This is a genomic window from Kluyvera genomosp. 1 (genome assembly GCF_001266615.1).
Classification (GTDB): Bacteria; Pseudomonadota; Gammaproteobacteria; order Enterobacterales; family Enterobacteriaceae; genus Kluyvera; species Kluyvera cryocrescens_A.
The window spans coordinates 1-53,952 of the sequence record NZ_LGHZ01000053.1 but is presented as its reverse complement, the minus strand read 5'-3'; the positions used below and the strand labels follow the sequence as shown (position 1 = coordinate 53,952).

At 49.4% G+C, this 53,952-nt stretch carries 70 protein-coding genes, 1 tRNA gene and 2 pseudogenes; 27 read left to right on the top strand and 46 right to left on the bottom strand.

Features of this window, described 5'->3' with window-relative positions; genetic code table 11:
- The first annotated feature begins 102 nt into the window (after positions 1 to 102).
- Complete coding sequence (gene smrB / locus KP80_RS21675; protein WP_052285709.1) at positions 103 to 654, top strand: endonuclease SmrB; 552 nt, start codon at positions 103 to 105, stop codon at positions 652 to 654.
- A 169-nt stretch (positions 655 to 823) separates the two neighbouring features.
- On the opposite strand, the gene sixA is transcribed toward smrB, so the two are convergent.
- The 4 genes from sixA to KP80_RS21655 form a co-directional block, all read right to left on the bottom strand.
- Positions 824 to 1,309 (bottom strand): phosphohistidine phosphatase SixA, encoded by a 486-nt coding sequence (gene sixA / locus KP80_RS21670; RefSeq protein WP_052285708.1) that lies wholly within the window; start codon positions 1,307 to 1,309, stop codon positions 824 to 826.
- A 187-nt stretch (positions 1,310 to 1,496) separates the two neighbouring features.
- Positions 1,497 to 3,647: a fatty acid oxidation complex subunit alpha FadJ gene (gene fadJ, locus KP80_RS21665; protein WP_052285707.1), complete on the bottom strand. Its 2,151-nt coding sequence runs from the start codon at positions 3,645 to 3,647 to the stop codon at positions 1,497 to 1,499.
- A complete protein-coding gene (fadI, locus tag KP80_RS21660) occupies positions 3,647 to 4,957 on the bottom strand; it encodes an acetyl-CoA C-acyltransferase FadI (protein ID WP_052285706.1) in 1,311 nt (436 codons plus the stop codon). The genes fadJ and fadI overlap by 1 nt, the downstream gene beginning before the upstream one ends.
- A gap of 184 nt (positions 4,958 to 5,141) precedes the next feature.
- Positions 5,142 to 5,426 carry a YfcZ/YiiS family protein gene (locus tag KP80_RS21655; RefSeq protein ID WP_052285705.1) on the bottom strand — a complete coding sequence of 95 codons (285 nt, stop codon included), beginning with the start codon at positions 5,424 to 5,426 and terminating at the stop codon, positions 5,142 to 5,144.
- A 372-nt stretch (positions 5,427 to 5,798) separates the two neighbouring features.
- Between KP80_RS21655 and fadL the strand changes: the two genes are divergently transcribed.
- A complete protein-coding gene (fadL, locus tag KP80_RS21650; RefSeq protein WP_052285704.1) occupies positions 5,799 to 7,115 on the top strand; it encodes a long-chain fatty acid transporter FadL in 1,317 nt (438 codons plus the stop codon).
- 63 nt (positions 7,116 to 7,178) lie between these two features.
- On the opposite strand, the gene mlaA is transcribed toward fadL, so the two are convergent.
- Positions 7,179 to 7,934 carry a phospholipid-binding lipoprotein MlaA gene (mlaA, locus tag KP80_RS21645; protein WP_052285703.1) on the bottom strand — a complete coding sequence of 252 codons (756 nt, stop codon included), beginning with the start codon at positions 7,932 to 7,934 and terminating at the stop codon, positions 7,179 to 7,181.
- Between the two features lie 289 nt (positions 7,935 to 8,223).
- Here mlaA and KP80_RS21640 point away from each other — a divergent pair, with 289 nt between their 5' ends.
- From KP80_RS21640 to KP80_RS21630, 3 genes are all read left to right on the top strand, one after another.
- The gene (locus KP80_RS21640; RefSeq protein ID WP_052285702.1) at positions 8,224 to 9,144 is read left to right on the top strand and encodes a formate/nitrite transporter family protein; all 921 of its coding nucleotides are present in this window, start codon (positions 8,224 to 8,226) and stop codon (positions 9,142 to 9,144) included.
- 95 nt (positions 9,145 to 9,239) lie between these two features.
- Positions 9,240 to 9,314 (top strand) — tRNA-Arg (locus KP80_RS21635).
- 163 nt (positions 9,315 to 9,477) lie between these two features.
- Complete coding sequence (locus KP80_RS21630; RefSeq protein ID WP_052285701.1) at positions 9,478 to 10,644, top strand: tyrosine-type recombinase/integrase; 1,167 nt, start codon at positions 9,478 to 9,480, stop codon at positions 10,642 to 10,644.
- Between the two features lie 89 nt (positions 10,645 to 10,733).
- Here KP80_RS21630 and KP80_RS21625 read toward each other — a convergent pair whose 3' ends face one another.
- From KP80_RS21625 to KP80_RS21435, 39 genes and pseudogenes are all read right to left on the bottom strand, one after another.
- The gene (locus KP80_RS21625; protein WP_052285700.1) at positions 10,734 to 11,456 is read right to left on the bottom strand and encodes a class I SAM-dependent methyltransferase; all 723 of its coding nucleotides are present in this window, start codon (positions 11,454 to 11,456) and stop codon (positions 10,734 to 10,736) included.
- 70 nt (positions 11,457 to 11,526) lie between these two features.
- The gene (locus tag KP80_RS23390; protein ID WP_052285699.1) at positions 11,527 to 13,356 is read right to left on the bottom strand and encodes a phage head-binding domain-containing protein; all 1,830 of its coding nucleotides are present in this window, start codon (positions 13,354 to 13,356) and stop codon (positions 11,527 to 11,529) included.
- A 155-nt stretch (positions 13,357 to 13,511) separates the two neighbouring features.
- The gene (locus KP80_RS21615; RefSeq protein ID WP_156315717.1) at positions 13,512 to 15,326 is read right to left on the bottom strand and encodes a lytic transglycosylase domain-containing protein; all 1,815 of its coding nucleotides are present in this window, start codon (positions 15,324 to 15,326) and stop codon (positions 13,512 to 13,514) included.
- Positions 15,327 to 15,838: 512 nt separating this feature from the next.
- Positions 15,839 to 17,245 carry a phage DNA ejection protein gene (locus KP80_RS21610; RefSeq protein ID WP_052285698.1) on the bottom strand — a complete coding sequence of 469 codons (1,407 nt, stop codon included), beginning with the start codon at positions 17,243 to 17,245 and terminating at the stop codon, positions 15,839 to 15,841.
- A 13-nt stretch (positions 17,246 to 17,258) separates the two neighbouring features.
- Positions 17,259 to 17,936, bottom strand: coding sequence for a hypothetical protein (locus KP80_RS21605; protein ID WP_052285697.1), 678 nt, complete (start codon positions 17,934 to 17,936; stop codon positions 17,259 to 17,261).
- Entirely contained in the window at positions 17,920 to 18,390 is a 471-nt protein-coding gene (locus KP80_RS21600; RefSeq protein WP_052285696.1) for a DUF2824 family protein, read from the bottom strand. The genes KP80_RS21605 and KP80_RS21600 overlap by 17 nt, the downstream gene beginning before the upstream one ends.
- Entirely contained in the window at positions 18,390 to 19,046 is a 657-nt protein-coding gene (locus KP80_RS21595) for a hypothetical protein (protein ID WP_052285695.1), read from the bottom strand. Before KP80_RS21595 ends, KP80_RS21600 begins: the two co-directional genes overlap by 1 nt.
- A complete protein-coding gene (locus KP80_RS21590; RefSeq protein ID WP_052285694.1) occupies positions 19,046 to 20,464 on the bottom strand; it encodes a packaged DNA stabilization protein in 1,419 nt (472 codons plus the stop codon). The genes KP80_RS21595 and KP80_RS21590 overlap by 1 nt, the downstream gene beginning before the upstream one ends.
- Entirely contained in the window at positions 20,464 to 20,967 is a 504-nt protein-coding gene (locus tag KP80_RS21585) for a packaged DNA stabilization gp4 family protein (RefSeq protein WP_052285693.1), read from the bottom strand. Before KP80_RS21585 ends, KP80_RS21590 begins: the two co-directional genes overlap by 1 nt.
- Positions 20,951 to 21,210: pseudogene (locus tag KP80_RS23190) on the bottom strand (hypothetical protein); the annotation flags it as partial. The pseudogene KP80_RS23190 and the gene KP80_RS21585, both read right to left, overlap by 17 nt.
- A gap of 271 nt (positions 21,211 to 21,481) precedes the next feature.
- Positions 21,482 to 22,780 (bottom strand): P22 phage major capsid protein family protein, encoded by a 1,299-nt coding sequence (locus tag KP80_RS21570; RefSeq protein WP_052285690.1) that lies wholly within the window; start codon positions 22,778 to 22,780, stop codon positions 21,482 to 21,484.
- Complete coding sequence (locus KP80_RS21565) at positions 22,780 to 23,691, bottom strand: scaffolding protein (RefSeq protein WP_052285689.1); 912 nt, start codon at positions 23,689 to 23,691, stop codon at positions 22,780 to 22,782. Before KP80_RS21565 ends, KP80_RS21570 begins: the two co-directional genes overlap by 1 nt.
- Positions 23,692 to 23,704: 13 nt before the next feature.
- The gene (locus KP80_RS21560; RefSeq protein WP_052285688.1) at positions 23,705 to 25,876 is read right to left on the bottom strand and encodes a portal protein; all 2,172 of its coding nucleotides are present in this window, start codon (positions 25,874 to 25,876) and stop codon (positions 23,705 to 23,707) included.
- Positions 25,876 to 27,324, bottom strand: coding sequence for a terminase large subunit domain-containing protein (locus KP80_RS21555; protein WP_052285687.1), 1,449 nt, complete (start codon positions 27,322 to 27,324; stop codon positions 25,876 to 25,878). Before KP80_RS21555 ends, KP80_RS21560 begins: the two co-directional genes overlap by 1 nt.
- Positions 27,293 to 27,778 (bottom strand): hypothetical protein, encoded by a 486-nt coding sequence (locus KP80_RS21550; protein WP_052285686.1) that lies wholly within the window; start codon positions 27,776 to 27,778, stop codon positions 27,293 to 27,295. The genes KP80_RS21555 and KP80_RS21550 overlap by 32 nt, the downstream gene beginning before the upstream one ends.
- Positions 27,779 to 27,787: 9 nt before the next feature.
- The gene (locus KP80_RS22945) at positions 27,788 to 28,258 is read right to left on the bottom strand and encodes a hypothetical protein (protein WP_052285685.1); all 471 of its coding nucleotides are present in this window, start codon (positions 28,256 to 28,258) and stop codon (positions 27,788 to 27,790) included.
- 15 nt (positions 28,259 to 28,273) lie between these two features.
- A complete protein-coding gene (locus KP80_RS23185) occupies positions 28,274 to 28,519 on the bottom strand; it encodes a hypothetical protein (RefSeq protein WP_156315715.1) in 246 nt (81 codons plus the stop codon).
- Positions 28,520 to 29,531: 1,012 nt separating this feature from the next.
- Positions 29,532 to 29,750, bottom strand: coding sequence for a hypothetical protein (locus tag KP80_RS21535; protein ID WP_052285683.1), 219 nt, complete (start codon positions 29,748 to 29,750; stop codon positions 29,532 to 29,534).
- A gap of 219 nt (positions 29,751 to 29,969) precedes the next feature.
- Complete coding sequence (locus tag KP80_RS22940) at positions 29,970 to 30,431, bottom strand: lysis protein (RefSeq protein WP_052285681.1); 462 nt, start codon at positions 30,429 to 30,431, stop codon at positions 29,970 to 29,972.
- A complete protein-coding gene (locus KP80_RS21520; protein WP_052285680.1) occupies positions 30,428 to 30,904 on the bottom strand; it encodes a glycoside hydrolase family protein in 477 nt (158 codons plus the stop codon). Before KP80_RS21520 ends, KP80_RS22940 begins: the two co-directional genes overlap by 4 nt.
- Positions 30,888 to 31,211, bottom strand: coding sequence for a phage holin, lambda family (locus KP80_RS21515; protein ID WP_052285679.1), 324 nt, complete (start codon positions 31,209 to 31,211; stop codon positions 30,888 to 30,890). Before KP80_RS21515 ends, KP80_RS21520 begins: the two co-directional genes overlap by 17 nt.
- A gap of 834 nt (positions 31,212 to 32,045) precedes the next feature.
- A complete protein-coding gene (locus KP80_RS21510) occupies positions 32,046 to 32,810 on the bottom strand; it encodes an antitermination protein (protein ID WP_052285678.1) in 765 nt (254 codons plus the stop codon).
- Entirely contained in the window at positions 32,807 to 33,001 is a 195-nt protein-coding gene (locus KP80_RS21505) for a hypothetical protein (RefSeq protein ID WP_052285677.1), read from the bottom strand. Before KP80_RS21505 ends, KP80_RS21510 begins: the two co-directional genes overlap by 4 nt.
- Positions 32,998 to 33,585 carry a recombination protein NinG gene (locus tag KP80_RS21500; RefSeq protein ID WP_052285676.1) on the bottom strand — a complete coding sequence of 196 codons (588 nt, stop codon included), beginning with the start codon at positions 33,583 to 33,585 and terminating at the stop codon, positions 32,998 to 33,000. The genes KP80_RS21505 and KP80_RS21500 overlap by 4 nt, the downstream gene beginning before the upstream one ends.
- Positions 33,578 to 34,027 carry a recombination protein NinB gene (locus KP80_RS21495; protein ID WP_052285724.1) on the bottom strand — a complete coding sequence of 150 codons (450 nt, stop codon included), beginning with the start codon at positions 34,025 to 34,027 and terminating at the stop codon, positions 33,578 to 33,580. The genes KP80_RS21500 and KP80_RS21495 overlap by 8 nt, the downstream gene beginning before the upstream one ends.
- A 182-nt stretch (positions 34,028 to 34,209) precedes the next feature.
- Positions 34,210 to 34,539, bottom strand: a complete 330-nt coding sequence (locus KP80_RS21490; RefSeq protein ID WP_052285675.1) for a hypothetical protein — start codon at positions 34,537 to 34,539, stop codon at positions 34,210 to 34,212.
- A gap of 70 nt (positions 34,540 to 34,609) precedes the next feature.
- Positions 34,610 to 34,867, bottom strand: coding sequence for a DNA polymerase III subunit theta (locus tag KP80_RS21485; protein ID WP_052285674.1), 258 nt, complete (start codon positions 34,865 to 34,867; stop codon positions 34,610 to 34,612).
- Positions 34,868 to 34,900: 33 nt separating this feature from the next.
- Positions 34,901 to 35,113, bottom strand: coding sequence for a hypothetical protein (locus KP80_RS21480; RefSeq protein WP_052285673.1), 213 nt, complete (start codon positions 35,111 to 35,113; stop codon positions 34,901 to 34,903).
- Positions 35,114 to 35,151: 38 nt separating this feature from the next.
- Positions 35,152 to 35,649 (bottom strand): DUF551 domain-containing protein, encoded by a 498-nt coding sequence (locus KP80_RS21475; protein WP_052285672.1) that lies wholly within the window; start codon positions 35,647 to 35,649, stop codon positions 35,152 to 35,154.
- Complete coding sequence (locus tag KP80_RS21470; protein ID WP_052285671.1) at positions 35,646 to 35,918, bottom strand: hypothetical protein; 273 nt, start codon at positions 35,916 to 35,918, stop codon at positions 35,646 to 35,648. The genes KP80_RS21475 and KP80_RS21470 overlap by 4 nt, the downstream gene beginning before the upstream one ends.
- Entirely contained in the window at positions 35,915 to 36,580 is a 666-nt protein-coding gene (locus KP80_RS21465) for a hypothetical protein (RefSeq protein ID WP_052285670.1), read from the bottom strand. The genes KP80_RS21470 and KP80_RS21465 overlap by 4 nt, the downstream gene beginning before the upstream one ends.
- The gene (locus tag KP80_RS23180) at positions 36,577 to 36,738 is read right to left on the bottom strand and encodes a hypothetical protein (RefSeq protein ID WP_156315714.1); all 162 of its coding nucleotides are present in this window, start codon (positions 36,736 to 36,738) and stop codon (positions 36,577 to 36,579) included. Before KP80_RS23180 ends, KP80_RS21465 begins: the two co-directional genes overlap by 4 nt.
- Positions 36,731 to 37,234, bottom strand: coding sequence for a hypothetical protein (locus KP80_RS23175; protein ID WP_156315713.1), 504 nt, complete (start codon positions 37,232 to 37,234; stop codon positions 36,731 to 36,733). The genes KP80_RS23180 and KP80_RS23175 overlap by 8 nt, the downstream gene beginning before the upstream one ends.
- Positions 37,231 to 37,527, bottom strand: coding sequence for a type IV toxin-antitoxin system AbiEi family antitoxin domain-containing protein (locus KP80_RS21455; protein ID WP_052285669.1), 297 nt, complete (start codon positions 37,525 to 37,527; stop codon positions 37,231 to 37,233). Before KP80_RS21455 ends, KP80_RS23175 begins: the two co-directional genes overlap by 4 nt.
- Complete coding sequence (locus tag KP80_RS21450; RefSeq protein ID WP_052285668.1) at positions 37,524 to 38,888, bottom strand: replicative DNA helicase; 1,365 nt, start codon at positions 38,886 to 38,888, stop codon at positions 37,524 to 37,526. The genes KP80_RS21455 and KP80_RS21450 overlap by 4 nt, the downstream gene beginning before the upstream one ends.
- Positions 38,885 to 39,718, bottom strand: coding sequence for a replication protein (locus tag KP80_RS21445; protein ID WP_052285667.1), 834 nt, complete (start codon positions 39,716 to 39,718; stop codon positions 38,885 to 38,887). The genes KP80_RS21450 and KP80_RS21445 overlap by 4 nt, the downstream gene beginning before the upstream one ends.
- Positions 39,711 to 39,857 (bottom strand): DUF2740 family protein, encoded by a 147-nt coding sequence (locus KP80_RS23170; protein WP_156315712.1) that lies wholly within the window; start codon positions 39,855 to 39,857, stop codon positions 39,711 to 39,713. The genes KP80_RS21445 and KP80_RS23170 overlap by 8 nt, the downstream gene beginning before the upstream one ends.
- Positions 39,858 to 39,889: 32 nt before the next feature.
- Entirely contained in the window at positions 39,890 to 40,204 is a 315-nt protein-coding gene (locus KP80_RS21440; RefSeq protein ID WP_072129193.1) for a CII family transcriptional regulator, read from the bottom strand.
- A 130-nt stretch (positions 40,205 to 40,334) separates the two neighbouring features.
- The gene (locus tag KP80_RS21435; protein ID WP_052285666.1) at positions 40,335 to 40,532 is read right to left on the bottom strand and encodes a Cro/CI family transcriptional regulator; all 198 of its coding nucleotides are present in this window, start codon (positions 40,530 to 40,532) and stop codon (positions 40,335 to 40,337) included.
- A 107-nt stretch (positions 40,533 to 40,639) separates the two neighbouring features.
- On the opposite strand from KP80_RS21435, the gene KP80_RS21430 reads away from it, so the two are divergent.
- The 22 genes and pseudogenes from KP80_RS21430 to KP80_RS21335 all read left to right on the top strand — a co-directional run bounded on the left by KP80_RS21430 (position 40,640) and on the right by KP80_RS21335 (position 52,726).
- Entirely contained in the window at positions 40,640 to 41,455 is an 816-nt protein-coding gene (locus KP80_RS21430) for a LexA family protein (protein ID WP_052285665.1), read from the top strand.
- Positions 41,456 to 41,812: 357 nt separating this feature from the next.
- On the top strand, positions 41,813 to 42,175 hold the full coding sequence (locus KP80_RS22785; RefSeq protein WP_072129192.1) for an antitermination protein: 363 nt from the start codon (positions 41,813 to 41,815) through the stop codon (positions 42,173 to 42,175).
- Between the two features lie 67 nt (positions 42,176 to 42,242).
- Positions 42,243 to 42,445: pseudogene (locus tag KP80_RS21420) on the top strand (antirestriction Ral family protein).
- Positions 42,446 to 42,481: 36 nt separating this feature from the next.
- A complete protein-coding gene (locus KP80_RS21415) occupies positions 42,482 to 42,757 on the top strand; it encodes a hypothetical protein (RefSeq protein ID WP_052285663.1) in 276 nt (91 codons plus the stop codon).
- 158 nt (positions 42,758 to 42,915) lie between these two features.
- On the top strand, positions 42,916 to 43,152 hold the full coding sequence (locus KP80_RS21410) for a hypothetical protein (RefSeq protein ID WP_052285662.1): 237 nt from the start codon (positions 42,916 to 42,918) through the stop codon (positions 43,150 to 43,152).
- A complete protein-coding gene (locus KP80_RS21405) occupies positions 43,149 to 43,316 on the top strand; it encodes a host cell division inhibitory peptide Kil (protein ID WP_052285661.1) in 168 nt (55 codons plus the stop codon). Before KP80_RS21410 ends, KP80_RS21405 begins: the two co-directional genes overlap by 4 nt.
- On the top strand, positions 43,303 to 43,518 hold the full coding sequence (locus KP80_RS22780; RefSeq protein ID WP_197276176.1) for a DUF551 domain-containing protein: 216 nt from the start codon (positions 43,303 to 43,305) through the stop codon (positions 43,516 to 43,518). Before KP80_RS21405 ends, KP80_RS22780 begins: the two co-directional genes overlap by 14 nt.
- Positions 43,519 to 43,593: 75 nt before the next feature.
- Positions 43,594 to 44,589, top strand: a complete 996-nt coding sequence (locus KP80_RS21400; RefSeq protein ID WP_052285660.1) for a hypothetical protein — start codon at positions 43,594 to 43,596, stop codon at positions 44,587 to 44,589.
- Between the two features lie 7 nt (positions 44,590 to 44,596).
- Positions 44,597 to 44,767, top strand: a complete 171-nt coding sequence (locus tag KP80_RS23240; protein WP_197276175.1) for a hypothetical protein — start codon at positions 44,597 to 44,599, stop codon at positions 44,765 to 44,767.
- Positions 44,768 to 44,775: 8 nt separating this feature from the next.
- Positions 44,776 to 45,405: an ERF family protein gene (locus KP80_RS21395; protein ID WP_052285659.1), complete on the top strand. Its 630-nt coding sequence runs from the start codon at positions 44,776 to 44,778 to the stop codon at positions 45,403 to 45,405.
- Positions 45,402 to 45,872, top strand: coding sequence for a single-stranded DNA-binding protein (locus tag KP80_RS21390; protein ID WP_231625947.1), 471 nt, complete (start codon positions 45,402 to 45,404; stop codon positions 45,870 to 45,872). Before KP80_RS21395 ends, KP80_RS21390 begins: the two co-directional genes overlap by 4 nt.
- Before the next feature lie 8 nt (positions 45,873 to 45,880).
- Positions 45,881 to 46,429 (top strand): 3'-5' exonuclease, encoded by a 549-nt coding sequence (locus KP80_RS21385; protein ID WP_052285657.1) that lies wholly within the window; start codon positions 45,881 to 45,883, stop codon positions 46,427 to 46,429.
- An 18-nt stretch (positions 46,430 to 46,447) separates the two neighbouring features.
- A complete protein-coding gene (locus tag KP80_RS21380) occupies positions 46,448 to 46,741 on the top strand; it encodes a hypothetical protein (RefSeq protein ID WP_052285656.1) in 294 nt (97 codons plus the stop codon).
- A gap of 86 nt (positions 46,742 to 46,827) precedes the next feature.
- Positions 46,828 to 47,175 carry a hypothetical protein gene (locus KP80_RS21375; RefSeq protein WP_052285655.1) on the top strand — a complete coding sequence of 116 codons (348 nt, stop codon included), beginning with the start codon at positions 46,828 to 46,830 and terminating at the stop codon, positions 47,173 to 47,175.
- 2 nt (positions 47,176 to 47,177) lie between these two features.
- The gene (locus tag KP80_RS21370) at positions 47,178 to 47,387 is read left to right on the top strand and encodes a TraR/DksA family transcriptional regulator (protein WP_052285654.1); all 210 of its coding nucleotides are present in this window, start codon (positions 47,178 to 47,180) and stop codon (positions 47,385 to 47,387) included.
- A complete protein-coding gene (locus KP80_RS23165) occupies positions 47,387 to 47,527 on the top strand; it encodes a hypothetical protein (protein WP_156315711.1) in 141 nt (46 codons plus the stop codon). The genes KP80_RS21370 and KP80_RS23165 overlap by 1 nt, the downstream gene beginning before the upstream one ends.
- Positions 47,527 to 47,901 (top strand): phage protein NinX family protein, encoded by a 375-nt coding sequence (locus KP80_RS21365; RefSeq protein ID WP_052285653.1) that lies wholly within the window; start codon positions 47,527 to 47,529, stop codon positions 47,899 to 47,901. The genes KP80_RS23165 and KP80_RS21365 overlap by 1 nt, the downstream gene beginning before the upstream one ends.
- Positions 47,879 to 48,133, top strand: a complete 255-nt coding sequence (locus tag KP80_RS21360; RefSeq protein ID WP_052285652.1) for a DUF4222 domain-containing protein — start codon at positions 47,879 to 47,881, stop codon at positions 48,131 to 48,133. The genes KP80_RS21365 and KP80_RS21360 overlap by 23 nt, the downstream gene beginning before the upstream one ends.
- Positions 48,124 to 48,315: a hypothetical protein gene (locus tag KP80_RS21355; RefSeq protein WP_052285651.1), complete on the top strand. Its 192-nt coding sequence runs from the start codon at positions 48,124 to 48,126 to the stop codon at positions 48,313 to 48,315. The genes KP80_RS21360 and KP80_RS21355 overlap by 10 nt, the downstream gene beginning before the upstream one ends.
- Before the next feature lie 837 nt (positions 48,316 to 49,152).
- Positions 49,153 to 50,061 carry a diguanylate cyclase gene (locus tag KP80_RS21345; RefSeq protein WP_052285649.1) on the top strand — a complete coding sequence of 303 codons (909 nt, stop codon included), beginning with the start codon at positions 49,153 to 49,155 and terminating at the stop codon, positions 50,059 to 50,061.
- A 104-nt stretch (positions 50,062 to 50,165) separates the two neighbouring features.
- The gene (locus KP80_RS21340; RefSeq protein WP_052285648.1) at positions 50,166 to 51,947 is read left to right on the top strand and encodes an EAL domain-containing protein; all 1,782 of its coding nucleotides are present in this window, start codon (positions 50,166 to 50,168) and stop codon (positions 51,945 to 51,947) included.
- Between the two features lie 239 nt (positions 51,948 to 52,186).
- Positions 52,187 to 52,726 carry a DUF2058 domain-containing protein gene (locus tag KP80_RS21335; protein WP_052285647.1) on the top strand — a complete coding sequence of 180 codons (540 nt, stop codon included), beginning with the start codon at positions 52,187 to 52,189 and terminating at the stop codon, positions 52,724 to 52,726.
- A gap of 28 nt (positions 52,727 to 52,754) precedes the next feature.
- On the opposite strand, the gene KP80_RS21330 is transcribed toward KP80_RS21335, so the two are convergent.
- Together KP80_RS21330 and KP80_RS21325 are read right to left on the bottom strand one after the other, a co-directional pair.
- On the bottom strand, positions 52,755 to 53,387 hold the full coding sequence (locus KP80_RS21330) for a hypothetical protein (RefSeq protein WP_052285723.1): 633 nt from the start codon (positions 53,385 to 53,387) through the stop codon (positions 52,755 to 52,757).
- Between the two features lie 201 nt (positions 53,388 to 53,588).
- Positions 53,589 to 53,876 carry a hypothetical protein gene (locus tag KP80_RS21325; protein ID WP_156315710.1) on the bottom strand — a complete coding sequence of 96 codons (288 nt, stop codon included), beginning with the start codon at positions 53,874 to 53,876 and terminating at the stop codon, positions 53,589 to 53,591.
- Between the last annotated feature and the right edge of the window lie 76 nt (positions 53,877 to 53,952).

Here is a 53,952-nt window from a genome sequence, read left to right as displayed (position 1 = left end):
ATAAATCAGCATTCTTGCGTAGGCTGCGGGGAAAAAAGCGTTTTCGCTGCAGGGAGCGGCGTGAAAAGGTAAACTAGTGGAAAAAATGACTGAGAAGAATCAATGAAAAAGACACCCTCACTGAGCGAGGAGGATCAGGCGCTCTTTCAGCAGTTGATGACCGGGACGCGTAAAATTAAACAGGACACGATTGTCCATCGTCCACCGCGCAAGAAAATCAGTGAAGTCCCACCCAAACGTCTGCTGCAAGAGCAGGCGGATAACAGCCACTATTTTTCTGATGAATTCCAGCCGCTGCTCAACACCAACGGCCCGGTGAAATATGTGCGTGAAGACGTCAGCCATTTCGAGCTTAAAAAACTGCGCCGCGGGGATTATTCTCCGGAGCTGTTCCTCGACCTGCATGGCCTGACGCAGATGGAGGCGAAACAGGAACTCGGCGCGCTGATAGCCGCCTGTCGCCGGGAGCATGTTTTTTGCGCCTGCGTGATGCACGGCCATGGTAAACATATTCTGAAGCAGCAAACACCGCTATGGCTGGCGCAGCACCCACACGTCATGGCATTTCATCAGGCGTCGAAAGAGTACGGCGGAGATGCCGCGCTGCTGGTATTGATTGAAGTCGAAGAGTGGCTACCGCCGGAATTACCCTGATATGATTCCCGGAGTTGGCATTATTGCTTTATCCGGGTTATCGCTACAGCGCCTTCATACAGACCGGATAAAGTAAAGCGCCTATTCTGGCTCTCTGTTTCGGGCAGTCTGATGGCGTCTGGATTTATTGCGGCCACTGGCAATATCCAGCGGCCTGCGTCGGCATTCGTTAGATGGCTTTCGCCATTTTGAGATTGCACGGACTCATTTGCCAGTTAAGGCTACCCTGTCCGTCAGCGTCAAGCGTGACGCTCGCGATAGCGGATGTTGTGAACATCGGCGGGACTTCGCCTGGGCAAAGTTCAGCGACTAAATATCCCACCAGAGGCAAGTGAGAAATCACCAGCACCGATGGCGTGCCTTCGTTCGCTAACGCATGGAGGTAGGCGCTGACCAGCCCAATATCGCCGCACGGCGTTAGCTCCTGCAAAACATCGACCTCTTTTGGCAGGTTCATGCACTCCCCTACCACTTCCAGCGTCTGCTCTGCACGCAAATAGGGACTAACCAGAATACGTGAGATATCTACTTTTTGGCCTTTCAGCCAGGTTGCCATCTGACGAGATTCATCACAACCACAACCGGTGAGAGGACGAACCGAATCACTCGCTGCATCGAGAGCAGCGTCGCCGTGACGCATAATAAAAACTTGCATATTGCACCGCTTTTGTTAACCAGAAGCACCAGCGTCACCGTTAAGGTGACGCGGTAGCCGGGCATTGTGCCTTATCCATTCACTGAATGAAACGCTGATTTTTACCTTACTGGCGTAAGTATAGTCAACATCTGTTTACAAAATAGTCAAAAACCATGTATTCAATCAGGGTTCTCCTACTTTGACCTCAATTCAGCGGATCTGTTTCATGACCTGGCCAAAAGGTTTGTTCACGCTCTGCCCGCTGCAAAAGTGCCTCACAAGGGGTGAAACGAGAACCGTACTGGGTAGCCAACCGTTGCAATCGGGCAACCACTTCACCCGCCCCCAGCGTATCCATATAACGGAGCGGGCCACCGAGAAACGGTGGGAATCCAATGCCAAATACTGCGCCGATATCACCATCACGAGCGCTACGAACGATGTCCTCATCGACGCAGCGAGCGGCTTCATTGAGCATTAACATCACGCAACGCTCAGCGATTTGCTGCGCTGAGCACTGGCTGTGACGAGCCGCCATTCCCGGAAGAGAATAGACGGCGTTGTCGACCTGTTTCTTGCTTTTACGCCCTTTCACACCATAAAGATAGAAACCACGGCCATTTTTTCTACCTTTGCGATCGTCATTCAAAATTGCCTGAATCAGGCTTGCAGGTGCGCTGAAACGCTCGCCGTAAGCCGCTTCAAGAATAGGTAAAATTTTGGTGCCCGTGTCGATACCCACTTCATCCAGCAGCTGGATTGGCCCTACTGGAAAACCAAACTTAACCAACGCGTTATCAATATCGTCAACGTTCTCCCCCTCTACCAGCAACCGCATTGCTTCAGCGATATATGGGGCCAGGATACGGTTAACATAGAAACCGGCTTTGTCGGCCACCACAATCGGCGTTTTACCCTGTTTTTTCGCCAGTTTTACGGTGGTCGCTATAGTCTGCTCTGAGGTGCCCGTATGCGGGATCACTTCGACTAATGGCATTTTCTCTACCGGGCTGAAAAAATGCAGTCCAATAACCTGCTCAGGCCGCTGAGCAAGGGCTGCAATATCACCAATCGGTAAAGATGAGGTGTTTGATGCAAAAACAGTGTGAGGTGCACAATTTTGTTCAACTTCCGCCACCATTTTCTGCTTCAGCGCCAGATCTTCAAACACCGCTTCGATAATCACATCACGATGCGCAAAGCCGCGATAATCAGTACCGCCGGAAATCAGCGCCAACTGGCTATCCCGCTCAGCGGCCTTCATATGGCGACGACGGACTTTTTGCTCCAGCTGATCCCAGCTGTACTTCAGCGCATGGTTAATCCCATTGGCATTGATATCTTTGATACGTACCGGCAGTTTCCCCTTAACCGCCGTGACATAGGCAATACCCCCGCCCATCAGACCGCCACCCAGGATCCCTACCGATCGCAGCGGGCCCGCCTCAACGTTAGCGCCAGGATCTTTTTTCAGATCGGTACTGGCAAAGAAAATATTACGCAGCGCCAGTGATTGAGGTGTCATCGCCAGTTCACCAAATGCGCGAGCTTCCGCTTCGTAACCGCTACTGGTTCCGTGCGCCAGGCCTGTTTCAATCACCCGCAAAATCTTATCGGTTGCCGGATAGTTCCCCTGGGTCTTTTGCGCTGTTTTTTTACTCGCCATGCTGAACAACAGATTTCTACCCAGTGGTCCGGCGAGAATACGCTCGCGAATCGGTAAGCGACGCTGTTCATGACGCGGTTTACGCGCATATTCAGCGGCCGCCTCAAGCAATATGGAATGCGGGACTACTTCATCAACCAGCCCGGCTTTCAACGCCTGGCGCGCGCGCAGTTGTTTACCGGTAAGAATCATATCCAGCGCAGTGCTCACGCCAACCAGGCGCGGTAAGCGTTGGGTCCCACCCGAACCAGGCAACAGACCCAGTTGAACTTCCGGCAGCCCCAGCACCGTTCGACCATCATCGGTACAGATACGCGCATGACAGGCCAGCGCCAGCTCTAAACCGCCACCAAGACACGCGCCGTGAATTGCCGCGACAACAGGAATCGATAAGCTGGAGAGTTCAGCCATCACCTGTTGGCCCTGACGAGCCAATGCTTCAGCCTCCTGAGCACTTTTACAGCGGCCAATCATGTTGATATCGGCCCCAGCAATAAAGTTATCGGGCTTCGCGGAGATGATCACCACACCCTGTAGGGCTTTATTTTCCCTGATTTGCTTGAGGATCGCCCTCACCTGCCCGCCAAACTCAGCCTTCAGGGTATTCATTTTTTCATCGGGAACATCGATCGCCACTACGGCAACGTTGTCAGGGCGAACGGTAAGTGTGAATGCAGATTTCATTTCCATTATTCAGCCTCCAGTACCATCGCCGCACCCAGTCCACCCGCCGCGCAGGCGGTAACCAGACCAAAGCCGCCGCCGCGACGACGCAGTTCGTTGAGCGTCTGAGTGATCATGCGCGCGCCGGTCGCCGCAAACGGGTGACCGTAGGCGATAGAACCGCCGAGCACGTTAAATTTGCTTTCATCCACCTCTCCGGTAGCGTGGCTGCGCCCCAGCACTTCACGGGCAAATTTCTCACTCGCCAAACACTGAATATTGGCCAGCGTCTGCGCCGCAAAGGCTTCATGCATATCGATAAGGGTAAGGTCTGCAAAGCTTAAACCTGCACGCTCCAGCGCCAACGGCGTAGACCAGGCCGGACCCAGCAGCATGTCTTGCCAAACATCAATGGCGGTAAACGCATAGCTACGCAGATAGCCCAGTGGCGTAAGTCCCAGCTCTTTAGCCCGGGATTCGGTCATCAGGATCACTGCCGCCGCGCCGTCGGTTAACGGAGTACTGTTTGCCGCCGTCACCGTACCGTGCTGACGGTCAAACGCCGGGCGTAACTTGGCATAGTCAGCAAGCGTCGAATTAGCGCGAATATTATTATCTTGCTCCAGCGGGTTACGATATGGCGGCGCATAGGCCGTCATCACTTCATCGTTGAGTTTACCCGCCGCCCAAGCCTGAGCAGCCAGCTGGTGTGACCGGTTAGCCAGCGCATCTTGTTGCTCTCGGGTAATCCCGTAAGTTTTTGCCATCTGCTCTGCGGTATCGCCCATCCGCAGACCGGTTGAGTATTCGGCTACCGCCGGAGGGACCGGCATCAGGTCGCGCAGCCGCAGGCGGGAAAAGAGTTTGAGCTTTTGCCCCAGCGAACGGGCTTTGTTGGCATCCACCAGCGTACGCGCTAGTTTTTTGCTCACGCCAATCGGCAAAACGGAAGAGGAATCTGCGCCACCGGCAATACCCGCACGGATAGTACCTGCCATTAAGCTTTCGGCAACGTTTGCCACCGCCTGGAAGCTCGTCGCGCAGGCGCGGCTCACACTGTAGGCGTCGGTATGCACGTTCATACCGGTACCGAGGACAATTTCACGGGCAATATTAGGAGCCGCCGGCATTTGAACCACCTGGCCAAAGACCAGTTGTTCAATCACGTCCGGGGATATTTCGCTGCGCGCCATCATTTCGCCCACCACCATCTTCCCCAGATCCACGGCGGGGACGCCATGGAAAGCGGTCGCCTGACGGGCAAACGGGGTGCGTAACCCACTGACAATAGCAATGCGATCGCCCTGACGGGTGATTAGCGGTAGCGCCTGACTCATAATTCTCCCCTGTTATCGGAAATCGACCAAGTGGTCTGACCTGATAACATTCTTAACTAATTTTTTACACTTAGCCAATCGAAGAGAGGAAAAAATGGGAGCTAAAACACATTGAGCACAAAAGAAAACGCCCCTGCAGCATTAGCTACAGGGGCGCTATTCAGAACGGTTCGCCGAAATGCGATTAACGCAGACCCAGCTGGAAGATCAGGGTTTCAGCTTCACAGGCGAAGACGAAGTCGATATCCATCTGCACGCCGCCTTCTACTTCTTTAAAAGTCGAGGTGATTTGGCACGGTTCGGACTCGACGCCGCGTGCTTTTGCCGTCAGTGCAGCAAGCGTTTCTTCCGCTTCAGCGCGGTTTGCGAATACGCGGCTGTATGATGCGGTGCAGTCGGTGTTGTCCATAATGGTACCAACATCCATGCAGCAGCAAACTGGGGTTTCATCAGCACTACATTTACTCATTGCAGATTTCCTCTGTTTTGTGCACTCAAGGTGCCAGATAAACTATGTGCCTATTTTACGCCCGCCTGCGGTCCCTCTCCAGTCGTTAATGAGATGAAATCGGATAAGTGACCGAAATCACAATTAAAAATGATCTAAAACAAATTCAGCGTTTGGATACCCATGACCAGACCCGCAATTTTGCCAACCAGATCTCGTTTCAAACAACATCTTTGAAAATATTAATAAACAATATTGCAACATCCCATCTGGTCAGACCTATACTCTCGTCACTGGTCTGATTTCTAAGTTGTAGTCCAGCCCCTACACTTCGCGCTTCTGTTACTACATGTAACATTGTTTGTATAAAAATAACTCAATGAGGTTATGGTCATGAGCCAAAAAACCCGTTTCACGAAGTCTGCTCTTGCTGTTGCAGTGGCACTTGTTTCTACCCAAGCCTGGTCAGCAGGTTTCCAGCTAAATGAATTCTCATCCTCTGGTCTGGGCCGCGCCTATTCAGGTGAAGGCGCTATCGCAGATGATGCGGGTAATGCCAGCCGTAACCCGGCGCTGATTATGATGTTCGACCGCCCTGAGTTTTCTATCGGTGCGGTATTTATTGACCCAGATGTGAATATTACCGGTAAATCTCCGGCTACCGGAAAAAGTACCGATGCCGACAATATCGCGCCAACTGCATGGGTCCCTAACATGCACTTCGTGATGCCAATTAATGAACAGTTTGGCTGGGGTGCATCGGTTACCTCCAACTACGGTCTGGCAACCGAGTTTAATAATAGCTATGCAGCTGGCATGTACGGCGGCAAAACAGACCTGCAAACCGCCAACCTGAACCTGAGCGGTGCATATCGTCTGACCAACAACTGGAGCTTCGGCCTCGGTTTTGATGCTGTGTACGCGAAAGCGAAGATTGAACGTTATGCGGGTGATGCAAGTCTGAATTTCCCAGGTGCCGCCGGTAACTTAGTTGGGATCACTGGCCCTGATTCACAAATTGCACACCTGAAAGGTGATGAGTGGGGCTATGGCTGGAACGCAGGTATCCTGTATGAACTGGACAAAAATAACCGCTGGGGTCTGACCTATCGCTCAGAAGTAAAAATTGATTTCGACGGCGATTATAAAAGCTCTATCACTAGCCGCGGCAACCAACTGCTCGCAGCTCGCGGGATAACAGGCCTGCCATACGGCACTGACGGTCGCACCGTTCCGGGTTCTCTGACCCTGAACCTGCCTGAAATGTGGGAAATCTCCGGTTATAACAAGGTCGATCCGCAGTGGGCAATCCACTACAGCATCGCCTATACCAGCTGGAGCCAGTTCCAGGAGCTGAAAGCAACCGGTTCAAACGGTCAGGAGCTGTTCTATAAAGACGAAAGCTTTAAAGACGCTTACCGTATCGCGTTGGGTACCACCTATTACTACGACAAAAACTGGACCTTCCGTACCGGTATTGCGTTCGATGATAGCCCGGTTCCAGCGAACCATCGCTCAATCTCCATCCCGGACCAGGACCGTTTCTGGCTGAGCGCCGGTACCACCTATGCGTTTAACGAAGATGCCTCTATCGATGTCGGCGCTTCTTATATGCACGGGCAAACCGTTACCGTTCAGGAAGGCAATTACACCTTCAAATCTGAAGGTAAGGCTTGGCTGTTCGGGACCAACTTCAACTATCGCTTCTGATAGTCTGCCGACATAAAAAAAGGGTGAACATGATGTTCACCCTTTTTTATTGCCGCTGATGGCTTATTCCGAATCGATATCCTTCAGGTCACCCTCGATCGCCTGAGCATTCGGGTTGGCTTCTGGTTTCAGCTTGCCGCCGTTAGCAATAAAGTCATGCTGCTGGAAATATGCTTCACGGACCATAATGTACGGATCGGAGGACTGACGTAGCAGGCCATCGGAGTCGAGCAACTGAGCACGCGTTTCCACCCCTTCAACCATCCATTTACCAATCGACATCGGCCAGGTCAGCCAGGAGAGGACTGGGTAGGTGGTATCAGCCATATCGCCGACGTCTTCACGTAAAGTGAAGCTGCCGTAGAACGGTAGCTGCACGTACGGACCATACCCTACGCCATAATGCCCAAGCGTACTGCCAAAACGGTGCGGCTGAACACGCTGCAGTTTTGGGTTCGCCATACCGGCAACATCAATAAAGCCGCCCATCCCGAGAACGGTGTTCAGGAAGAAACGCGTAAAGTGAACCATCCCCTGGTACGGATCCCCCTGCAGGAAGGAGTTCACCATAATGGCCGGCTCTTCCAGGTTACTGGTAAAGTTGCCAAGACCATTACGTGCAGGCTGCGGAACATAGTCGCGCCAGGCGACGGCCACGGGACGAACAACGTACGGATCCAACACATTAAAGTTGAAGCTGTACATGGTTCGGTTAAATCCTTCAAACGGGTCGGATCGCCCCTGCTGTTCTGTACCGGAACTCGCACAGCCCACGAGCAGTGTGGTCCCCAGCGCAAGCGCCGACAGGCGAAGCTTCATAAATGTCTCCCTGTTGATAATGGCTATCGCTGATTGCCATCCATGACGGAACGCTCGCGTATCCGCCTATTTAGATGTGAGCGATTGTAACAGCCCATCGACCGATGTCTAGATAACTGGTTTCGTTGGTTTGATCATAGCCTGGTAATCCCAGCATCGGGGGCTTGTGCACCGACAGACATAATAAAGTCTGAAAAACGGATTCTAACATTTTCAGAATACATCTGACCGTACATCTGACGTAAGCCGCTACGCTTAGGCTATCTGTGCTTTTTTCAGGAATACTGAGATGAATGACATCAAACAAGAAAAAATTGATAGCCATAGCGACGAGATAGAAGTCGAAAGCGAAGAGAAACAAAGTGGGCAAAAGATAGAGGTTGATGAGGATAGACTTCCTTCTCGCGCGATGGCCATTCATGAGCACATTCGCCAGGAGGGCGAAAAGGAGATGGAGCGCGATGCCATGGCGCTGCTATGGTCTGCCATTGCCGCGGGGTTATCCATGGGCGCATCGCTGCTAGCAAAGGGGATTTTTCACGTTCAGCTTGAAGGCGTGCCCGGCGGGTTCTTACTGGAGAACCTCGGCTATACCTTCGGCTTTATTATCGTCATTATGGCCCGCCAGCAGCTGTTTACCGAAAATACCGTCACCGCCGTGCTGCCCGTGATGCAAAAACCCACCCTCGGCAACTTTAGTTTGCTAATGAGGCTTTGGGGCGTGGTTCTTTTGGGGAACATCATCGGTACCGGGATTGCCGCATGGGCATTTGAACATATGCCCATATTTGATGAGCAGACGCGCGATGCTTTCGTCAAAATAGGAATGGACGTCATGAAAAATAGCCCAACCGAGATGTTCGCCAATGCCATCATCTCCGGCTGGCTGATTGCGACAATGGTCTGGATGTTTCCCGCTGCCGGGGCCGCAAAAATCGTCGTGATTATTCTAATGACCTGGCTTATTGCGCTGGGAGATACCACGCACATTGTGGTCGGTTCAGTAGAAATTCTCTATCTGGTCTTTAACGGTACGCTGCACTGGAGCGATTTTATTTGGCCATTTGCTATACCGACTCTGGCCGGAAATATTTGTGGCGGTACCTTTATATTCGCGTTAATGAGCCACGCGCAAATCCGCAATGATATGAGTAACGCACGTAAGGAAAAGCGGCGCTTACAGGCTAAAGAGAAGACGAAACAGGATTGAAGGTGGGATCGGCGGTCAAAATGGCGATGGTTTGAGCAGTCAGGCGGTGATGGACTTACCCCTGCGAACAAAAAACGCTATACTCGTGCCGCTTCGTCCCCTTAGTTAAATGGATATAACGAGCCCCTCCTAAGGGCTAGTTGCAGGTTCGATTCCTGCAGGGGACACCACATCAGCGTTACCCAACACTTCCCGACGTTACCAAACACCCTTTCCCACTCGCTTCCAACTCAATTGCTAATTACCTGACGTTACCCAACATGAATTGACTACGCCAAACTTTTGCGGGCATATTGTGGGCATTATCGAAAATGACCACGGATTTATGCCCACATGCTTACGGTAAAGCAGATCGAAGCAGCTAAGCCTGCTGACAAACCATATCGCCTTGCGGATTCAGGCGGCCTTTTCCTGTTCGTTCCTCCGTCAGGGAAAAAGGTGTGGCGCATGCGTTACCGGTTCGACGGAAAAGAAAAGACGCTGGTCATTGGCCCATATCCTGAAATCCCACTCACTGAAGCCAGAGCAAGACAATCTGACGCTAAGATGAAATTGCTGGCAGGTGTTGATCCGGCAGAACAGAAGCAGTCCATAAAAAAGAAAGAGAAAGAGGAAGCGGCTGATTCGTTCGGTGATATTTTCCGGGAGTGGCACACGCACAAATCAAAGGTATGGTCGAAAGGATATGCTGATGAGATGTTGAGTATGTTTAGCGATGACATACTCCCCATCATAGGCCACATGAAGATGGATGAAGTTGAGCCCATGGTTCTGCTGAAAGTGATTCTGCTATTCGAGGATAGGGGGGCAATGGAGCGTGCAGATAAAGCAAGGCGTCGATGTGGGGAAGTATTCAGTTATGCGATCGTAACTGGAAGGGCTAAATTCAATCCATCACGAGACCTTGCTGGCGCTATGCGAGGATACAGGAAGAAGAACTACCCTTTCCTTCCTATGCATCGCATACACGAATTCCAGAGGGCCTTGAATGGATATGGCGGATGGGTTGTTTCTAAGGTTGCGGCGCAGATTCTTCACTATACAGCCATGCGTACAGTGGAATTGCGTTCGCTGGCATGGACAGGAATAGATTACGAAACCAGGCTAATAAGCATTGATCCTGAAGTCATGAAAGGTAGGAAGTTACATGTCGTTCCAATGTCAGACCAGGTTCTAGAGCTATTAAAATTCCTGCAACAGATTACCGGCCAGTACGAACTGTGCTTCCCAGGGCGAAATGACAGGAAGAAACCTATCAGCGAAAACGCTGTACTTGGCGTTATACGAAGCCTCGGGTATGAAGGCCAGACTTCCGGGCATGGAATGCGCCACCAGTTCAGCACCGTGCTAAATGAAAAGCACTGGAACGGTGACGCTATAGAAATGCAGCTGGCCCATGTAAGCGGTGGAACGCGATCTGTATACAACCACGCCGCCTATCTGGATACTCGCCGGGAGATGATGCAGTGGTGGGCTGACTGGCTTGATGAGAAGGTATGAAGCATTAGCGCAAGACGAATCACCACCTTCACCGGTTTTGAGTTGTTTTGCGCTAATTTTTTGCCCCATGGATGCCCCATGCAATCAAGTCATAAGCAGAGCAGAGTTCCTTTCATGAACGGCCTAACCCTCGCTGACTGGTTTCCATCAGTCCACTTGTCGTGAAGGATGTCATCAGATTTGTGCATTTCAACCTGCAGTCGGATTTGGTAGATCTCATCGTACCCATGGGTTGTCAGGAATAGCTTATTATCACTGAACGCTATAGGCTTAAGTTTGCTTTCTGAATTGTTTATGTAATTGAAAAATCCTTCAGACACAGCCGGACTAACTGAAGAGAACATATCATCTACGGCAATGATCCCACCAGGTGCCAGAACTGACTCCACAAGCTCGAGGTCATTGTAAACACCCTCACTGCTGTGATCCCCATCGATGCTAGCAAATGTCAATCGCTCAATACCCGCACTGGAGAGAATGGATGTTAATGATTTTTTGTCTAGAATTCTGGTATTAGCCCTAATGAGTTTTGAAGTATTTTCCTTTCCTAATATTTCACAAACATAAGCAACGTTTTTTTCCGCCTCTTCCTTTTGGTCGAAGATAAAAACATCTATACCCACAGTAGGAGATTGAGACTCGGATGACAGAAATGATAAGTATTTACCTTTGTAAACACCTATTTCTAACACCCCGCTATTGGTGCCAAGGGATTTTTGAGCCGATAGAAGGTGCTGCGTCATAAAGGCAGCACCTTCATATAACCAACCTTCAATATCTTTTGAAATTTCCAAAAATTCACGAGCGCTCATGCTTAAGCCTTTAATTTATGTGTCCATAATTCATTAAATCTATGCATGAACAGTGATTATTTCAAGATATTTATACCCCAATCCAGTTCCACGATGGGGTTGTGCTATAAGTCACGGTTATTTTCTCACCAGGCTCCAGGAATAACATTGCACCAGTAGTAAACCCTGAGGAAACGCCATTAATCGCTATCAATGAAACGGCACCACCATTGATGAAGATCCTCACCGGAACGCCGTAGATATTGGTTACCTCTACTCCACTAACAGGAATAGGCGGGGTAGATACTACGGTGCTTCCTCTGAAGCCTTGCAGGTCTTTAACTGATATACCCTCCTGATGTATATCACCTACTATCGGATGGTTGACATTAGACCTGACGTCACCGCCATTTATAACAGTTCCTTTGCAGTTGCCAACAAACGCAATGCCCTGATCGCATCCGTCAACTATAACGTTGTTAAGAGTGTTATTTGTAGCATCTGATATCAGCACACCTGTTCCTGTGAGTCCGTAATATCCAGATATTAACAAGTTATTTAGAGTATTGTTTATAGCAAACTCACCATTTAAAACAATAGCTTTTGCAGTAACAGAAATATCTGAGCTTGTAATTGCACCGCCAAAGAACTGATTAGCCCTACCAGCTTCAATAACGATTGCACTTTGTTCAAACTGGTCAAAGTCAAGGTTTTGCGTAATGCAAACAATTGGTGATTTATCTATTCCGCTGCCTTTTCTAAGCAACATCCCGGTGCCAACACCAACAATTACGCCACCATTGAACAAAACGCCCTGGCAATCATTTTCTAATACAATACAAATCCCATCAAAGCTGTTGTCGTTGACAATTAAATTATTAAATTTAACCCCCACGGCGCGCCTCAGGAAGACTGCGCCATCTACACTATCACCCTCAACTCTATAATTATCTACTGTTGTAAATACTGCACCATATTTATCATCATCAGAGCTCCACAACAGCAACCTTCCTGCTTTATTGCCATCTGTAGTTGTCGCGCTCAATACATTGCTAATGACATGGTTCCCACCACGATCAAACTCAATATTTTTTTCACATCCAAAAAAATTTGTGTTTAGGATATTAATTCGATTCCCATTAATTGACCTAACTCCGGTGATGCCGGTAAAAGCCTTGCAATCAATAGAAATATTAGAAATTGAGCATATCATCCCATGCGTTTCATCAGGCTTATCTGAATCATCAAACATTACTATGTTGTTGTTTAATGGTATCCATGAAATACCTTCCTTGCTATCACCGTTGATACTAACGCCTGTTTTGAGTTTTACCCCAGATGCACTATAAACTCCCCTTGGTATAAATACTGTGCCACCACCTTCAGCAAAGAGGTCATCTATGGCCAATTGAAGAGTTTTGCCATAGTCGCCATCGCTGGGTACGCCATAATCCAGTAGGCTGATGAAATCATTATTTTTTGAGTGCTGACTTCTGGCTACGCCATGTTCAGCCTGAAGAACCTTCACCCTTGAGTCATCAACAAGAAGCTCTGACCCTTCTTCAGCGAGCTCCGTCCGCAACTGATCTGGGTCGTACTTCAGTACGTTTGCGATGTAATCGACCTGAGTGCCATAAGCATCGTAAATAGCCATGCTATGGCCAGTAACAGTGACAATCTTTACCAGTTGCCCTGAATACACGATCTTCCCTGCAGAGTTAATAGTTAACGGCTGAGCTATCTGTACGTGTGAACCATCCTCGTTCTCAATATAAACAGGGATTTGGTTAGCCGGGTTAACTGGATCGGTATCTATCAAACCGATATATACCCTACCGTTGGCTACCGCTCTGAATGTTCGCGAGTCAGTGAATATTGGGCGTGGGTTTGATACCACTACATTGGCGGTAATATCTGACATTGACTGTGCTCCAGACACGGCAACACCGAGCAAGTTTTATCTTGTGCGGAATTGCATTAAGTTCGGTTATAATTGGTTAAAATAGTGGAGGCTTTATGAATAGAGACTTACTGAACTTTGCTTTCTTAATCTTCGGCATCTGTGTGGGATTTGCTTTATTCGCTTAATGCTTCGGATTTCGCACCCTGCGTAATCGAATTTATAGCTTTTTCGGCTTCAGATAATGCCTTCTCAAAAGATGTAGAGCCTCTAGGTGTATTGGCAAGACGTAGCATTGCATTACGCGCAGGATCACTTTCATACATCCTTGCAAGTAACCCATAACCACCACCTACGCCAACGACAGCGGGGTTGGTAACAGAGCCAATCCCCATAATGAATGGGATTGCCTGCTGACCTGTAGGAGTGGTTACTCCTGCCTGACCGGCGCGCTTTGTTGACTCAAGGTAATTTTTCAAACCTTTCAGATATGCAGCATCACGTCCTTTGAAGGTTATCCCGGTCTGATTAGACATCATATTAACCTGGCGCAAAAACTGGTCAGGAGACCCTCCTGATTTTTCCATTGCCTTACCTATGATTCCGTTCCGCATCTGTGCTCGACCGGTTTGGCCAACTGATCGATAAAGGTTCTGCACTTCTGATTTGTTCTTGCTGAACAGCATGTTGTTAACCACTTCAGGGGTTAAATCACCTTTCATGATCACATTCTTCAATCGTGTATTCTGGATCTTGCTGGCCTCATCTGCGTACACAGCATTAGCCTGCTTGTAACGCCGCAACGTGTCATTACCCAAACTCTGACCTATTGAATTATCAATGTCGCCAGTCATGGCCCTGTAAACTCGCTGAATAGCAGCATCGGAACGGTTAGGCATGACAACTCGCTCTCCTTTCACATCCTGCCTGAACTGACTGCGTAAATTGCTCAACTGCTGAAGGTCTACATTACCGCCAGCCAATTCATCACGATAAGCCTGAAGCTTGCTGATAGTGTCATTGTCGGAAACCTTTCCTAACTTTTGAAGGCTCGTTATCTCGTCATCAATTTGTTGAATCGCACGAGTCGGCTGAATATTCACTCCAGTCATCGCACTCTGAACTTGCTCCAGCCGGTTTCCTGCAGCTTGCTTAATGCCCGCGGTTTTTGCCTTCAGGCTACCAATAACAATAGACGGGTCATATTCACCAAATCGAGATGCAAATTCATCAACTAATTGGCTGCGGGCTTCTTGTTGACCAGCTCGCATTGAGCTTGTTCCGGCGAAAGGAATGTTCTCAGCGGTGGTTTGCGCCATTCTTCCTACCCGGGAGTTTGGCTGAAGTAAGTCAGTTGTATGCAATGGAACATCGGCAGAATTAGCGAATTGAATGGCTTGCTGGGCTTCCGGTGCGATACTTCCCCGCGCTCCTCGATACACAGCCCCAGCAGCACGACCAAGCTGATTCACCGCGCCGCCAACACCAACCCCCAATCCGAGATCTGTTGCTAGCGCACCGGCGTCATCTTTTTCACTGTTCGCGGCTAATGAGCCAACTGTGTTTTCAGCAATTAAGCGTGACGCTCCCTGTGCGACTCTGCCTGGAACTCCAGCGGCTGATGATGATGCCATCCTAGCGCCAGCACCTAGAACCTGAGGAGCCAAACGCTCAGCCAATGCTGCAGCCTTAGAAGCCCCACCTCCAACTCCTATTGGGGTTAGATATGGCAGAGCCTCAGAGAATACCTTCCCTGCAGTAGTTTGCGGTGTCAGATCGCCTTGTTGGAGCCCAAGACCTTGCTCAAGACCTTGAGTCGTCACACGTGGAGCTGGCTGATATGTCCCATCACCAATACCTAGCTTCTGCCAGGCCCATGCCCCAGCGCTCGTTACTGCGTCAGCTACAGATGCTGGTATGTTTGCCAGATTAACGCCAGCCTGAAGCAGACCTCGGCCCGTTTCTGCCGCTGCGTTGCCAAGGTCAGACAGGAATCCACCCTGCTGCTGTGGCGCTGCCTGTGCATTCTGTTGTACAGGCTGTTGTGGAGATTGATTATTCCTTGGGAGGTATTCATCAGCTTGCTGGTTGTGCAGGCTCTCAGCATATGTGGTGGCATCGTCGGGATTGTCAAACATACCAAGATGCTTTCCAGTCCTCATGAAGTTATCAATAGCTTCATCATCAGACATGATACGACCATCATCACTAACGGTAGGAATCAGCACCTCTCTACCATCTATGTTAGTAGACATGCTACGCACAGTGCTAATGCTGCCATCAGAGTTTTTAACAACAGGCCGATTGTGGATGTCGATATTGCCTTTTTCTAAAAGTCCTTTTGGATAAGCAGAGTAGAAAGCCTGTTTTGCCTGCTCTGCATTATCTCCGGCTTGAGGGGAAACAACTTCATTGAAGTATTGCTCCTGAGCCTGAGCTTTCTGCTCTGGTGCCAATTCCTGATACTGCTGAGAGGCAATAACGTCTTTCCATGCCTTAGCCATTAGTCACCCCATAGTGAAGAGAAGCCGCCGTTACTTGCTGGTTGCTGAGATTGCTGAGATTGCTGGTTTTGTCGAGGTTGATTCTGACCTGACTTTCCAATATCAACACTATATTGCTGGTTGAAATTCTGGGTGTATTCATCGATATCACGAATGGATTGCTGCATTGCTTCCGGACTGGAGTAATCAACCTGAGGCATGCCCTGAAAATACATTTTGGCTTCTGCCACTGTGTTGATGCCACTAGCGCCCATATCTCGAGCAGCTGCTACGCCTTGGTTTTGCATGCGACCTTGAATGCGCTGAGCGGCGTTGTAGAGTTGTCTCTGATCTTTCCCGCTTACCCGGCTGCGTACGTCTGCACCAAATGCTGGGCTCCCAGAGCCTCCTGTCATTCCGGTCATGAAATCAAGGTCAGATGCATCAGCATTAGCAATAGCGTCAATATCTTTCTTCATAGCGTAGTTAGTGGCGCTTGCAGAAGATGATGGCGGAGCGGCGATGGCGCTTGCTGGAACCCTGACCATATTCCCCTGGTTGTCGATGCCCTCATAGAAAGCATTAGCCCCTGCGCCATGTAATTTGCCGCCGACATTAACTGTTCGTCCATCCGATAATTGAACAGTTCTAGAGCTTGTTGTTCCGGCAGATTTCTCTGCTGCTCTTTGATTTGCCATATCCTGGCCACGACGAGCGGTGGCTGCCGAGATATCCTGGCCGCGCATAGTAATGTCCTGTCCGCGTCGAGTGTTAGCCTCTCCTGCCTGGTTGCTCCGGATAGTTTCACTAAGCTTGTCCCTGTTTAGTGCTTGTCCGACAATCTTGTCCTGGGCATTGAAGTAATCAACTGGCCCAAGTGCCGCCATTCCCAGGTGATCCACAAACTGACCAAACTCCTGTGGGTTCTGCTGGTACATCTGCGCCACATCCTGAGAACTTAAACCAACGCGCTCAAGTTCCTTTGCATTGTTCTGCAGCCATGACCCCATAGCTTCAGGTGATGAAGATGCGAGACGCGCACCGGCAGCAAGAGAGCCAACGGTAGCTCGCTGGTCATCATCGACGAACTTCATTCCGTTGCGGACTGCTTCAATCTGGTCTGGATACTGCGAGGCAAGCTGACGCATGGCATTGCGATCGCCGGTAGCGTAGGCGTCACCATATGCCTTCTGGAATTCTCCTTGTCGCTCCTGCTGTTTACTAGCTTGGTAAATCTGAGCTACACCGCCTAACCCCTGAAGGGCTTGAAGCCCAAAATTATTTTGGCCTGATCGCTGCCTGTCATTGTTATCTCTAATAAACGCGAGCGCTGTGTTAGCGTCACTTGCCTGCGGAGCGTTGCTATTCTGCGTACCAATACCAGCCAAAAAACCACCAGAGTTTATTCCTTGATTCCAGGTTGCCATTGTTGACTCCTCTTTAAAACAGCGAACCAAGGCCGCCAATAATTCCGCCGCCAATCGCACCTGCTGCGGTACCAATACCAGGAACCACAGAACCGAGAGCAGCGCCAGACATTGCGCCAGCACCAGCGCCACTAATAAACGAGCCGAACCCAGATTGTTTATTAGCATTAGCAGCTGCCGCACTAGCCTGCTGTTGATACAACTGGCTCATGTTGTTGGCATAGCTCTGCCCGGCGTTAGCCTGACCGGTTAGGGCTCCAAGACCGATGTTTGCCAGGTTCTGGTAATTGCTCATCTGCCCGGATAGCCAGTTCTGCCCTAGCGTTGGCGCAATTGATGCCAATTGATTTCCGGTTGCCGTCGAGCCAAGACCACCTGTTGCTTCGGCAGATGCCAGGCTTTGATATCGAGCCTGGTCAGCCAAGCCTTTGTATTGATCTGAGTTGTAGTAACTATTAAGCGCGCTATTCTGCCCTTCAAGACTTGAAAGGTTCTGGAGTTGAGATACGTATTGCTGAGCAAGTGGCGTGAATGGCGCCAGATTGTTCATGTTTGTTTGCCACATCTCACGCTGCAGGTCTATTCCCTGTTGTGTGGCTTGAGCTTGCGCTTTGGCACCGCCATCACTGCCCTTCATGTAGCCATTCATGGGAAGTAGCTTGTTTCTGAATTGTTCAGTGAGTACCAGCATTTGCTATTTCCTCATATTTCGAGCGATGAAGTTGATATAGAGTGACACCAACAGGTGCCCCGTTACTGACATAGGCATCATCAAGATGACCAACCCGAGTAGCTCCAAGCAGTCTGATGATTGCGCGGCCGTATTTGGTAGTGTCAGGAACCATGGTGATGCTGTTGAGGAATGGGGAGTTTTCGAGAAGCCATTTGCAGAATAAGCGGTGACCATTGAGAGCATAATCACCACGGAATCCAGGGTTGTAAATCGCATGACATTCCACGACGCTGTGCCAGAAATTACGCACTTCGTGAACACCAGCCAGCAGAACGCCTTCATAGATACCGAGGTAAACCGCATCATGCTTGATGAGGTATTTATCTCCGCGGTCTACGATATTGCCGGTGTTTTCTGGATTATTGAGGAATTCTGCAAGCTTCACCGGGTTATCGATGAGCTTTATTTGCATTAGCTTATTTGTCCATGAGTCCGTAAGGCGTCATCGAGGGCCTTTACTCTTTGCCTTGTTTGCTGCAAAAGAGCAAAAAGCGTCGTTATTTGCGCAGAGTTGTAAGTTGACGAACCGGTTTCAGAATAGTTGGCGTCAAACGCTCCATAGAAAGGGGTTCCCGTTATGGCTGTAAACCCTGATATCCTTTGGCCTATAACTTTAACCCCATTAACCGAGTAGGATGTTGAAACACCCAACGAAGATGATAGGGATTGCGGTGACGTTGCGGATTTTGAAATATAGTCGGCCTGGATGTTTACAATATCTGCCTGAATATCGATTACTTCATCAAGCAAATAATCAACATCACTCCGCAGAACAACTATTTTACCTTCTGCCGTTGTAATCCTGACTTCAAGAATATTTATCGCATTGGTGTTGGCGGTAATTCTAGAGTCATGATCGGCAAGCGTTACATCCTGCTCATCGTTCTTAACCTGAGCGTCGTATGCACCTTGCCCAGCTTCGTTAGCTTTACCTGCCACGTTGGTAAAGTCGATTGCCTGTGACAGAATGTACTGTGAGTATGCCGGGCTATATCCTGCTGGGATTGATGATGCATTCAGGCTAACGGCACGAACGATGACTGGCTCGTTAAGGTTCTGATCAGCCATCACTCAATCCTTATCTGTGCGCCTGATAATGTGACAGGTGACTTGGTTATAACCCGGATTTTAAAGCCAATATTTTTGCGAATGCGCCCAATTCTCTTCCAGATAACTCGCTTGTCGTATACGAAAGGTTCGTTCTGCTCAATCATCTGTTCGCGGCCATAGTTGATGCCGTCAGGAGTGGCAGAAAGAAACAATCGGTCAGCGTATTGAGCGACACCAGTTGAGGATTCAACTTCAAAGTCGAACACCCTGGCGTTATCAGCTTTGAATAGCGGAGTGAACAACAAATGTTCCTGCTGCTCTTCGTACTGGCTGGATATGTTGAATTGAAAAGCCCCCTTCACTGCTTCCAGTTTGTCACCGCAAGTGATCGCATTACCTTCGTACATGAAGTCGATAGCGCGGTACACGTCGTCATACAGACCCGTTTTCAGAATGCACCATTGCGGTCCATTCTGAGATGCTGTTCCGTCATATACCAGAACATGCCTCGGTAAGTGAATAATCAACAATTCGTGAGAGTCGAAGCGCAGAGGTTCCATGACCGCTGTCGCCAGTTCGTCAGCTGTGTATTCTCGCAGAATCTTCTCAATACTTGCTGTGGCAACAGGAGTTGCGCGTCCAGAGTCAATGATATACACCGATGGAGCACCATTTGCCGGGTTACTAACGATGGCGTAAGAATCCATGAACCCACATTTACAGAACGTACCAGCAATCCCTTTTGGCACCATATACGCAGGGTTGGCGACATACAGAGCCGCGCCCACTGTTGAAGTTCCTGTTAGAGTGAAATACTCAATCGTTGATGAGCCAAAGCACAATATGAAGTCTCGCCATGTCCCGATTCCGATGATTCCGTCAGGTTGTGATTCGGCGCGATACTCAGCTGCGTACCTGTCAGGATGTGACTCATCCTCAAGGTCAGATATAAACCATGAGTCTGAATTATCCTTTGACCATACGTAGCGACCCCTTAGCCGTGTTAGGTCACGAGCTATTCCAAGGTCATACTGTGTAAACCCAGAGGTTTCCGGCCAGTTCTCGATGGTTTTTTTATCACCTTCGTAACGATACTCGACTATTGAACCACCGGTACATACTGCCTGTGATGTTCTTCCGAATGCCATTGAAACGCGTGATGAGCCAACGGTATCACCAACAACAGCTTCACCTTTGTAGAGTTTTTGGCCCATTACTCTGTATACGGCATTTTGGGCTGTATTGAATATAACTCCGCGTGACGCGCCATTTACATCTGCGACTTTAGTCAGGCCAGGAAAGGACCGGAAATATCCGCTGCTGTTTAACACCTCTTTCGGCGTGGCCAGCATGTTAACCGGGAGGAAGTCGATATAGTCGGCGTTGCGGAAGTCTTTACCGACCCCTTTCATCAATGGAAGCTGCTGAACTGGCATTATTCGCTCCCGTTATCGCATGGCCCTTTGCGATGGAAAAAGTTCCATCCGTTATATGTGGCAAGCCGGTTACCGCTGCCAATAGGCATGCGATTTGGATATCCGGACTTACATTTTGCGTGTCTTGCTCTTGATGCGGCTGACAGTTTGATAAGCCTTTCCTTGCCATATCGAGCAGTGGTGACAACTTTTGCTGCAGGCTCTACCGCATAATCAGGGGCAATTCTGAGTGCCAGGTTATGGAATACCGCGCTTAACTTGCCGGTCGTCATTCCGTGTAGATCGCCAGGGTCAGGCGCTACATCATCAGCGGAGAATAGATAACCGGCATCGATGCCAGGGGTTTCATCGTCACCTTCCAGCCACTCAGCCATCATCATTTCTAAATCGTTGATGCCGTCTTCCATCGACTGTGGTTCGACGTCGGTTAGCGTGGCATTGGATGCGACACCGAGTTTGCGTAATGCAGCTAGAACAAGATCGCCTTTCGTTGTGAGGTTCATTTGCTACCCCTTAGGTTTTGGCCCCGGCTTCTTACGCTCTTTAACTTCTGGCTCTGGCTCTGGCTCTGGCTCTGGCTCTGGCTCTGGCTCTGGCTCTGCAACATCTTTCAGCAGGTCGTCAGGATGCGCAAACCAACCAGCGTCGAGATATTCCTGCAGGTCATCTTCGCTGATGATTTCGAAGTCATAGCCAACGCCTTTCCATTTCTTCGTGTTGCCGTGGCGAAATACCATCTGTGTCATGTTTTGCTCCAGGCATATTCACGGTTTATCACCTCAAGGATTTCCCCTCGGTCATTGACCAACCATGCATTCATCTGTTTGGTAATGGTCCTTCGCTCGTTGTTGAACGAAACCTCAGCAAATGTGTTGCTATCTTCGAATTCTTTGTCAGTGATTGTGCATATTGTTACAACAGATTGGATGTGCCAATATTCAGCTGTAATCCATCCCTTCGAGTTTATTTTCAAAAACATATATCACCAAAAGAAAAGGGGCCGAAGCCCCAACATATTTACGGCGCAGTCTGATTTGGCAGGCCGACACCGATCGCTTCCGGACGAACTGCGCAAGCTGAATACCAAACAGCAATACGTGCTTTACCTGCCAGGGTTGCAATGCTGCCTTGGGTGGCAAAGATGCCGTTAACACCTACACCAGGGATGCTGAATGAGGTGGTTTTCATTCCAGCAAACAGGTCGTGAGTTACCGGGATAGGCTGAGACAGCAGTCGAATGGAGTCATCGGCCCAGAACACGTTCGCCGTAGTGGTTGCGATGTTCAGCAGATTGATTGGCATTGCCGCGGCCAGTGAAGTGTTCACGTTTGCGTATGCCTTCTCTTCTGGTAGAAGCGTGGTGTCATCCAGCGCAACCGGCTTAGGGGTGATCTCGATGTGAGTGCCGTCAATAACGCGTGTGATGGAGAATGTCGCGTCGTCGGTCAGCACGTTCTTAGCCATCTGAGACAGGTACTTCATGCCGGTGAAGCTAATTTTATCGCCTCGTTTCAGGCCGGTGGAGGACGATACGACAACTGTGGCTACGCGGTTATCAACGTTCTCCTTATTGCCGTCGGTATCAGTAGTATAAGCCTGTGGCTTGAACTTCTGGGCTCCGGAAACCGTGATGCCAGTTGCCGTAGAAGCTACAACCGTTGGCAGTTTCGGGGAGCGTAGAACATCATCAAACCCCGCGACCTGCTTCTGAATTGTTCCGTTGTGATAAGCCTCCTCTGGAATGCGACCAAACATGTCTTTATTGACCAGGTCACGGCCAGATTTACGGTAATCATCACCATTGAAGAAGAAGCTCAGGCCCTGGCTTCGATTTAGTTCGCGATCGAACATTAGGCGTTCCGCATCTGACACAAAATCCCACCCGTTCAGACCGGTCGATGGTCCAATTGCCCGTGCATCGTGAACAACTAACGAAGCCATCTCGGTTGCCTGTTTAGAGATGGCGGTTTCGATGTTGTTTGCCAGTTTCATGGCTGATGCGTTGATACGACGGCGATAAGATCGTTCATCACGCAGGTCGTCAGCTCGCAACTGGAAGAAATCGTTATCCGGATCGCCCATGTTACATTTTACTGACAGCTCAAGAACGCCAGTTTCTTTACCGGTTAAATCCCAACCAGTTTGCGTCGGTGCTTCCTGCTCTACAGGCATCCATACAGTATTTCCTGAGCGCTGCATTGACTCGGCTGGGGGGGTGTACTTTGTTACTTTTGACGCCATAGGCGTCATGTTTTCGACGGTATTGATGATTTCGTCGAGTGCGTATGTGACCAATTGGCCTTCAGCTAATGCCATTATCGAGATCCTTTATTCAGTAGCGCCTTCAGCTTGCGGTATGTCTCTACGTCGCCCTTCACGGCCGCTGCATTCATCTGCTTTTCAAGTGCAGACATATTTGCTGCGGCAGCCTGACCTTGAATCGGCTCGTCAGGATTAGGGGCTTCTGATAGTTGCTTGCTACGAGGCTTGAGAGTTAAACGTTCTGATAGTCGAGTGATTTCAATCAGCGCCTGCTGCCCATCCATCGCCAGTAACTGACGGGCTTTCTCTGGGTTTGCGCCCAGGTGATACATGAGCGCTGCGGATTTCTCAGGGAAGAGGCGCATGATGTCAGTCGCTACCTGTGCTGGCACGACTTGCATAAAGGCATCTTCTTTCTCCTGGTAGTCAGGGATGTTGAGTTTCTCCGCAGCGTCATAGTGTTTGCGAGCTGCATCGACGTATTGCGCTGATTGCTGGGTGTACTCCTGAGTCTTGCGCCCCTGCTCTGCTACAGCGTTGCTGCGAGCGTCCTGAGCCTTAATGAGCCACTCATTGTTCGCTTGCTGGAATGCTGCCTGAGCTCGGCCGCTGTCCCACCCGTATTTCTCCATTGCTTCGTCAGAGAAGAAGTCATTGGCGTTTGGCTGGGCTGGTAACTCAGGGGTCACCCGAATGTGCTCCGGCAATTCTCCGCGCTGAACTGCTGCCGACTGTTGCTCAAGCTCGCGTTGACGCTTGCGCTCTAATCGACGCTGTGCAAATTGCGCGTTGGTTGCCGGGTCTTGTTTTTGTTTGTTCTCATCGTCTTTCAGGACAATCTCAAAGCCGTCTTCCTGACCTGTTGCGCCATTGGCATTAAGCGCTGGATCGACTGCGGATGCCGCCGCGTTATCGACGGGCAGGAGTTGGCCTTCAGGGACCTGAATTTCGGTGGTATCGGACATGATTAACTCTCTCTTATTGAGGATTCTCGGCTACGCCGCCGGAGGGAATGTTTTGTCTCTGCGATTGCAGGATGTTGGCGAAATCCATGCGCTGTGAGTGCTGCTGGCTGTCGCCTTTTAAGATCAACTCCGCGTTAGCTCTCGCGTCGTCGCTGTTTTGTTGCTGGAAAGACTGCATAAGCTTGAGGAATTCTCTGAACTCCGCCTGCTTATCGGTTTCCATGTTGTTGAATATTTCCGCAACCTTAGCTGCATAAAGTTGGTTCTGACCTTCTACCTTGGCTGCATCTACCTGAATCTGCGCTTGTTTTGATTGCGCATTAAGCAGATCTGCCTGACCGGTAAGAAGAACGCCTTGAGCCTGGATGGCTTCAGGAGATGGTTCTTTCGGCTGCTGCTGAGCTTCCTGTACCATTTGCATTTCTTCAGGCGTTTCAGGTTTCTTGAGGCCCATCATGACGAGCTGCTTATTGGCATACTCACGCATCATCTCGACGCCTTTACCGTCAAGCAACGTGAAGTATTGCAGCAGCAACATCTGCCACTCTGGAGTGCCCTGAGGAACCTTAGTGAGTAACTCCTGAATCTCTGCCCGGTTCTGCTCCTTCATGCTCTGGAATGATGGGCCGGTGTCGGTGTAGCACTCGTAACGACCGCGAATGTCGTTGAGCGTTACGACGTCACCAGACTGCAAATCAACCATCTGAGTCATCACCTGAACATCTTTCTCGGTACCGTCCTCAAGCGTCACAGTGACATTGCGCGGCACGTCGTAGATATCGTTGACCATCGACTGATAAATCTCACCATCGCGACGAAACGCAGTGGCCAGGTTGTCCTGAAACACATAGGTTTCAAGGTCAGCCCGCATGTTCAATTGGTTGACGGTATCGAAAGCCACCTGACCATTAGCGGCAGCTGCATCAACGCCAAGACTTGCCACCTCCTTCACTGCGGCTGTAGCAGCTTCTAGCATGTATGCGTTAGCCTGAGGAACCTGAGGCTCCTCCATGTATCCAACTGGTGTTGGTGGTAGGTCGCTACCACTCTCGTCGGTACGATTAATCAAATAGTACGGATAGGCATCTGTGCCTCCGTACATATACTCATAACCTTCAATTTGCTCAGGGTAGAAGAATGGCTTTTTCTGCGGGTTACGGGCCACGATATCGGCGTTGAACGACATGATCATGTTGCGCAGCCGCTGACCGTCTTTCGTCAGGCGTACAACACCCTCGTATACCTCTTTGTCGCCAGCGAATCCCCACTCCCCATATGCAGGGACAATCGGAATATGCTCACCCGCGATGAGTTCTCGGTTCTTCAGGATTTCAGTGCAGGTGATGAGTGACTTATACACCCGGCGGCGCTTTACCTTTTTCTCCGCAACTTTCACGAAGCCTTTGTCGGCAAGCTCATCGATAACGTCTTTGATATCGCGCTGGTAATAGCTGACCGGTTCACGAGTAATCGGATCGAGATATATAAATACCTTCTCGTTTTTCTCCTCAACCTCGTAGTACTCACCGATGTAAACGACATCCTTGGAAATCCACGGGAAAATCCAGTCCATGTCTGGGCTCTGGAATGATGGGATGATTTCCGGGTCGATGTCGTTTTCTTCAGCAAATACCTTCCACCCTTCTGTGCTGAAAGGCTGAATTACCGTGCAGTGTTTGGCGTCGCTCTTGTCCTGTTCCTTACTGTTGCAGTCCCAGACTACATGGTTGCATGACTCATGAAGCGGGCGACGACGAATTACCTGGTTGCGGCTGAGGAGGTTGTTGTCTTCATATTCTGTGACAAGTCGCCAGTGACCAACGCCACATTCAATCTGCTCACGAACAGCAACGTTAACCGCTGAGCGAGCTGCGTTGTGTCGCATGTCAGTACGATACATACCCATCAGTGTGTCTGCTGAGTCTGGGTTAGCGCCATCTTTAGGCCGGTAAAGTACATCAATAGGATTGCGGCGCATCTCTGCGACTAGCTTGCGAACTACCGGGCGAACCACATCGAATTGCCCGCGGTACTGGAGGGTTGTGTAATCGCTCAGCCAGTCATCCCATTGGCTCACCCGACTGAAGTACAAATCGTTTGTCGCCTCGGTTCTGGCTTCATCTCCTGACGACCAGTCTATGTCGAACTGGCACAGAATGGAGTTGAGACGTTCGTTGTCTGCCATCATCTTCTCCGTGCGACAGGTTTAATAGGTGCAGGTATTTTCTTTTCTTTGACTACGCCGATATCGCCATACCGTTTAGCAAAGCGACGCATCATGTATGCATATCTGGTAGCGTCTAACAGGTCGTCTCGCGTCTTTACGATGCGCCCACGCTCATCTCGATGATAGAAATTGAACTCTTCGAACCAATCTCTCAGGCCGGAAAAGACTTTGAAGCGACCTGTATTCATCAGATCGTGCAACTCGAATAATCCAGGCTCTACAGAGCGAGACCCATCAGGCCATTGAGCTGCGTCGGGGAGCATCTGAAACCCTGCGTCTTTGTAATACTCACGCTGTTGCAGACCGCTACCCTTCTCAGTCTGCAATCCATCCTGAGGCCATGCCGTAGGAACCTTATTAGCCCACGCCTTTGTCGCGCCCCACGCTTCTGCTGGTGATGTCTTGCTGGCCTTCCACGCCTTAGTGACGTAGAAAGTTTCAGTATCCATATCGATTGCCAGTTGAATACGGCTTTGCGGGTGATCCCAACCAAAGTCCATGCCATCGATAACCATATAATGCTTCGGTATCGGGAATGGCTCGCAAGTGATCGTCTCTTCGCTAAAATCGAATATGCGACCGTGACCAAGCATTGGAATACCTTTTGTGCGCATGTCGCGCTGATGCGGAGGATATGATTCGAGAAGTGATTTCTTGGTTTCTTCCGTAAGATGCGGCGCATCATCCCAGCCAACATTCATGCAGAACTGAGAGTCAGCCGGTGTATCTAGCAACTTAATAACTAACTCGGTGCGGCCGTTCTCTGGGGTGAATGTCAGGATGCCTCGACCACCGCGCCCCTGATCGCCTGTTGCGGTACGGGTAAGAACCTGAGGATAAATAGTCTGGTCTTCCGGTTCCTCATCGATGTGGAACCAATCAATATCATCACCCATCAGAGCGTGCTGACCCTGCGTGTAAGACCAGAATTGAACCTTGCTCAGGTCACCACTGGAATGCCTGATGTAAGCAGATCGAACGGCATTCGGCGTACCTGTCATTGGCTCTGTTGTGACGATTCGATCTGGAGGTATCAGACCGCCAGTGAGCTCACCATTCACCTTTTTACCGATAATTGCAGCTTGCAGCAGGTCGCGGCACTTCTCGCCAGAGTAACCTAGGCACCACATAAGGGGGGCGTGGTTAAAACGGTGCCCTTTCCACCCATCCGGGTACTCACCAAGAAGGTGGATGGCGTCGATATAGGTTGCAGTATCTGTCTTGCCAACACGGTTTGCAGCAATTAGTGCGCACTGACGATATTCAGCGGTTGCGGCGATAAACTTACGTTGCCATGCATAACGAGTGTCGTAGTACTTGCGATATCGATAAACACTTTCCCTTCGCTTCTTCTCCTCAAGAATATTTAGGAGTTCAAGCTTCTCCTCCCGGCTCAGACTGTGCATTGGTCAACTCCATAAGACGCTTGTCCAGTTCCTCGTCGGTGAGGTCGGTGATGGTAATTTTCTGATCGTGCTGAACTCTGTCGCCATACCGCTTTGGAGCAAGCTTAGATGCGTACCACTTGCGGGCGTCAACACGAAGACGCGAGCGGGCTACGCGCTCATGATTGGTCTGTTCTCGACCTTCATCATCGACAATGACATCACCTGAACTGTCGTCGGCGATCTCGATGATTTCTTCGGCGAGAAGTTCGGCCTGAATTTCACGCGCGCGTGCGTACTGTTGCATAAAGTCTTCATGCCTCTGCAACCAATACATCACCGTTCTGATTGCTGGCATTCCTGGCCTTTTGCAAACAGAACGCAGGCTTTCACCCAACATGAGAAGATTGCAAATATCCTCTGCTACCTCTGTCATGTAATCAGTCGGGCGACCCATTCTTGTTTCAGTCGCCATATCTATTCCTTACGGTGTTGGAGTGACGGTGAGAACCATCGACGTTGACACGATGACGAGGCCGATGCTGTCAGTTACTGTCACCACGTAGGTACCAGCATCTGCTACATCAGCTGTGAAGTGAATCGTTGCCTCAACCACGGAGAGTTGCTGGCCGTTTTTGGTCCATGAGTATGTGTACTGTGGATTGCCACCTTCCACCGCTACAGTGACGTTTTCAGGCGCCCCTTCAGTGATAGATTTCGTTGCTGGAAGGTCGGTGGAGAAGGCCAGTTTCACTCCGTCTTTATACGGCATGATGAAGCCTGCTTTGTTGGCTGCAGATCCCATGTCAACCTTACCCAGTTCATCAGGGAAAGGAATTGCCGTACCTGTTGGGTCTGTGTCGAGGTAAATTGCGTTATCGATAGCCGAGTCTGCGCGGTAAAGTAAGACGCGCTGGTTTAGCGGGTCATCGACAACTGTGAAGAAACTTCCCATTGTTAGCTCCCTGGGTTAGCTGACGACAACTTTGATTGTTGAACTGGCTACACCGCCTAATGAGCGAAGCCATACGACGCTTGGTGGCGTGACCGTCATGAAGTCGTTAATCACATGTCCGGTTGCATCATCATCAGGCTTTGTATCTGACTCATACAGAAAGCACCATTCGCTATCCATAATCTGAATTGTTCTGGTTGATGCTCCGTCTGATACCTGAACCCACTCGGGGCCAACCGTGTAGTTTTGGGTTGTGCTCACTGGCTGCTCCTTATGTCAGGTAAGTAACTGTGGCGCTTTGAACCGTTGCCGTGCCAGCAAGAGTTCTACGCACAGCAAAGTAATAACCTGCTGGTACCATGGCTCTTACACATCCTCTCGCCCTCATCCCGGCGCCAACTAATGTCAGTATTCCAGTGAGAGATGCTCCCCATGACTCAACTAGCGATCCGCCAGTTGTACCAACCGTGCTTGCGGCGCCAACCCACAATTCACATGTATCTCCTACCGTACCGGCCACTGAAATGCTGTACGTTGCTTCAATCGTGATTGATACGAGATATGGTTTAGTTGTGTCTGTGGGGCGCGTACCTGTTCCGAATGCCACACTTATGGCTGAGGGAGTTCCTGGCGATAGCCCTACGCCTGTTGCACCTTGAGCGCCGGGCGCTCCTGTAGCGCCAGGGGAGCCAGTTGCCCCCGTATCACCCTTAGGACCCGTTGCGCCGGTCGGGCCAGTCGCACCTTGTGGACCAGAATCACCAGTATCGCCCTTTGCACCTTGCGGTCCGGTGTTGCCAATTGGTCCTTGAGAACCAGTTGCTCCGGCATTACCAGTATCGCCTTTTAATCCTTGAGGACCGGTGTCCCCTTGTGGGCCAGTCAATCCCTGCGCACCCTGAACGCCCTGGATACCTTGAATCCCCTGATCGCCTTTATCGCCCTTCTCACCTTGAATGCCTTGCGGCCCCTGCGGGCCAGTAGCTCCCTGTGATGCGAGAAGCGCCCAATTGGTATCAGTAGGAGATCCGGTCGGAGATGTGTTGGTGTTTGGATTGATGCAGAAATAGGAAGCACCATTGTAGGCAACAGCATCATCATTGACGTATGCAGTGGCTGAGCTCCACACCCCTTTCCACTCAAGACCCTCAGCACCTACAGGTCCAGGAGGACCCTGCGGACCCACAGGGCCCTGAGATCCAGTTGAACCAGGAACGCCATAAACACGACCTTTGTATACTGGCATCACCAACCCCTCATGATTTCACAGCGGTTACTTACCTTTCTTAGGCTTCTTCATAACCTTGTTAGCCTTGGCGTCAATCTTTGCTTTGGCTGATGGAGATAGTTTTCCTTCATTCTCCATCTGAGTTGCGCGAGCCTTTGCATTGGCCGCGTGAGCTTTATCAGGCATCGGGTAGCTTCGAGTGCCCGGCATGCCGAATTCAGACTTGGGCATCTTCTTACGTTTTGCTGCGGTTAGCTTTGCCATGATTGGCTCCGGTTATAGGTAATTCGATGACCAAATAAACGACACGATAAGCAATCCGATAAACACCACCCACGGAACGATAAAAGCTGCGTAGTGGATGGCGGTGATTATCTTGTCTTTTGTGGTTTGCTTTGGTGGGTATGGGTGCTTGAGGATGTCGTCTCTAATACTTGTCAGGCCGTGGAGTGCGGTTATTTCACGCTCTCGTTTCTTCATCGGCTACCTCAGGCACTGTGTTTTGATGTAGTCCTGCAGATAACTTACCTGCTTCGTTACTGTGACGATTCGCTCTCTGAGAGTGAAATAATCCCGTTGAGCGGGGTCTGTAAGTCGGGGGCTGGAAGCATCGCCCAGGCTGCCGGAGCCGGTCGCTCCGTTCGCGGGACATTTTGCGTTGATGCGCAGCCCACACTTGCCATCACGAACGCAACGATGCAAATCATCAAGCTGCTTTTTCGCATCAGCTAATTCCTGAGTGTATTTGGCATCCAGTGCAGCAACATCGCGCTGACGGGTCTGCATGTCTTTTATGGTGGCATTCGCCAGGCTGAGCTTTTCAGTGGCTTTATCGCGCTGTTCTTTGTAGGTGATAGCGTTATCGCGGTAGTGATTAACAGCCCATCCAAGCGACACGATGATGCAGACGACAACGGCAATGATGATTTCGGTTAACCGGCTCATGATTTTGGCTCGTTTACCGTACCGCCAGCCTCTTTGAATTTGGCGATTAAGTTGTCGGCCTTGTGTTCAAACTGACCATAACCAGCGCCAGGTAGAGATGCCCAGATATTACTGCAGCGATCGATGGCCTGCCGGATGTCGCCATTGTCGATTAATGGCAGCGCTCCACGTTCTTTAATCTGCTGCAGGGCTACTGCATCCTGACTGGAAGGTGAGAAATCTTTCAGACCTAACTGCTGTCGGTATGCATCCCACCACCTTGAAAGCAGCTGGTAACGACCAGCGGCCGTCGATTTTAGTTTTGGGTTAAGGGTAATCAGCTTGCGCGGGTGATCTGAATAATCACTGAATAACGAACCTCCGACGATCACGTCATATCCGCGATTATTTGACGGTTGCCCTTTCTTATCCGTTCCCTCTGACCACGCCAGCATATCCAGGAATGCTTTACGCTGCTTATTGGTTTCCACCATCATCTACTCCGGCTTTTTTTGCTGCGAAGCGTTTGATAAGCGATCCAATCGAGTCAGTGCCGAGATAGCCGATAAACACGCTAGCGATATAAGCGAGGTTGCTACTCAGGCCGGTGAAGTCGAGGAGGTCACGAACGAACCAGGCGATAATGGCGCACATCATTGCGTCGATTACAGTCTTAGTAAACGCACCGCCATTATATCTGCCGCGAAGGTACGCCATTGCAAACGCAAGGATTGCCCCTATACCTTGTTCCTTTGCCGCCATGATGGCGGATAACAGGTCATGTTTTTCGGGCATCTTCATGTCTTACCCCCAAGAAGGGGATCTGTTCAAATTAGGAATTATGGTGATGGTCGCTTGAACAAATCCGGGTTACGTTTAACTCGTAATTCAGGTTTGTTCGTGACCTCCTATTCATGAGCAAACCGGCGTGGATTGCGTCAACAATCACATGCCACCCATGTCACGAAGCCCAGCCATTGCGCTGGGTTTTCTTTTTTGAAGCGCACTAACTCCGTAGCCACAGCGAATAAGGGAGTAGTCATGTCTGTCTGGTAATTGGAGAAAATGCGCTTTAAAAAATGCCCGAGGGTACGGGCGAGGGAGTGAGGCATATTTGGCTCTAGTGGCCACGGTTCCCAGGTAGCAGGGATTTGGTGTGTGGTGGCGGTTAAGGCGCCGCGACCTTCATGTGTTATCCTGGGTCCAGGCATGACGCTCTACTGCTCTGAGCTACACCACAACGGAAAGAGCACTCACGTCTCGCATCGCGGGAAAAAGCCCACGGCAGAGAGTCGAACTCTGCAAATGCTCTTACCTGTTGTGCGCTCCGTTTCGTGGAGCAAACGGCATAACTTAATCGCGATTCAGTTATGCACCATTCCGCAGATAACACCGCCACTATGACGATGTGTTTGCATTCTGGCTCAGGGCTCTCGCGTATGAGCTTCAACGTGTCGTGCAGCACGCATTCACTCAAAAGCCCTGACCGGATTGCGGATACAAAAAAGCCCCGAGCTATTAACTCAGGGCCATCGAATGAATGCACTACTCCATCATTGAGTTCAGACTAAACAAATATCGCCACTTTGTAAAGTGTGATTTTCTAGATTTATCCTATTTCGTAGAAAATACTTATCATTTGGTTACTTTGTTCAACATCTGGTTTGCGTACTCTTCCTGTTTAATGCACTCGCCTACCAAACTTTCGAAGAAGTCCTTATAAGACCGGCGCCACGTTGTTTCAGGGATATCGAAAATCGTAGCGCTAACGTATTGACGTACGCTATCCGGCAGTAATCTGGCGTAACCGCGACCACTGCAACGTGAGCATGTTTTGTATGCCGGCACACCACCCTGGAGAATTGTTTTCTCTTTGTCTAAAACAACACCTTTTCCGCTGCACTGGCATGCATTGGTTAACACGCCCTTCCCTTTGCATTTGTGGCAAAGAACATTAACGGTTTCTTTTCGCTCTTCCAGGTGCGGTCGTCCAATGTTCTTCATCGTCATTACTTCAGCTTCGACAAACTTATTCCCATTGCAGCAATCGCAGGTTCTGGTGCTGGCTGCGCTACGGGAGTAATCAGCAAAGGCGAATGTTGCGAGAGCTTGCATCACCTTTGGCTTAACATCAGATTCAAGCTTGCGGATAGCGGCGATCTTGTCGCAGTGAGACAGGGCATATTGGGTTAGCAGTTCAATGGCGCGGGTGCGATCGTAATCACTTATCCCCATCTTCCCGAGGAATGCGCTGAATCCTAGAGAAGCACGACTCTGCGTCATCCCTATAGCTGCCATGATGTCGGTACCGGTTAATGAGTCTGACGCCGTTGCTCGTGGGGCATCGCTGATCATGGTTGTCTTAGCAAAGTGGTATTTCACTGTGTTTTCGAGATTCATGCTGGCTGCCCCTTGTTGATGTTTGCACGGTTAATGAGTTCACGGCGTAATTCGTTGTTGCGATCGATGTGACGCTGATGCTCTGCGTTCTCTGCATCCAGTCTGGCGATCTCACTTCTGGCGTAAGGAGTGAGTCGGCCTGCACGCTCTACTGATAAGCGCTGATAGTTGTCGATATCGGTGCGGGTCATGCTGCCATCTCCTGCTTCAGTTCTTTGAGCTTTGCGCGGTAGTGAGCTGCCAGCGCATCGAGTTCTTCACGCGTCCATTTCTTAGTTTCGTGCGGGCCCATCAGGCGGTCATAGGCTGCCTGACCAATCTTTGCGATCAGCCGTGGGCGGTATTCACCGATATTCCCTGACAGGTAGGAGTTACAGGCCTCGCACTGGATATGGCAGTTGGTTTCGTCGTAGCGGGTTTCTGGTGATGCGCCGACGGTGCGGAAATGGCCGGCGTTCATCTTGGCTCCGGAGTTACGACCGCAGCTGATGCATGGCTGTCCTGCGTCGCGCTGGCGAATAAACGCGTTAAACGCTGTCTGAGCGCGTTTGTGATACTGGCTGAGTGGTTGCAGAGCCTTCTTGCGAAATTTCAACTCTCGGCGTTCCTGTTGCGCCTCCTGCTTGCGTTTGCGTTCAGATGCCATCTTCTTCTTCGCCAACAGGAGTTGGCTGTACTCGAAGCCATGCTCTGGACAACACCACCAGACGTTGTCGTAGGTGGCTATGAATTTGGTCTTGCAGATTTTGCAGCTGCGGCGGGATGGTTTACGCATTGCGATCACCCCACTGCTTGGCCCATTCGATTTCTATGCGGGACTTCTCGCTGAATTTGACGTTCTGCTGTGTGCCGAACCAGTAGATAGCCTCGATGACTTCAACCATCTGCTTGACGGTCATCTTGCTGGTACGCTGCCCGAACATCACAATGCCGCCATCCAATCCGGGAGCCATGCGCTGCTCTTGCTTCTTGGACTTGGCGACCATTGCGGTTATCAAATCTTTCCAATCATCTGAGTCGTATTTATTGCCGAACCAAAGAACCTGGTCAGAGAGGTCTTTCAGAAGCGGCCATAATTTCCGGTTCTGAGAAAGCGTACGGGTCATCTCTTTGATGTCGAGCACCAGAGGGCGCTTGTCGTCCACCGGCAATTCCCGGATGAACTGGATGGCGTTCTGTTTAACGGATTCGTTAACGAGGTGGAATTGTTGCTTCATACGCCACATCCGAGAGGTAACGCAGAATGCAGAAAACCCTCAGCATTGAATAACGCTGACGGCAGAGAAAGGTATTCAAATTGTGGTCGCATTTAAGTCCCCTTAAATGCGCGAGAGACCGCCGGGCGTTCACTCCGACGGCAATATAATTATGGCTAAAAGTAGGCTAAAAATCAATCCAATCAGATGACTGGCAACTCATCAACTTCTGCTCGTCGGATGACATTAATCTCATATGTCATCACGCCGGACACCGTAACATCATCAAGCACATCACCTTCCAGTGCTTCGCCCTCATCCGTGATGAGCGCCGCTCCCATCAGTTTTGCAAACTGGGTCCGGCCGCAATGAGTGATAAGCATGATGTTGCCCTGCTCTGCTCTCAGAGACCGATTAATGACCGCATAGCCGGTTGTCGTTTGAATGACTGTGCAGTTAGCATCCATCTGACAAATTGAGTCCACTGTCAGACGTGTTTCCACGTAGTCGTTTGCTGGGGATGGGAAACCCATGCGCACACCTCATCAATAAAATAACTGTATATATAAACAGTATTCTTTTATCAATAAAGCGTCAAGCTGCTTACTTCTTCTCGTTCTGCGATGCCATGTCGAGGTAGCGCGGGTCAGACGCTCTCGGCAAACTAATGCTCTTTTCGCGGTAATATTTAACGCGCTCCATGAAGTATTCGCGCAAGTGCTCTGGCTGCTCACGCGCTACCTGTTCGGCAATAACTGGCATGTTTAAGCGTTCTTTGTAAGCAACACCAGAAGCAGCTAGATCAACGTTAACCTTGTCCTGCTCGTCTTTAGTTTTTGCTGCAATATTCCAGTCTGACATAAGAATCCCCTCGATGACTTGAGGGGATTATAGTTATTGCTCAGAGATATCAAAAATCTTTATGGAGTGAAATGCTCCTCCATGGTGAGTATTCAGATCGTAATGCTTTGCGGCTTCCTTCGTCATTGCGCGGAATATTTTTCCCAGCACCTCATTTTCTGTATCACTATCTGAGACATTAATTACCGTTTTAATAAGGTGGTGATTATCTGCTACATCAAATTCTATCTGATATGTTTTTTCCATCTCACCTCCCATGAGTTACATAGGAAATATAGAACAAGTTAATCGTACTTCACCTCCTGCGGCGCTGCAGGTAGTGGCTGCCAATGGGTTACGCGTCCAGTAAGTGCGGCATCAGAAAATGCATCGCCATTCCATGAGCAATTCCATTGGTAGTGAGATTTACCCAAGCTGTTCTGCTCCTCTACATAGCACCAGTAGCGTCCTCCATCCTCTGGTAACCGCTCGCTTACCGTAATCCATCCGCCTGCAATTACTGGCGGTGAGGTGTAGAGCAGCGTCCCGTCGGGGAATGCCTTATCAATCGTCGATGTGTCATTCCCAACACGACTGGAAAGAACCTGCGCCACCGGCACCGCCTCACGACTCACCAGCAGCTCTTCCAGCCCCTTAATCGCATCAGCGATGACGTATGCCATGTCGCCGCCGTTCTGGTAGTCGAGTGAGCGACGCAACTCTGCAATTAGCCGGGTGATTCGCTCAACGGTAAGCGGTCCGTTTGCCGGGTGGTTAGCTGGGTCTGTTAAGTTGATTGTCATGCTGCACGCTCCTGTTTGCTGGCAGAGAATGTCGGCTCCATCTCCATCACAACTTCAAACACTCCAATGCTGCCACCATCGACGAATAGCTCAATATTCAAAGGCCAGTGGCTTTCCCACCCGTCATGATTTTCCCAATAGTCCTCAGCGGCTTCCTGAGCCAATTGCTCATATTCCCATTGATCTTCAAATTCATCAGCAGGCTTCGGATCAAGGTAGTTGGCGTGTTTAATGCTCGCGCCATTAACGCTGTACTGGATAACGCTCATTGTCCTTCTCCTTCGATAACCTGGATGCCAGCGGCGTCACCGGATAGCCCGATGAATGTTTGATGCCAGTTTTTCGTGAGTGTTACCCACTGCCCGGCGGTAAGCGGCGCGTATTCGGCAGCGTCCCTCAGCACATCAGCAAGCCCTTCGGCTTTCAGTGCATTACAGACTTCAGGGGTAAGCGACTTCACGGTGGCGGTGCGGGACTCCAGTGCCGGAGATGCAGCGTACAAAGCAACAGGCCGTGCTAATTCCGGTTTGTTCTTGACGTATACAGCGCCAACTCCGCGAGAAAGAGCCTCTAAATTGCTATGCTCGATGAACGCCACCGGCTCGGAAGCGGCCTTCTCCAGCTCGGAGATTCGCTGCTGCGTCTTCTCCAGCGCCTCTACCAGCGCCAGAACGTTGGCAGGGACAACCTGACGGAAGTACTCTTCTGCAAGACCGTGATGCTCTCCGATGCCGTAAAACTGAACTCCAAGCGCTACGTTGTCGATGTTGCAGTAATCACGCTCAGCATCAACATAGCCTTCTCCACCACAAGCTGGGCACTCAATGCACCCATCTTCATCTCTAATTTCCTGTGCAGTATCGAGATTCAGAGTTGTTGCTTTCTCTGCTGCCGCTTTCATGGTCGCCATCAGTGCGGTGATATCGTTCATTGGGCTGACTCCTGATAATCAACATACGGCTCGTCCTGAACATCAATTGGCGCATCGCAATGAACGCAATAGCCGTCTGCATTCTGGAATTCGTTATTGGACATCCACTCTTTGCATGACCAGCAACGCACTTCTCCGGGCTTCAGATACTCACTCATAGTCGACTCCTTGGCGTAACTGGGCGGCGAACAGCAACGCTTGCTTGCCTGCATAAACGATATCTTCGTCCTCCTCTTCTTCACCAATCGCAATGGTTGCTTCGGCGTACATCTCCACACCCCGAGCCCGAACTTCAGCCAGGTATGCGTCATAGGCCGGAATCTTGAGCACAGCAAGCGCACCTATAATCTTTTGCACCGCTGGCTGGCACTGTTCGTAATGCTCGTCGGTGATAAATACCGCGTCGTTGTGGATAGCTTCGATCGCACTAAGTTCAGCGGCTAACTCTGCTTTGTTCAGCTCCAGATTGTGAATAGTCGCGTTTGCTGCTGCGAACTCGCGACGGGATTCGGTTAGTTGCTGATCTAGCTTCTGAATGCCGTCTTTGGCTAAATCACTGGCACTCTCTATGACGTCCATCATCATGTTAATTGCGTCGAGCTTTTCCTGTTGAAGTTGGCATTTTGCTTCAAGTTCTTCGTATGTTGGTTTCATGCTCTCACCCCATAAAAGTTCAGAATTCGTTTCATCGCGTCGCTCTGACGACACTCCTGGAAAATTGTGTTCACGCCGTCTCGGCTAACCTGGCGACCTTCTTCGTCCTCTGCCCATGCGTAAACACCGATACGCCAGCGACGCTCGAGTAGGGTTATCTCTCCGCTTCTTCGCATCTTGAATGAGGCTGCCATTATCTGTTGGCGAGATACTCCGGATGCAGTGCTGACTTCGTCTGCAGTGAAATATCCATGCTCATCAAGAAACCATTCGATTGCTTCACGTCCCGTCATACGTCTGCCCCTTTTGAATATCGTTTGCCAGGAGGTGGTGGCGTCGATGCTTTACGCGCCTCTTCCTGATCGCATTCCATGAAGTGACCGTTAGCGAACCGTTGATATACGGTGCCTAATGAGCCGAAACGGTTTTTGGTCACAATGATTTCTGCGTACTTGGCTGCCGGGCTGTTCTCGTCATACACCGCCTCGCGGTAAAGCATGATGATGCAGTCTGCGTCCTGCTCAACGCTGCCGGAGTCGCGCAAATCTGCGTTAACCGGGCGTTTGTTTGGGCGTTTTTCTACATCGCGAGATAGCTGGCTGAGAGAGATAACTGGCGTTTTGAGGTCTTTCGCCATCGCCTTGAGGCTGCCAGAGATATGCGCAACCGCCAGGTCATTACGTTCTGCCTTTGGCTTTTCAATCAGGCCAAGGTAGTCAACCAGGATTAGCGACAGCGCAGGATGCTCCTGCTTATGCCGTTCGGCTACACTGCGGATTTCCTCAACCTTGAGCTTTGAGGCGTCAACCATCCAGACTTCAAGGTCACTCAGATGCCCTATTCCATCCGATACTCGAGCCCACCCCTCATCATCCATTCTTGCTGGGTTGCGCAGAACGTTTACCGACATATTCCCGCGGCCGGCAATGCTTCGTTCGGCAATCTGGAGGTTGCTCATTTCCATGCTGAAAATCAGCACACCGCGGCGAGCGCCTGAACCAGGAATTATGCTGCTGGCCACGCCCTCTGAAATCTTGAGCGCTAACTCTGTCTTTCCCATGCCAGGACGTGCCGCGATGATTACCAGGTCTTCCGCGTTCATTCCGCCGGTGATGGTGTCCAGTTCGTGAATTCCTGTCTTCAGCGTGTTGGACTCTTCGCCGTTGGTCAGGCGTTTATCCAGTACGTCGTAGTAGTCATTCAGAACGTCACCAAGACGGATTGGTTTGACTTCGGTCTTTGGCTTGCGGATTAGCGAAAGTCTCCGCATAAGCTCATCCATCGCGTTTGCTGCAGCATCCAGCGTTCCGTCGCTGACATCCATGCGCAGTTCGTCAATGGCCTGCAGGAATAACCGTCTCTGATACTGGTCGGTTAGCATTCCGGCATAGCCAAGAAGGTTTGCAGCACTTGGGCATGACCGGGAAGTCATCATGATTGCCGTTGCGTATTCGTCGCCACATTCCTCGGCAACCATCAGGCCGTCAATCAGATTTCGGTTTCGGGCTTGCTTTCGGATCACCTCAAAGGCTTTCCGGTAGATTGGGATGGTGAACGCTTCGGGCTCAATCTTCGCCAGTACGTCAGTTGCTGCCGGTGTTAAACCTCCAAGCAACAGACCGCCGATAACGCTGGCCTCGATATCCTGTCTCATGCCATCCCCCGGCCTGCGAACTTAGCTTCACGAACGCCAAGCAACGTGCTTTCGCGCAGCAGGTAATCAAAATCCGCTGTCCACCCAGTGTTGTTATCACCGAAGTAAAACGGCTTGGCCTGATTAACGAACGCCCGGACAAACGCTCTGAACCCTTCGACGTTTGGAGTCTTGAGCTTTGGAATGATTTTCTTCAGGGCGCGTTTGCGTTTGTCGTTGACGGCAACAGCGTGTGGGAGCTTTTCGCCTACCTCGTCGTTGTAGGCATTCAGGAAGGATTCGTAGTCGATTCGTTCTGCCTTTCGACGTTCAGGTTTACCCATCCCTTCGCCACCCCCTTCTGGGGGTAAGGGGGTTTCTTTTCTTTCTTTCTTTTGAATAGTTTCTTTTGTGTTTAGCTGAGTTGGCTTATACCCGTTAGCTAAGTTGGCTAATGTTTTATTAGCTGTTTTAGCTAATGATTCGCTAACATGGCTAATCTCAAAATTCCACTCAGAAATCACCTTGTTAATCCCTATTGCCTGACCGTTGGTAACGATGATGTTCATAGCAATCATCTCGTTCTTGGCCTTGCATACGTGGGTGTGGTGAATGCCAGTCATCATGGCTATCTGAGTGTTTGTGATCCGGTCAAACTTCTTGCCGAATCCGTAAGTTTTGCGAATCAACGCCAGAACAACCTTCAGCTGGCGAGCTGTCAAATCGGCAGCCATAACCGCTTCCAGCAGCTCATTAGCGATGCGGGTATACCCATCATCGAGTTCTGCCACCTGACGCTCCACGACCGCCAGAGACGGCCTGATTGGTGTTACTGTTGCTGGGCTACTCATGACCGTTCTCCTTTCGCTTGATGTCTTCGAGGATGGCTCGCAGCTTTAAGCCGATAGCCGGGTTGCAGGATTTGATAAACCGGTCACGAGCAATATTTTTGTGTACTGACGCCTGGTAAAAACGAGTTTTCTTAGGCATAATTACTCCTGTGAATTGATCCAGTTATTCGGCTAGAATTTCATGGTGATTTGATCTGAACGCTCCGCTCCAACGGGGCGTTTTTTCTTTCCTAATCCCCTCTCCTCCAGTAAGTCAGCAAGACCAACCACAACACGTGAAATGTCGTCGTCAGTAATCGCGTAACCAATGAATTCAAGAAGAGCAGCCATGCGCGGGATGTAGTGTTTCTTCCACTGCGTAACCGATGATTTGTTTACGCCAAGATGATCAGCTACCTGAGTGGTTCCGAGAATGGCGATGCGGTTTAGAATCCAGCTCTCAATTTTTCGAGCGCTGGCCTTGTTGCGTGTTGTTAAGTCTTCCATTAGGTAGAATTCCTTTGTGTTGAAATAGTTAAAAGGCCATGCGCAGACACGCATAGCCATAAAGACTTGGTTTTGTTTGGAGTTAGCTTTTCAGCTACGTAGGCCGGGAGGCCATTGTGAAGGGTGTTGCTTACGCTGATTCGTGCTTTCCGCTAGGGAATGGTCTTACTTCTTCGGCTTCTACCTTCCCTGTTGGGGAGGTGATCACATAGATGTTTCGACTTACCCGCAGTGCTTTGCTAATTGCAGTTTGATGAACACCAATGACATTCGCTGCCTTTGCCTGCCCATTTACCTTAACGAACTCAGCTAGAGTTACTTTTTCCATCGCTGGACTCCAGTTGACTGCCAATGCAATAACAATACTACAAGTATTAAAAATAGCAATACCTTTAGTATTTTGATTTTAATAACCTGGGTATTAGAATTAACATCATGGAAAAGAAAAAATCACTTTCTACTGAACAATTGAATGATGCTAAGCGCCTTAAGGCTATCTATGAAGCCAAGAAAAAGGAGCTTAGGATCAGCCAGCAAGATATAGCGGACTCTCTCGGCATAAGTCAGGGAGCTGTAGGCCATTATCTAAATGGAAGAAACCCTCTAAATCTAAAAGTCGCGGGTGTTTTTGCCAAGATTCTTGGTGTAAGCATTGAGGAATTCAGCCCGACCCTGGCTAAGCAAGTGTCGGTGTTGTGGTTTAACCCATTAACATGGGGGACCGGCATGGGCTCCGCTCCTGCTGAGCCTGAAGGAACGAACTCACCACCTGGTAACGTTCAATTAATATTTGATAGAAAATCACTTTCAGAGCCAAACGTAGACTTCTCCTCATATCATAAATCTAGTCCATCCTACCCTCTAATTAGTTGGGTTAGCGCTGGTGAGTGGCAAGAGGCATGCGAGCCTTATGAGATGCATGAAATAGATGAGTGGTATGAAAGCAATGCTCATGTAGAAGGCCCTGCATTTTGGCTTAAGGTTAAAGGGGACTCTATGACTTCGCCTGTGGGATTAAGCATCCCTGAAGGAATGATGATCCTAGTTGATACAGGCAAATCCCCTGAGAACGGCAATCTTGTTGTTGCCAAGCTTGTTGATGCGAATGAAGCCACTTTTAAAAAGTACGTCATCGATGAGGGGATGGGGAACAAGTATCTTCAGCCACTAAACCCAATGCATAGCCGAGTTAAAATTAACGGAAATTGCAAAATTATTGGCGTCGCAGTCCAAATGATGATGAATCTGTAACCCTCAAACTCCCCCTTATTTAAAAATAAATACTATGCGTATTCATATGCTTAGTATTTTCACTTCCATTATTAATACTTTTAGTATTGACCACTGACAATACCGGTAGTATTGTTAATTCCATCAACAGGACGCACCACTCACCAGGACGGTGAACATACAACGATTCAGTGATGAATCTACGCGGCTGAAAAGCCGAACCAACCAAACAATGTGCTTTGGGGTGTGGTGAGTCAGAAATGACTACTGCGGTATATGGGTTGCAGCGGACTCGAAAGGTTGACTGCATGACACGTTCGATTCGTGTAGCCGTAGGAGTGCACACACCACACCACCAAAGTTCATTAGGAGGTCACTATGTCCCGCAGAACATCTTTCAATGGTTCAGCTTCAGGTCGTCGCCGTGAGCGCCGTGCAGCTCTCCAGAGCGAATTAACAAAGAGCACCGACACATTGCATCGCCCTACTCTTAGCCGCGCTCAGAAACAGGCTCAGGGAAAGCACAGCACGCCTTCAAGCATCGAAGAGGCGACAGTTATCAAGTTCGTTGCTCAGGATGCTGTGTGGCAGCAGCAGGAATACAAGCGCCAGATTGAGCGAATGGCTGTTGTTTGTGCTCATGAGTTTGGTCATGCCCCGATGGAGTCCGGGATGTGTCTGCCAGATGTTGCGATTTACGCTGCCGGTCACCGCCGGAGCAAACAGGTAACTGCGAGATAAGTGAGGTGAGATGTGGAAGATGAATTTGACGAGCATCCAGACGACGACATGAGTCGTTATCAGGATTATCCGTATGACCATTGATACCAACCAATGGTGCAGCCAGTTCATTAGGTGCAAGGGATGCAAACTGGATGCTGAATGCATGGTTAAGCCGGAAGAAATGTCTCTTGTCATCGAAAATGGCAAATACGTTGACCGGTGGGCAATCAGACCACGGCAATGATTGCCAGAGAGCTCGAGGCTCAGAAACAACAGGCTGCCAACTAGGCGGCCTTTTTATTGGTAACTACAGAGGGTAAGAGGATGAAAACTGAGCTTGGAATCAAAGTCGATATCGACGTTAAGCGCATTAAAACATGCATCAAAGTATGCGACAGATTCACAGCGGACGTTATCGATGCTGATGGGGTAAAGATACGCAGCATTGAGGATGAATATGTTCCTGATTGCTTTCCCGGGCAGCACTACGGCGATTATCTGGAATTGGATATCGACATCGAAACCGGGCAAATCCTCAACTGGGAAAAGCCAACTCAGGCTGAGCTAAGCCAGCTTATTGGTGAAGGTGAAGAAGACTGACCCGCTCTGGCGGGTTTTTTATTACCTCATACCTGGAAGTGTTCACTGAGCGCTTCGAGTTATGACACACGGCGGCTATCCACCGCTAATGAAACAATGTGCGCACTAGATGCGCGAGAGTTCACGTTCAGCGGCGCGGCTTAAGCGCGGAGATGATTATGAGCAACAAAGAATACGAACATGCTTTTCCTACTATCGATGATAACTACGACCCAAAATACTCCGGCCCTGGAATGACGCTGCGTGACTACTTTGCAGCCAAAGCAATGCAGGGAGTTTTTGCTTCTGGTGCGGAAATTTCTTTAGGGCCATCACGTGTAGAAGAAATGGAAGGAATGGCGAAAACATTCTATCTCATGGCAGACGCAATGCTCCGCACCCGGGAGGCTTCATGATTAATCACAACATGCTTCGCGCAGCTCAGAACAAAGCTCTTATCGCCAGGTTTATAGGGGATTCTGCGATGTGGATGGAAGCCAACGAAGAGATGAAGAAAGCGGCTGGTATGCCGTGGTATCGCGGGAATGTGGCGGGAGGTGCTCAGTATGGAATGGATTAAGTGTAGTGAGAGAGTTCCTGATAATGAAAGTGATGTTCTGTGTTTCGGTCAATATGGAGATAACGACATTGATGATGAGCGTTATCAATTTATGGGATGGTTTTCAAATAGGGGCATTTGGAGAGTTAGTGACGGCGATAGTCAAAACAGAAGATCCAGAGTAACCCACTGGCAACCACTCCCCGAACCACCAACAGAATAACCAATCTCCCCTATTCACTTTCTCTGGCAGTCATTCAGATGCCGGGCAGCGCTTACACACAATTCAGGAGAACTCATGAGCGAGTTGACCGTTATCGAAATCCAACCAGGCCAGGCTCCAGCACTCTACGTTCCAAACGGACTTGATGCTTATCTCGAACAAATCCGCGATGCCGTGAATGAGGTTCCAGACCTCAGCACAAAGAAAGGCCGTGACCGAGTCGCATCTCTGGCGGCTTCTGTATCACGCAGCAAGACAGCGATTGAAAAACCTGGCCGTGAGTATCTCAAGCGGCTGAAAGAGGCTGTGCGCCCTGCTGAGGCTGAGATTAAGCGCTTCGTTGATGCATGCGATGCTCTGCGCGATGCAACTCGCTTACCACTCACAGAATGGGAAGCCGAGCAGGAACGCATTGCAGCAGAGAAAGCCGCAGAAGAAGAGCGTCTACGTATTGAAGCTGAGGAAAAGGCAGCAGCAGAAGCCCTGAAAAAGCAGCGTGAGTTAGACCATGAAATGGCTCTGCTGATGAATGACGCATTCGATAGGGAAGCGAAAGCAAAAGCTGAAGAAGCCGAACGCCAGCGCATTGCTCACGAAGAAGAGCTGAAGCGTCAGGCAGCGGAGAAAGCCAGACGCGAAGCGGAAGATAAAGCAGCGGCTGAACTGGCGGCAGCGAAGAAGCGAGAAGAAGATGCGATCGCTGCAAAGGCACAGGCCGAATTGCTGGCTAAGCAAGCACAGGAACAAGCAGAGCAGGAAGCTAAAGAAGCGCAGGAACGTACCGCAAAACTGGCGCAGGAAGCCCGTGAACAAGCTGAGCGTGAAAAACAGGAAGCTATTGCAGCAGAGCAGCGCAAAGCTCAGGAAAAGGAAGCGGCACGGCTTGCGGAGGAACAGCGCATCGCTGATGAAAAGGCAAAGCGTGAAGCTGACGTTAAGCACCGTAAAGCAATCGGCACCGACATTGTGAACGCGCTAATCGCAAATACCAGCATCTCACGCGAACAGGCTATCGAAGTGTTAACCGCGATGATGAATGGCCTGGTACCACATACCAATATTAATTACTGAGGTGTCTATGTCGCTCGCCACAACAGTGGAAGAAAGCAAAAAACAACGTCGTCACTTCACTCTATCCGCTCTTGCAGCGCGAGCTATTGGCAACCGCAAACTGATGAATGCAGAGCTTAACCTGGCGCGGATTGAGGTGATGAATCAACGATATTTCCTCGGGTCATGCCCGTTCTGAGGTGAAGCATGGAACAGAAAAAGGTTTATGCGGCAATCAGCGCCGTGGCCAAGGAGATGGCGGCAACTGGCATCAGTAAAGACCGCCGTAACCAACAACAAGGATTTAACTTCCGCGGCATTGACCAGGTTTATAACGCATTGGCTCCAGCCTTGGTTAATCATGGGCTACTGATTCTTCCACGTATGACAGAGCGAACTGCTACCGAACGAATCAACAAGAACGGTACGGCGCTTTTCTATGTCGTCGTTAAGGCTGAGTTCGATTTCGTCAGCACTGAAGACGGAAGCGTACACACCGTCACTAATTATGGCGAAGCGATGGACAGCGGCGACAAGGCAACAAACAAAGCCATGTCGATCGCCTACAAGTACGCAGCTTTCCAGGCCTTCTGCATTCCGACGGAAGAGACAGCGATTGACGCAGATGCTGAGGTTCACCAGGTATTGCCACAGGTTGCAGAGGATGCGCTCAAAGAGTTCGCAGATAAGGCAGCGCTTAGTGAGTCGATTGATGAACTGAAAACAGCATACAAAGAAGTATGGCCTAAGTTGAGCGGTTCAAAAACCCACGAAGAGCGCTGCACCGAAACCTACCGTACCCGCGGCAAAGAACTTCAAACACAACAGGCGGCATGATGGCAATTAACGTAATAACAGTATCTGGCAATGTTGGGAAAGACGCGGTTCTCCGCGTCACTCCGAACGGCAAGCATATTAGCTCATTCTCTATCCCAGCAAAGACTGGGTTTGGCGAGAACGAGAAAACATCCTGGCTTAACTGCAAGATGTTTGGAGCAATGGCTGAAAAGCTATCCACGGCGATCGTGAAAGGCGCGAAGGTAACAGTCTCAGGTGAGTTTGTTATTGAAGAATGGACGCGAAAGGATGGCTCTCAGGCGCAGACGCCTACCATTCTGGTGCGGGACATTGACTTGCCTCCTCGTGGAGTTTCTGGAAGCGACCAACCACGACAGCCTCAATCGCGACCACAAGGCCAGTCAGCGTCATCCAAGCACAGCGAACCGCCGATGGACTTTGATGACGATATTCCGTTTGCACCGGTAACACTTCCCTTCCCTCGTCACTCTATTCACGCAATTTAAGGAATCACATGAACCACCTAATGGTTGACCTTGAAACAATGGGCAACGGGCCTTACGCACCTGTCATTTCAATTGGCGCTGTTTTCTTCGACCCAAAAACTGGAGAGGTTGGTGAGGGGTTTTCGGCTAACGTATCGCTTGAATCGTCCATGCGGTACCGCGCACGACCTGACGCTTCAACAATCATTTGGTGGATGCAGCAAGGGGAAGATGCTCGCAAGTCACTTCTTACTGAAACGTTCGCCCTGAATGATGCGCTGGATAATTTCTCTGAATTCATCGCAGAAAATACCAATCAGAAATACGTGCAGGTGTGGGGAAATGGCGCTTCATTCGATTGCGTCATCCTTCGAAATAGCTATGCCCTTACCGGTCAGGACGCTCCATGGCAGTGGTGGAATGACCGCGATGTGCGAACCGTGGTTGAGCTAGGTAAAGCGATCGGCTTCGACCCTAAGCGCGACATGCCATTCGAAGGAACCCGCCACAACGCGCTTGATGATGCCATTCATCAGGCCAAGTACGTTTCAGCCATCTGGCAAAAACTAACCAAATAACAACCTCTGGAGCTTGTCATGATTTCACCTGAGCAGTTACTCGCTGCTTTACGGCGGGATAGTCGCACGCATATCACCGCGATGTGGCGCTGGCTGGATGATACCTCAGGTGCCATTTCAGGCTCCGGGGTATTGAATTGCACGCTGAATGAGTTCGTACCCTACTACGCTGGCTGGGCCCCTTCTCTTGAGTACTCCGAATCAATTATCCCCCTCACCACGGTGAAACTCATTGAGAATTCCCTGACGCGTGAGGATTGGGGGGATCAGCATCTTGGCGGGTGCATTTACCGGTTGAAGGACGTCGCATGACCAAACTATCGCAAATCATCAGGGAGCTTAGGGCTCCTTTTTTATTGCTTACGTTAACTATCAATCAGCAGTTAAGGGAGTGAGATATGGAAGAGAAACGTTTTACGCCGGGTCCGTGGGAGGTTATCGATGATGACCATCATGAGCTCGGAACTGATTCAAGCGTACTGATTGAATCCACATCTCGCGGGATAACCCTGGCGATTGTTGGCCCAGACGATTCGACGACATACACAGAAGACATGATTAATGCTCGACTTATTGCCGCGGCTCCTGAATTGCTGGAAGCCCTGCAATTATCGCTGGTAGCCATGAATGAAATGGGCGACATCCTTAATTTTCACGACATGGCAGATTCAGAAACGGTAGAAAAACTCACCCCAGCATTTGAAATGGCCCGCGCCGCCATCGCCAAAGCACTCGGTAAGGAATAGCTATGGACATCATTGATTCAGCATCAGAAGTAGAAGAGTTACAGCGTAATGCTGCACTGGCTGCGCACAGGATTAACCGGCTTGCAGTATCGGCTATGCGCTGTAGTGATTGTGATGAAGAGTTGCCACAAGCGCGCCGGATTGCTTACCCAGGCTGCACGATGTGTGTTAGTTGCCAGGCGGATGCAGAACGTAGGAATCGGAGGATGTGATGAAATGTGCTTCATGTGGTGATCCAGTCGTTTGGGTGGGGCCGTGGTCGAATCTGACTCATACCGAATGCCAGCAGTGCGGTGCAGTGAATAATCAGGTCGCAGACGATGTGCAATGTGATGAAGAGGAGGATGAGTGATGGATTACAGCAAGATGAGTGACTTTGAGATCAATAAGCGTGTATTTACGGCGCTAAGAGGCACGAAACCTCTGGGTTATCCACATAACGCAGATGGCAGGTCAGTCGGCAATGAATCTAATGGCAATTACACATGGTATGACTACTGCAATCTGCCGGCAGACTCATGGGCGATAATCCAAGAGAACGGAATCTCCATTAACCACTACAACGGCGTGTGGGAGGCATCATTCGAGTGGGATGCACCGGTAGGCGCTTTTGGCACTGACGAAACGGTTACGACATCCACCGAGCACAAGAACCCGTTACGCGCTGCAATGGTGGCGTATTTGATGATGAGAGAGGTGAGCGATGTTCAGGGTAATCCTGCCTAACACCTATTACGTTGACCATCATAATTCTCTCTGCAAAATCCTCCGCACCACCTCCACCACAGTCCACTACCAGAGAAACGGTCATAACTGCATAGCCAGCATGATGCGTTTTCAGCTTGATTTTGAATACGTGGATGGCGCGGAGTTAAAGCAGATATGGGCAGACATCGAAACAACAGAGCATCTTAAGAAGCTACGCGCTATGCGTCATAAGGAGGCCTCATGCGCATAACCATTAACGTTAACTCAACTCTGGATATTGAGAGCGCCATCGCCGCACTGCGTTATTTCATCAAAGAGAAGAAGCCTGATGATGGAACGAGCGATGTGTGGGGTGTTGGCATTACTGGTGGCACCTACTTTGCAGTGGGCGTTAAGCCGAACGGCAATTACACAGTTAAGCAGCAAGAGTAGCGCAACTGATAGCTGATTCACTGAGTCGGCTATTGGGTGCGAAAGCCCACCTCGTGATTCCCTTTGCCGGCCAATGTGCCGGCTTCTTTTTTGCCTGATTGCCAGGTTCGATTCCCAAACCGGAGATGAAACCCATGCGAGAACTACGAGAAGACTCACTCATTGACATGAAGTTCATGATCGAAGATGCTGGTTACACCTCGAAGTATTTCTATTCTCAGATTAACGCAGGAAAACTTCCCAAGCCGATTAAACTCGGACGCACATCACGATGGATGTACGGCGACTACCAGAACTGGAAACGCAGTTACCAATCCCCTCTTAAAAATGCATCATGAATTGCCTTTGTGGGCATATCTGTGGGCATAAATTTCCTCGATTCTATAAATCCTCTTATTTCCCCTGTGGTTATATCTAATTTGTGATGTCTGCAGGGGACACCATTTTCCGGCTTATCCACCTCCATATCTCTTTAAATACACAATACGATCAATTGATCCCCTCGGATTTATCGGTTCTTCTCATCCTTTCCAGAAGACATCAGTGAACCGTACTGAAGAACGCCAGCAATCTCATTACACACGAAGCCCCGTCACCATGGCTTTCACACATGCATCATCAATGATTCCTGTTGTATTAATTAGATAGCGAATAGTCAACGCGGTATCGCAAATAGAAAAAGCAGTCGAATATTATTATATGTCATCCTTATCACTTAAGAATAAGTCATCATTATTTTCTTTACCGATTCTTAAAATGATTATAAGTTATGGCTAATTGCACCCGCAAAATCAAATTCAGGAATTGCTGTAGTTGAATGCTACAACTGGGGATACGATGGAAAATAGCTTTGATAAATTAAAGTTAATTATTGATAGTTTAAACAACGCCATCCTCAGCCATCATGAATGGACCGGCAATATTATAGCCATCAGCCTGTTAAATGACGAATCAATAAAGTTAATTATTGATGCTGACGCCCATAAAAAATGCAAATCCTATGATTTACTGACAAATATAGAGAATGAGAAATTCTTCTCCGAAACAACGCTGTTGAAGCAGATCCAAAGTGCGCATAAAGATATGCATGATAGAGCACGCGATCTTATATTATCGTATCAGAATGAAGAAATAACTAATGAAGTATTAGCTTTATATATACACTCCCAGCAGGAGTTTGTCAGTCGCGTAGAGTCATTAAAGAGTCGGTTATCTACGCTCATCAATACCGCAGATCCCCTGACTGGCCTGCCAACCAGGCCGTCACTGCAGTTACAGATTCGCGATATGACAGAATCTAAAGCGGATAACTTATTTATTGTCATTATAGACTTAGATCACTTTAAAAAAGTCAATGACACCTACGGCCATAATGCGGGTGATGAAGTATTGCGAACCTTTTCATTATCTTTGCAGTCAAAAATAAGATCGACAGAAAAATTATATCGTTACGGCGGCGAGGAATTTGTTATGTTAATCTACGCAGATAACAATGCTTCTGCCGGAAATGCAGGTTCACGCCTTTGTAAAAATATTCGAGATACAAAATATCGTCATAATGACACAATTATAGAAGTCACAGCGACAATTGGCATAGCCAAATACAAGTATGATTTGTCCTTTGAAGATAATCTTGAAATCGCAGACCAGGCTCTTTACTACGGGAAATCAGCAGGCCGAGATCGCTGCATTATTGACGATGGACAGGGTCATTTCATTGACTACTCCACTATCTGCGATCATTAAATGTCACGACGAAAATGTTGCATCTGTAATACGTTCATACCCTAACGACATGTCTAACCTATAAGTACATCTAAAGATTATTTGAAGCGATTAGAGGGATTTTTATGCTCGGGAAAGATAATCCAGGCAGTGGACTCCTGCCAGAAGAAATGGGAACACTTATTCGAAAAGACAGATCTCGTGATGATGTTCTTAGAATGTTCTTACAGTTAACCACCTCCCTGTTCAATATGCCATCGGGTTACATATCGATAGTTGACGACAAAACCCATAATGTCATCGTTTCACATCAAATCTCCATGACCCCCAAGCCGAGGCAGTTTTCGTTCTGCCAGTATGTGGTTGACTCATGCCAACCCGTAATTGTTCCCGATACTCGCCAGGACATGCGTTTTGCTGAGCATCCCATGGTTGTTGGGGTTGCCGGCATTCGGTTTTATGCGGGCATTCCATTAACCTTCAAAAACGGTTCAACAATTGGCTCTTACTGCGTTATTGATACCATTCCTCGCCGACTCACGGATGAGGACCTCGCCTCACTGAATTTTATTGGCAATCTCGTCACCCGATTTATTGAATCCTGGCTTGATGTGGCACAAACGGACCTGAATAGTGGGTTGCCCAACATGCACCAACTCATTGGCGATCTGCAAAATGAGGCCAGTAGTGATGATGCGAGCTACCGTTCATTAATATTAATTGAATGCATTGGCGTAAACCAATCCGATGATATTGCCCGGACGATGGGGATAAATAATCTCAACCGCGTAATTAAAGATATCAGCCTGACACTCGAGAGAAAATTACAGCTAAAGCCATGTGAGAAACTTTACATGCTCTGCGCTGGCCGATTTGCCCTCTACTCTAAAGGTTTGTCGATCATTGAGCGCTGCCATCGCGAGCAGCAGCTGAGAAATCTTCAGGCTCATCTGGCAGATGAGGTCACCATTGATCTCAATATTTGCGTTGGCGAAACGGCAATAGAATGGCCATTTTCCTCAGGGCAGGAAATTCTCAGGCAAGCAGAGAGCGCGCTTTACGCCGCACGCCACAGTCATACTCATCGATGGGGAGTTTATAACCAGGATGATGATGATAAACGTAACAATGATTTTTACCTCCTTTACGACTTAACTGACGCCATCCGCAAAGGTGTCGGCCTATTTTTGGTTTGGCAGCCTAAAGTGACATTACCGGAAGGACGAATTGTTGGGCTGGAAGCCTTAATTCGCTGGCAACACCCAGAGAGAGGAATATTATCCCCAGGTGTATTCTTACCGCTTATTGCAAATACCAGCCTGATGGTTGAACTGACTGACTGGGTTATCGACCATGTCATTGAACAGCAGACTCAATGGACTAAACAGGGGCTCAGATTGCCGGCCTCGGTGAATATTAGCATCCTTGATTTAACGCGCGGGGATTTCACCTATCATCTGGTTGATAAAATAGAGACAGCCGGTATAGAAAGAGACCTGCTGGGAATTGAGTGCCTCGAAACCGAAAAACTACTCGCCAACGGCTGCGTGATTGAAGAGTTAAGGCTACTGCGTCAGGAGGGCATTTCAGTATCTATTGATGATTTCGGTACGGGATACAGTAATCTTAATTATCTATTAAGAATTCCTGCAGATATCGTCAAACTCGATAAGTCACTTGTCGATGATGTGCAATCAGAAGTCTCTCAGCAAATCATCGTGCGCAATGTCATCCGTATCTTAAAAGAGTTGGGATATACCGTTATTGCTGAAGGCATTGAAGATAAAAACACGGCAGAGATTCTGAGTGAATTCGGTTGCGATCAGGCACAGGGATACTTTTTTGCCAAACCGATGACAACCGACAAGCTCGAAGTATGGATTAACACGCATCAGAGGCTGTTTTAACCGTGCGGCCGGCTATTGTGGCCTGAGAAATCGGGTCACAATAGCGAACCTATTGACCGTATTTGTTTAAACAAGTGTGTAAGTCAGCCCTATTAATGGACTACCGCGGTTTCTATCAAGTGCACGCCCTCCATAGATTACAGCCGCGAAGCCGCTTCCCACCACGCCCGCAATCTGGCACAGCCTTCATAGATAAGGTTATAATCTCTGACATTCTTTTATTGGATTTAGACACGATCATGACAAAATTAACCTTACAAGAGCAGATGCTTAAGGCTGGGCTCGTCTCCAGTAAAAAAATGGCGAAAGTACAGCGAACCGCAAAAAAATCACGCGTTCAGGCCCGTGAGGCCAGAGAGGCTGTCGAAGAAAATAAGAAGGCGCAGACGGAACGTGACAAGCTGTTAAGCGAGCAGCAAAAGCAAGCAACCTTGTCAAAAGAGTATAAAGCGCAGATAAAACAGCTTATTGAGATGAACAAAATCATCATTTCCAGAGGCGATATTGGTTTTAACTTTACCGATAATAACGTCATCAAAAAGATCTATGTCGATAAAACCGTTCAGGCTCAATTGATCAGCGGGCGCCTAACCATTGCTCGCTTAACCGCCGAACCAATCGCCGAAAGTGAATATGCAATCATTCCAACGGTCGTTGCCGACAAGATCACTCAGCGCGACGCCAGCTACATTGTGTTAAGTAATGAAATTAGCAAAGAAACGCTGGATGAAGAAGATCCGTACGCCGCGTTCGTCGTTCCTGATGATCTGATGTGGTAAGAAAACCATCCCAAAGGGGCCCGCAAATTTAGCGGGCTTCATATCGATAGACAGGAATAAGCCTTGTTGTCTCGGTGAGATTATCAAAAACGAGGGTTTCCGCCGTCGCAATAATCATTCCTGATTTTCGCAAGCGCTGCACGTCGGCAGCAATTCGTTGAATCCCGAACCAGAATAAGCCATCCAGCGCGGTAACGTGCAGGCCACTTTCCAGCGCAAGTTTTAATCGCTCACGCGGCGCTTTGACCTCTTTCGCTATTTTCTGAAAGGGCGCAGCGGTTATCCCCTCAGGAGCGACACGTTGAATACGGGTTGCGAGGCTGTATTGAAAGGTATCGGGAATCGCACCTAAATCCTCTTTCAGACTATAAACGCAGCCAAATCGCTTACCATTAAAGATAACGCTTTTCTGGTTAAGATGAAGCTCATCACGAATACCCGCAATAAGCTGAGGTGCGCGAGTCAGCATCAACCGAAAGGGCAACTCAAAACTGGTGACATAATCGACATTCAATAACGCAATTCGCAGCCGTTCTTCTGCTCCAGCTTTTGTCTGACGGCATTCGTCGAGTACTTCACGCCATTGGTGGGTAATACGCTCTGACTGAGCAGCTTCTGTAAAACTGTACTTCTCAATTTGATAGTCAATTTTTTCCGCCACCCTAAGCGTCCTTTTTATCATTGTTTCGCGACTGCTGGTTACTTTACCAGCACGCGGGAATAACAGAAAGCGAACGGCTATTACAAATCCATGACGCCTTATCCCTTAATCAACTTTGAAACCAGGTGCCCAAACATAAAAAAGCCCCGCTCATCACGACGGGGCAAAAAGGACCAGGGAACATTTGCTAATGGCAAAGCGTTAGCGAAGGCCTAATACTTCTTTATTCCTTTGCATAATGTATTCTTCGACTGTTGCCAGGCCGTTAATTCGCCCAAAAGCCGCCAGCAAAAATAGCATCGCGGAGCGCTGCAATACCGCTTTATCGTCCGGGTCTGTGAGATTTTGTGCAACACTCCAGGAACTCATAGCCTGAGTGCACAGCGTCTTAACGGAATCGGGAAAATAGTCTGCTTCAACCTCCGTTAACAATGCGCAAAATACGGCGCTTCGTCGATTTTCATCACCGCCATCAAAAATAACGTTCATGATGGCATCCATAATAGCTGTCTCTTATACACATCTGACGCTCCTGTCTCTTATACACATCTGACGCTGCCGACGA

Bases quoted from the DNA above. Each gene is read 5' to 3' on its own strand.
- smrB (WP_052285709.1), top strand. From the start codon at position 103: ATGAAAAAGACACCCTCACTGAGCGAGGAGGATCAGGCGCTCTTTCAG.
- sixA (WP_052285708.1), bottom strand. From the start codon at position 1,309: ATGCAAGTTTTTATTATGCGTCACGGCGACGCTGCTCTCGATGCAGCG.
- fadJ (WP_052285707.1), bottom strand. From the start codon at position 3,647: ATGGAAATGAAATCTGCATTCACACTTACCGTTCGCCCTGACAACGTT.
- fadI (WP_052285706.1), bottom strand. From the start codon at position 4,957: ATGAGTCAGGCGCTACCGCTAATCACCCGTCAGGGCGATCGCATTGCT.
- KP80_RS21655 (WP_052285705.1), bottom strand. From the start codon at position 5,426: ATGAGTAAATGTAGTGCTGATGAAACCCCAGTTTGCTGCTGCATGGAT.
- fadL (WP_052285704.1), top strand. From the start codon at position 5,799: ATGAGCCAAAAAACCCGTTTCACGAAGTCTGCTCTTGCTGTTGCAGTG.
- mlaA (WP_052285703.1), bottom strand. From the start codon at position 7,934: ATGAAGCTTCGCCTGTCGGCGCTTGCGCTGGGGACCACACTGCTCGTG.
- KP80_RS21640 (WP_052285702.1), top strand. From the start codon at position 8,224: ATGAATGACATCAAACAAGAAAAAATTGATAGCCATAGCGACGAGATA.
- KP80_RS21630 (WP_052285701.1), top strand. From the start codon at position 9,478: ATGCTTACGGTAAAGCAGATCGAAGCAGCTAAGCCTGCTGACAAACCA.
- KP80_RS21625 (WP_052285700.1), bottom strand. From the start codon at position 11,456: ATGAGCGCTCGTGAATTTTTGGAAATTTCAAAAGATATTGAAGGTTGG.
- KP80_RS23390 (WP_052285699.1), bottom strand. From the start codon at position 13,356: ATGTCAGATATTACCGCCAATGTAGTGGTATCAAACCCACGCCCAATA.
- KP80_RS21610 (WP_052285698.1), bottom strand. From the start codon at position 17,245: ATGGCAACCTGGAATCAAGGAATAAACTCTGGTGGTTTTTTGGCTGGT.
- KP80_RS21605 (WP_052285697.1), bottom strand. From the start codon at position 17,936: ATGCTGGTACTCACTGAACAATTCAGAAACAAGCTACTTCCCATGAAT.
- KP80_RS21600 (WP_052285696.1), bottom strand. From the start codon at position 18,390: ATGCAAATAAAGCTCATCGATAACCCGGTGAAGCTTGCAGAATTCCTC.
- KP80_RS21595 (WP_052285695.1), bottom strand. From the start codon at position 19,046: ATGGCTGATCAGAACCTTAACGAGCCAGTCATCGTTCGTGCCGTTAGC.
- KP80_RS21590 (WP_052285694.1), bottom strand. From the start codon at position 20,464: ATGCCAGTTCAGCAGCTTCCATTGATGAAAGGGGTCGGTAAAGACTTC.
- KP80_RS21585 (WP_052285693.1), bottom strand. From the start codon at position 20,967: ATGAACCTCACAACGAAAGGCGATCTTGTTCTAGCTGCATTACGCAAA.
- KP80_RS21570 (WP_052285690.1), bottom strand. From the start codon at position 22,780: ATGGCATTAGCTGAAGGCCAATTGGTCACATACGCACTCGACGAAATC.
- KP80_RS21565 (WP_052285689.1), bottom strand. From the start codon at position 23,691: ATGTCCGATACCACCGAAATTCAGGTCCCTGAAGGCCAACTCCTGCCC.
- KP80_RS21560 (WP_052285688.1), bottom strand. From the start codon at position 25,876: ATGGCAGACAACGAACGTCTCAACTCCATTCTGTGCCAGTTCGACATA.
- KP80_RS21555 (WP_052285687.1), bottom strand. From the start codon at position 27,324: ATGCACAGTCTGAGCCGGGAGGAGAAGCTTGAACTCCTAAATATTCTT.
- KP80_RS21550 (WP_052285686.1), bottom strand. From the start codon at position 27,778: ATGGCGACTGAAACAAGAATGGGTCGCCCGACTGATTACATGACAGAG.
- KP80_RS22945 (WP_052285685.1), bottom strand. From the start codon at position 28,258: ATGGGAAGTTTCTTCACAGTTGTCGATGACCCGCTAAACCAGCGCGTC.
- KP80_RS21535 (WP_052285683.1), bottom strand. From the start codon at position 29,750: ATGGCAAAGCTAACCGCAGCAAAACGTAAGAAGATGCCCAAGTCTGAA.
- KP80_RS22940 (WP_052285681.1), bottom strand. From the start codon at position 30,431: ATGAGCCGGTTAACCGAAATCATCATTGCCGTTGTCGTCTGCATCATC.
- KP80_RS21520 (WP_052285680.1), bottom strand. From the start codon at position 30,904: ATGGTGGAAACCAATAAGCAGCGTAAAGCATTCCTGGATATGCTGGCG.
- KP80_RS21515 (WP_052285679.1), bottom strand. From the start codon at position 31,211: ATGAAGATGCCCGAAAAACATGACCTGTTATCCGCCATCATGGCGGCA.
- KP80_RS21510 (WP_052285678.1), bottom strand. From the start codon at position 32,810: ATGAATCTCGAAAACACAGTGAAATACCACTTTGCTAAGACAACCATG.
- KP80_RS21505 (WP_052285677.1), bottom strand. From the start codon at position 33,001: ATGACCCGCACCGATATCGACAACTATCAGCGCTTATCAGTAGAGCGT.
- KP80_RS21500 (WP_052285676.1), bottom strand. From the start codon at position 33,585: ATGCGTAAACCATCCCGCCGCAGCTGCAAAATCTGCAAGACCAAATTC.
- KP80_RS21495 (WP_052285724.1), bottom strand. From the start codon at position 34,027: ATGAAGCAACAATTCCACCTCGTTAACGAATCCGTTAAACAGAACGCC.
- KP80_RS21490 (WP_052285675.1), bottom strand. From the start codon at position 34,539: ATGGGTTTCCCATCCCCAGCAAACGACTACGTGGAAACACGTCTGACA.
- KP80_RS21485 (WP_052285674.1), bottom strand. From the start codon at position 34,867: ATGTCAGACTGGAATATTGCAGCAAAAACTAAAGACGAGCAGGACAAG.
- KP80_RS21480 (WP_052285673.1), bottom strand. From the start codon at position 35,113: ATGGAAAAAACATATCAGATAGAATTTGATGTAGCAGATAATCACCAC.
- KP80_RS21475 (WP_052285672.1), bottom strand. From the start codon at position 35,649: ATGACAATCAACTTAACAGACCCAGCTAACCACCCGGCAAACGGACCG.
- KP80_RS21470 (WP_052285671.1), bottom strand. From the start codon at position 35,918: ATGAGCGTTATCCAGTACAGCGTTAATGGCGCGAGCATTAAACACGCC.
- KP80_RS21465 (WP_052285670.1), bottom strand. From the start codon at position 36,580: ATGAACGATATCACCGCACTGATGGCGACCATGAAAGCGGCAGCAGAG.
- KP80_RS23180 (WP_156315714.1), bottom strand. From the start codon at position 36,738: ATGAGTGAGTATCTGAAGCCCGGAGAAGTGCGTTGCTGGTCATGCAAA.
- KP80_RS23175 (WP_156315713.1), bottom strand. From the start codon at position 37,234: ATGAAACCAACATACGAAGAACTTGAAGCAAAATGCCAACTTCAACAG.
- KP80_RS21455 (WP_052285669.1), bottom strand. From the start codon at position 37,527: ATGACGGGACGTGAAGCAATCGAATGGTTTCTTGATGAGCATGGATAT.
- KP80_RS21450 (WP_052285668.1), bottom strand. From the start codon at position 38,888: ATGAGACAGGATATCGAGGCCAGCGTTATCGGCGGTCTGTTGCTTGGA.
- KP80_RS21445 (WP_052285667.1), bottom strand. From the start codon at position 39,718: ATGAGTAGCCCAGCAACAGTAACACCAATCAGGCCGTCTCTGGCGGTC.
- KP80_RS23170 (WP_156315712.1), bottom strand. From the start codon at position 39,857: ATGCCTAAGAAAACTCGTTTTTACCAGGCGTCAGTACACAAAAATATT.
- KP80_RS21440 (WP_072129193.1), bottom strand. From the start codon at position 40,204: ATGGAAGACTTAACAACACGCAACAAGGCCAGCGCTCGAAAAATTGAG.
- KP80_RS21435 (WP_052285666.1), bottom strand. From the start codon at position 40,532: ATGGAAAAAGTAACTCTAGCTGAGTTCGTTAAGGTAAATGGGCAGGCA.
- KP80_RS21430 (WP_052285665.1), top strand. From the start codon at position 40,640: ATGGAAAAGAAAAAATCACTTTCTACTGAACAATTGAATGATGCTAAG.
- KP80_RS22785 (WP_072129192.1), top strand. From the start codon at position 41,813: ATGTCCCGCAGAACATCTTTCAATGGTTCAGCTTCAGGTCGTCGCCGT.
- KP80_RS21415 (WP_052285663.1), top strand. From the start codon at position 42,482: ATGAAAACTGAGCTTGGAATCAAAGTCGATATCGACGTTAAGCGCATT.
- KP80_RS21410 (WP_052285662.1), top strand. From the start codon at position 42,916: ATGAGCAACAAAGAATACGAACATGCTTTTCCTACTATCGATGATAAC.
- KP80_RS21405 (WP_052285661.1), top strand. From the start codon at position 43,149: ATGATTAATCACAACATGCTTCGCGCAGCTCAGAACAAAGCTCTTATC.
- KP80_RS22780 (WP_197276176.1), top strand. From the start codon at position 43,303: ATGGAATGGATTAAGTGTAGTGAGAGAGTTCCTGATAATGAAAGTGAT.
- KP80_RS21400 (WP_052285660.1), top strand. From the start codon at position 43,594: ATGAGCGAGTTGACCGTTATCGAAATCCAACCAGGCCAGGCTCCAGCA.
- KP80_RS23240 (WP_197276175.1), top strand. From the start codon at position 44,597: ATGTCGCTCGCCACAACAGTGGAAGAAAGCAAAAAACAACGTCGTCAC.
- KP80_RS21395 (WP_052285659.1), top strand. From the start codon at position 44,776: ATGGAACAGAAAAAGGTTTATGCGGCAATCAGCGCCGTGGCCAAGGAG.
- KP80_RS21390 (WP_231625947.1), top strand. From the start codon at position 45,402: ATGATGGCAATTAACGTAATAACAGTATCTGGCAATGTTGGGAAAGAC.
- KP80_RS21385 (WP_052285657.1), top strand. From the start codon at position 45,881: ATGAACCACCTAATGGTTGACCTTGAAACAATGGGCAACGGGCCTTAC.
- KP80_RS21380 (WP_052285656.1), top strand. From the start codon at position 46,448: ATGATTTCACCTGAGCAGTTACTCGCTGCTTTACGGCGGGATAGTCGC.
- KP80_RS21375 (WP_052285655.1), top strand. From the start codon at position 46,828: ATGGAAGAGAAACGTTTTACGCCGGGTCCGTGGGAGGTTATCGATGAT.
- KP80_RS21370 (WP_052285654.1), top strand. From the start codon at position 47,178: ATGGACATCATTGATTCAGCATCAGAAGTAGAAGAGTTACAGCGTAAT.
- KP80_RS23165 (WP_156315711.1), top strand. From the start codon at position 47,387: ATGAAATGTGCTTCATGTGGTGATCCAGTCGTTTGGGTGGGGCCGTGG.
- KP80_RS21365 (WP_052285653.1), top strand. From the start codon at position 47,527: ATGGATTACAGCAAGATGAGTGACTTTGAGATCAATAAGCGTGTATTT.
- KP80_RS21360 (WP_052285652.1), top strand. From the start codon at position 47,879: ATGTTCAGGGTAATCCTGCCTAACACCTATTACGTTGACCATCATAAT.
- KP80_RS21355 (WP_052285651.1), top strand. From the start codon at position 48,124: ATGCGCATAACCATTAACGTTAACTCAACTCTGGATATTGAGAGCGCC.
- KP80_RS21345 (WP_052285649.1), top strand. From the start codon at position 49,153: ATGGAAAATAGCTTTGATAAATTAAAGTTAATTATTGATAGTTTAAAC.
- KP80_RS21340 (WP_052285648.1), top strand. From the start codon at position 50,166: ATGCTCGGGAAAGATAATCCAGGCAGTGGACTCCTGCCAGAAGAAATG.
- KP80_RS21335 (WP_052285647.1), top strand. From the start codon at position 52,187: ATGACAAAATTAACCTTACAAGAGCAGATGCTTAAGGCTGGGCTCGTC.
- KP80_RS21325 (WP_156315710.1), bottom strand. From the start codon at position 53,876: ATGAACGTTATTTTTGATGGCGGTGATGAAAATCGACGAAGCGCCGTA.